The sequence below is a fragment of the Mucilaginibacter sp. 3215 genome (assembly GCF_050433785.1).
Lineage (GTDB): Bacteria > Bacteroidota > Bacteroidia > Sphingobacteriales > Sphingobacteriaceae > Mucilaginibacter.
Genome location: NZ_JBNPWO010000004.1, coordinates 346027 through 403697, shown reverse-complemented (window position 1 = coordinate 403697; position 57671 = coordinate 346027). Strand labels below are relative to the sequence as shown.

42 protein-coding genes (2 of these 42 only partly in view) are annotated in these 57671 nt (G+C 43.0%); 11 read left to right on the top strand and 31 right to left on the bottom strand.

Translation table 11 applies throughout. From position 1 onward, the window contains the following. The 3 genes from ABIC84_RS10360 to ABIC84_RS10350 form a co-directional block, all read left to right on the top strand. A protein-coding gene (locus tag ABIC84_RS10360; RefSeq protein ID WP_429263528.1) for a phosphocholine-specific phospholipase C crosses the window boundary here: on the top strand, positions 1-931 show its 3' end. It extends 1658 nt beyond the left edge of the window; 931 of the gene's 2589 nt are visible here — the last part of the coding sequence; its start codon lies off the left edge, out of view; the stop codon is at positions 929-931. 162 nt (positions 932-1093) lie between these two features. Further along, positions 1094-2047, top strand: a complete 954-nt coding sequence (locus tag ABIC84_RS10355) for a bifunctional helix-turn-helix transcriptional regulator/GNAT family N-acetyltransferase (protein WP_429263527.1) — start codon at positions 1094-1096, stop codon at positions 2045-2047. Positions 2048-2227: 180 nt separating this feature from the next. Beyond that, positions 2228-3235 carry a hypothetical protein gene (locus ABIC84_RS10350; protein WP_143020723.1) on the top strand — a complete coding sequence of 336 codons (1008 nt, stop codon included), beginning with the start codon at positions 2228-2230 and terminating at the stop codon, positions 3233-3235. A gap of 171 nt (positions 3236-3406) precedes the next feature. On the opposite strand, the gene msrA is transcribed toward ABIC84_RS10350, so the two are convergent. Both msrA and msrB read right to left on the bottom strand, forming a co-directional pair. Continuing rightward, positions 3407-4075: a peptide-methionine (S)-S-oxide reductase MsrA gene (gene msrA / locus ABIC84_RS10345; protein ID WP_373612592.1), complete on the bottom strand. Its 669-nt coding sequence runs from the start codon at positions 4073-4075 to the stop codon at positions 3407-3409. 25 nt (positions 4076-4100) lie between these two features. Continuing rightward, a complete protein-coding gene (gene msrB / locus ABIC84_RS10340; RefSeq protein ID WP_373612591.1) occupies positions 4101-4595 on the bottom strand; it encodes a peptide-methionine (R)-S-oxide reductase MsrB in 495 nt (164 codons plus the stop codon). A 361-nt stretch (positions 4596-4956) separates the two neighbouring features. On the opposite strand from msrB, the gene ABIC84_RS10335 reads away from it, so the two are divergent. From ABIC84_RS10335 to ABIC84_RS10315, 5 genes are all read left to right on the top strand, one after another. Continuing rightward, a complete protein-coding gene (locus tag ABIC84_RS10335; RefSeq protein ID WP_429263526.1) occupies positions 4957-5295 on the top strand; it encodes a sigma factor in 339 nt (112 codons plus the stop codon). A gap of 268 nt (positions 5296-5563) precedes the next feature. Beyond that, entirely contained in the window at positions 5564-5836 is a 273-nt protein-coding gene (locus ABIC84_RS10330) for a hypothetical protein (RefSeq protein ID WP_426584737.1), read from the top strand. A gap of 240 nt (positions 5837-6076) precedes the next feature. Next, on the top strand, positions 6077-6790 hold the full coding sequence (locus tag ABIC84_RS10325; protein ID WP_426584735.1) for a DUF4397 domain-containing protein: 714 nt from the start codon (positions 6077-6079) through the stop codon (positions 6788-6790). 142 nt (positions 6791-6932) lie between these two features. Beyond that, positions 6933-7751 (top strand): cytidylyltransferase domain-containing protein, encoded by an 819-nt coding sequence (locus ABIC84_RS10320; RefSeq protein WP_426584733.1) that lies wholly within the window; start codon positions 6933-6935, stop codon positions 7749-7751. A gap of 345 nt (positions 7752-8096) precedes the next feature. Beyond that, entirely contained in the window at positions 8097-9179 is a 1083-nt protein-coding gene (locus ABIC84_RS10315) for an Ldh family oxidoreductase (RefSeq protein ID WP_429263525.1), read from the top strand. A gap of 182 nt (positions 9180-9361) precedes the next feature. Here ABIC84_RS10315 and lepB (ABIC84_RS10310) read toward each other — a convergent pair whose 3' ends face one another. The 7 genes from lepB (ABIC84_RS10310) to ABIC84_RS10280 form a co-directional block, all read right to left on the bottom strand. Next, positions 9362-10840: a signal peptidase I gene (lepB, locus tag ABIC84_RS10310; RefSeq protein ID WP_429263524.1), complete on the bottom strand. Its 1479-nt coding sequence runs from the start codon at positions 10838-10840 to the stop codon at positions 9362-9364. Between the two features lie 22 nt (positions 10841-10862). Further along, positions 10863-12002: a signal peptidase I gene (gene lepB, locus ABIC84_RS10305; protein ID WP_429263523.1), complete on the bottom strand. Its 1140-nt coding sequence runs from the start codon at positions 12000-12002 to the stop codon at positions 10863-10865. Between the two features lie 227 nt (positions 12003-12229). After that, a complete protein-coding gene (gene lepB, locus ABIC84_RS10300; protein WP_429263522.1) occupies positions 12230-13684 on the bottom strand; it encodes a signal peptidase I in 1455 nt (484 codons plus the stop codon). Positions 13685-13700: 16 nt separating this feature from the next. Next, entirely contained in the window at positions 13701-14450 is a 750-nt protein-coding gene (gene dapB, locus ABIC84_RS10295; RefSeq protein ID WP_091165245.1) for a 4-hydroxy-tetrahydrodipicolinate reductase, read from the bottom strand. Positions 14451-14473: 23 nt separating this feature from the next. Continuing rightward, the gene (locus ABIC84_RS10290; protein WP_176627890.1) at positions 14474-15151 is read right to left on the bottom strand and encodes a DUF5683 domain-containing protein; all 678 of its coding nucleotides are present in this window, start codon (positions 15149-15151) and stop codon (positions 14474-14476) included. A gap of 15 nt (positions 15152-15166) precedes the next feature. Further along, positions 15167-16078 (bottom strand): ParB/RepB/Spo0J family partition protein, encoded by a 912-nt coding sequence (locus ABIC84_RS10285; RefSeq protein WP_429263521.1) that lies wholly within the window; start codon positions 16076-16078, stop codon positions 15167-15169. A 3-nt stretch (positions 16079-16081) separates the two neighbouring features. Then, a complete protein-coding gene (locus ABIC84_RS10280; protein ID WP_090529444.1) occupies positions 16082-16885 on the bottom strand; it encodes a ParA family protein in 804 nt (267 codons plus the stop codon). A 298-nt stretch (positions 16886-17183) separates the two neighbouring features. On the opposite strand from ABIC84_RS10280, the gene ABIC84_RS10275 reads away from it, so the two are divergent. Then, the gene (locus ABIC84_RS10275; protein ID WP_090529446.1) at positions 17184-17705 is read left to right on the top strand and encodes an NADPH-dependent FMN reductase; all 522 of its coding nucleotides are present in this window, start codon (positions 17184-17186) and stop codon (positions 17703-17705) included. Between the two features lie 98 nt (positions 17706-17803). On the opposite strand, the gene ABIC84_RS10270 is transcribed toward ABIC84_RS10275, so the two are convergent. From ABIC84_RS10270 to ABIC84_RS10225, 10 genes are all read right to left on the bottom strand, one after another. Next, the gene (locus ABIC84_RS10270; protein ID WP_429263520.1) at positions 17804-19702 is read right to left on the bottom strand and encodes a gliding motility-associated C-terminal domain-containing protein; all 1899 of its coding nucleotides are present in this window, start codon (positions 19700-19702) and stop codon (positions 17804-17806) included. A 380-nt stretch (positions 19703-20082) separates the two neighbouring features. After that, positions 20083-21009, bottom strand: a complete 927-nt coding sequence (locus ABIC84_RS10265; protein ID WP_429263519.1) for a hypothetical protein — start codon at positions 21007-21009, stop codon at positions 20083-20085. A 109-nt stretch (positions 21010-21118) separates the two neighbouring features. Continuing rightward, positions 21119-22309, bottom strand: a complete 1191-nt coding sequence (locus ABIC84_RS10260) for a M20 metallopeptidase family protein (protein ID WP_429263518.1) — start codon at positions 22307-22309, stop codon at positions 21119-21121. Then, positions 22302-22766 (bottom strand): SPOR domain-containing protein, encoded by a 465-nt coding sequence (locus tag ABIC84_RS10255; RefSeq protein ID WP_429263517.1) that lies wholly within the window; start codon positions 22764-22766, stop codon positions 22302-22304. Before ABIC84_RS10255 ends, ABIC84_RS10260 begins: the two co-directional genes overlap by 8 nt. A gap of 128 nt (positions 22767-22894) precedes the next feature. Beyond that, positions 22895-26206: a preprotein translocase subunit SecA gene (gene secA / locus ABIC84_RS10250; RefSeq protein WP_429263516.1), complete on the bottom strand. Its 3312-nt coding sequence runs from the start codon at positions 26204-26206 to the stop codon at positions 22895-22897. Positions 26207-26609: 403 nt separating this feature from the next. After that, positions 26610-29003, bottom strand: a complete 2394-nt coding sequence (locus ABIC84_RS10245; protein WP_429263515.1) for an ABC transporter permease — start codon at positions 29001-29003, stop codon at positions 26610-26612. A 90-nt stretch (positions 29004-29093) separates the two neighbouring features. Beyond that, on the bottom strand, positions 29094-31454 hold the full coding sequence (locus tag ABIC84_RS10240) for an ABC transporter permease (RefSeq protein ID WP_429263514.1): 2361 nt from the start codon (positions 31452-31454) through the stop codon (positions 29094-29096). Between the two features lie 75 nt (positions 31455-31529). Beyond that, positions 31530-33917, bottom strand: a complete 2388-nt coding sequence (locus ABIC84_RS10235) for an ABC transporter permease (RefSeq protein ID WP_429263513.1) — start codon at positions 33915-33917, stop codon at positions 31530-31532. Positions 33918-34031: 114 nt separating this feature from the next. Then, complete coding sequence (locus ABIC84_RS10230; RefSeq protein WP_429263512.1) at positions 34032-36461, bottom strand: FtsX-like permease family protein; 2430 nt, start codon at positions 36459-36461, stop codon at positions 34032-34034. Between the two features lie 418 nt (positions 36462-36879). Then, positions 36880-39660 (bottom strand): ABC transporter permease, encoded by a 2781-nt coding sequence (locus ABIC84_RS10225; RefSeq protein ID WP_429263511.1) that lies wholly within the window; start codon positions 39658-39660, stop codon positions 36880-36882. Positions 39661-40245: 585 nt separating this feature from the next. On the opposite strand from ABIC84_RS10225, the gene ABIC84_RS10220 reads away from it, so the two are divergent. Beyond that, the gene (locus tag ABIC84_RS10220) at positions 40246-42714 is read left to right on the top strand and encodes a M1 family aminopeptidase (protein WP_429263510.1); all 2469 of its coding nucleotides are present in this window, start codon (positions 40246-40248) and stop codon (positions 42712-42714) included. A gap of 229 nt (positions 42715-42943) precedes the next feature. Here the strand turns inward: ABIC84_RS10220 and pyrH are convergent, their stop codons facing one another. From pyrH to ABIC84_RS10175, 9 genes are all read right to left on the bottom strand, one after another. Next, on the bottom strand, positions 42944-43648 hold the full coding sequence (gene pyrH, locus ABIC84_RS10215) for a UMP kinase (RefSeq protein WP_429263509.1): 705 nt from the start codon (positions 43646-43648) through the stop codon (positions 42944-42946). A gap of 125 nt (positions 43649-43773) precedes the next feature. Beyond that, on the bottom strand, positions 43774-44898 hold the full coding sequence (nagA, locus tag ABIC84_RS10210; protein ID WP_429263508.1) for an N-acetylglucosamine-6-phosphate deacetylase: 1125 nt from the start codon (positions 44896-44898) through the stop codon (positions 43774-43776). 183 nt (positions 44899-45081) lie between these two features. Further along, entirely contained in the window at positions 45082-45933 is an 852-nt protein-coding gene (gene tsf / locus ABIC84_RS10205; RefSeq protein WP_429263507.1) for a translation elongation factor Ts, read from the bottom strand. Between the two features lie 166 nt (positions 45934-46099). Beyond that, positions 46100-46942: a 30S ribosomal protein S2 gene (rpsB, locus tag ABIC84_RS10200; RefSeq protein ID WP_090529482.1), complete on the bottom strand. Its 843-nt coding sequence runs from the start codon at positions 46940-46942 to the stop codon at positions 46100-46102. Between the two features lie 18 nt (positions 46943-46960). Next, the gene (rpsI, locus tag ABIC84_RS10195; protein ID WP_110587286.1) at positions 46961-47347 is read right to left on the bottom strand and encodes a 30S ribosomal protein S9; all 387 of its coding nucleotides are present in this window, start codon (positions 47345-47347) and stop codon (positions 46961-46963) included. A 25-nt stretch (positions 47348-47372) separates the two neighbouring features. Then, a complete protein-coding gene (rplM, locus tag ABIC84_RS10190; protein WP_090529488.1) occupies positions 47373-47810 on the bottom strand; it encodes a 50S ribosomal protein L13 in 438 nt (145 codons plus the stop codon). A 189-nt stretch (positions 47811-47999) separates the two neighbouring features. Further along, positions 48000-48458 carry a hypothetical protein gene (locus ABIC84_RS10185; RefSeq protein ID WP_429263506.1) on the bottom strand — a complete coding sequence of 153 codons (459 nt, stop codon included), beginning with the start codon at positions 48456-48458 and terminating at the stop codon, positions 48000-48002. A gap of 275 nt (positions 48459-48733) precedes the next feature. Continuing rightward, positions 48734-49261: an adenine phosphoribosyltransferase gene (locus ABIC84_RS10180; RefSeq protein ID WP_188834381.1), complete on the bottom strand. Its 528-nt coding sequence runs from the start codon at positions 49259-49261 to the stop codon at positions 48734-48736. Beyond that, positions 49258-50127: a helix-hairpin-helix domain-containing protein gene (locus ABIC84_RS10175; protein WP_429263505.1), complete on the bottom strand. Its 870-nt coding sequence runs from the start codon at positions 50125-50127 to the stop codon at positions 49258-49260. Before ABIC84_RS10175 ends, ABIC84_RS10180 begins: the two co-directional genes overlap by 4 nt. A 77-nt stretch (positions 50128-50204) precedes the next feature. Between ABIC84_RS10175 and ABIC84_RS10170 the strand changes: the two genes are divergently transcribed. Continuing rightward, positions 50205-51959, top strand: coding sequence for a lysophospholipid acyltransferase family protein (locus ABIC84_RS10170; protein ID WP_090529750.1), 1755 nt, complete (start codon positions 50205-50207; stop codon positions 51957-51959). Between the two features lie 89 nt (positions 51960-52048). Here the strand turns inward: ABIC84_RS10170 and ABIC84_RS10165 are convergent, their stop codons facing one another. The 3 genes from ABIC84_RS10165 to ABIC84_RS10155 all read right to left on the bottom strand — a co-directional run. Beyond that, entirely contained in the window at positions 52049-53629 is a 1581-nt protein-coding gene (locus ABIC84_RS10165; protein WP_426584686.1) for a hypothetical protein, read from the bottom strand. 253 nt (positions 53630-53882) lie between these two features. Beyond that, positions 53883-57194, bottom strand: coding sequence for a carboxypeptidase regulatory-like domain-containing protein (locus tag ABIC84_RS10160; protein ID WP_429263504.1), 3312 nt, complete (start codon positions 57192-57194; stop codon positions 53883-53885). A gap of 310 nt (positions 57195-57504) precedes the next feature. Further along, positions 57505-57671: the 3' end of a DUF962 domain-containing protein gene (locus tag ABIC84_RS10155; RefSeq protein ID WP_426584682.1), read on the bottom strand. The gene runs 379 nt beyond the window's last position; the window shows 167 of its 546 coding nt (coding positions 380-546); its start codon lies beyond the right edge, outside the window; its stop codon occupies positions 57505-57507.

Sequence of the window (57671 nt, the reverse complement as noted above, 5' to 3'; positions counted from 1 at the left end):
CTTTTTAAGCCATAAAACCGGCAAAAAAGTAACCGAGCCAAATATCAGCGAATGGCGTCGTACCGTTTGTGGTGACCTTTCAAGCGTTTTCCGCCCGTACAATGGCGAAAAGATTGAAAACCCTGAGTTTGTTGCAAGGGAAGCATTTTTGGAAAGCATTCATAAAGCCCAGTTCAAAAAACTGCCATCAGATTATAAGCTGCTTACCGCCGATGAAATTGCGCAGATCAATAAAGATCCGCATTCATCCCCATATATGCCCCAACAGGAAAAAGGTATTAAACCTTCATCGGCACTGCCCTACCAGCTTTATGCCGATGGTAAATTAAGCGCTGATAAAAAATCGTTTGAGATCAAATTTACTGCGAGTAACAAAGCCTTTGGTGCAAAAGCGTTGGGCTCACCATTTAACGTATATGCTCCCGGCAAATATGCTACGATGAATGATCCGCAGAAAATGGAAGACCTGCGTACCTGGGCCTATACCGTTAAAACCGGTGATACCCTGGCAGATGTATGGCCGTTGCATGAATTTGAAAACGGCGAATATCATTTACGCACCTATGGCCCTAACGGCTTTTTCCGCGAGTACCGGGGTAATACTGCCGATCCGCTGGTTGATGTTGTTTGCGAATACGAACAGGTTGCCGGTAAGTTAACGGGTAACATCTCCCTGAAAATAACAAATCATACAAGTAAGGCCCAAACTATTACGGTAACAGATCATGGCTACAAAACTCCCGATCATAAAGTTGCTGTAAAGGCAGGCTCAGGCGCAACCATTGCATTAACCTTAAGCAAAAGCCATAACTGGTATGATTTCAGTACAAAAGTTGACGGCTTTGAGAAATTCGCGAAACGTTTTGCCGGCAGAGTTGAAACAGGAAGGTCAAGCTTCAGCGATCCATTAATGGGTAAAGAATTAGTATAATATTTAAAACTTTTATCATTCAAAGCCGGGCTTCTGAGTCCGGCTTTTGCTTTTTATAGGTTTTATGAATTGCAGATGACACTAATCAGCAGTTAGTTATTGGGATTTTTAAAATATGATTATATATTTGCGTAATCAGTTACATAATTAGTTACTAATTATATGGAGTTTTTTAATAAAGTAGGTAAGATGGCCATAGGCAGCAGGTTAAGGATGCTTACCGAAACCATGGTTGAAGATGCTGCGCGGATCTACAAATTATATGATATCGATTTTCAGCCTAAATGGTTCCCGGTTTTTTATGTATTGCAGGATGGCGGCGAATTTACAATTACCTCAATAGCCAGGGAGATTGGTCACTCCCACCCTTCTGTAAGTAAGATTATTGCCGAAATGGTGAAGAACGGTTTTGTTATTGAGAAAAAGGATAAGGCTGATGGCAGGCGCAACATGGTAAGCCTGTCGGCTAAAGGGATTGAGGTTGGAAAAAAAATCCAGGACCAGTATGCAGATGTGACTAATGCCGTTGAAGAGCTTTTGTCCCAGGCAAATCACGATTTGTGGAAAGCCATTGAAGAATGGGAATATCTCCTGGAGCAAAAAACCCTGCTACGCAGGGTACAGGAACATCAAAAAGCCAGAGAAAGTAACAAAGTGCATATAGTGCCGTATGAACCGCGCTATGCCTCGGCTTTTAAAGCGCTTAATGAAGAATGGATCTCCCAATATTTCAAAATGGAAGAAGCCGATTACAAGGCCCTTGATAACGCCGACGGTTATATCATCAACAACGGAGGCCATATATTGGTGGCCCTTTATAATGATGAACCCGTTGGTGTATGTGCCCTTTTAAAAATGGATGATCCTGATTATGACTATGAGCTTGCTAAAATGGCGGTTTCTCCAAAAGCAAGGGGTAAAAACATAGGCTTTTTACTTGGGCAGGCCATTGTTGAAAAGGCAAAATCACTTGGGGCCCATAAACTATACCTGGAGAGCAATACCATTTTAAAACCGGCCATCAGCCTGTATCATAAATTGGGCTTTGTTAAGGTAGCAGGCAGGGCTTCACCATACGAACGTGCTAATATCCAAATGGAGCTTGAGTTGAAATAAATAGCCAGTTAACGGGTTTATTGCTTCCATCAATAGATATATTAACTATTGCATAACAATTGTGAATAAATTCAACAAACAGTTTATAGTATTTTTTGTTTCTTGCAATTGAAACTTAAACACTATATCTATATGAAACATAAAAAACTCCTGCTCCCTACACTAATATACCTATTATCTTTGAAAAACTTCAAAAAACATCTTATCATTTGTCTGGGTATCTGCCTATTTTGCAGCACTGCTGTACAAGCCCAGTTTGGCGGTTTTGGGAAAGCCATATTGGATAAAGGAGCCGATATGGTATCGGGCGGCAGCCTTAATAAATTGCTGAAACAACCGCAGGCCATTACCACCAGTTTTAATGACGTTAACAAGGCAGGCTCCAAACCACCATCGTTTATGGAAGGGCAGGTAGCCGAGCCTTTATACCTTTTGCCAAAAGCACCCGGGGGCGGCTTTAAGCTTTGCGCCGGTTTTTATGAAATGACCAGCAAAAGCTATTGCCTGCATGCTGGTACCCGTGGCCCCAGTACAGGCGATGGGTATATGCTTGCCCCGGTGCTTGGGCCAAAGCGCGATGTGGTGATACTGATATTAAAACATGCTGAAACTCATCCCGAGGTTGACCAGCATAGCATCCAGATATTATTATGGTCGATTATTGCACGCACCAGGTTTGTTGATATGGGGTCCGATATTAAGCTTACCGCGACCAGGCTGCTATCAGCTAATGAACTGTTAATGTTGGAAGGCGGTGCGCTGGGTGTATTGCCCGCCAGTGTAATGGATAAAGCCAAAAGCCAATTGCCGCCTGCGGTTCAAAGTGTTTTTGAGGCTGAAAACAATATCCGCCGATTAGCTGCCTCTGGTAATTCATCTTACGAAGAGATGGAAAAGTATGCCATGTTAGCCGGTTTGGCTCCGGCGCCTGATCCGGCGGTACCGTCAGGCATATGGTCGTTACACCCTGATGGATATTACATCCGGTTTTATCCGCATAGCTATTCAAAAACCACTGTACAGATCTACGTGCCGAAAGAACTCCTCAGCACAAAACCCGGTTTGGTTTACGACGGGCCTAATGGCATTGCCTGTCCGGCCAATGTAGGTTCGCAGCGCCTGGCTCAAACCAATGAACCGCTAAATCCTGATTATAATCAAAAATTAAAAACGATCTGTAATCAATAGATAGCGGAAAGGTTAAAGGGAAAAGGCGAAAGGTTTTGTTACTTTTCGCCTTTTTTTGCTGGAGACCAATGCTTTATTCTTAAACAACCGGCGGATGAAAAGACTTCCCTAATGATTACTCGCAATAACGTGGTGTAGAGACAACAGAACAGTCAAATACAACATTTACACTTAATTCAGATCTTTATGCTGAAACTCGGGTTTCAACAAGCTATTCATGGCCTTACGCAGCTTTATTACTTTAGGTACTGAAACATGGCTGATATATGGGCTATTCATATGCTGCCTGTAATACCCCTGGTGATAATTTTCGGCCGGATATAATACTTTAAACGGAACAACCTGTGTAACAATAGGGCTGCTGTAATGATGTGTAGCGTTAACTTTAGCTATTACGCTTTCCAAAGTTTTCTTTTCTTCAGGTGTCCGGTAAAATGCTACCGAGCGGTAATCGTCGCCTACATCAGGACCCTGCCTGTCTACAGTGGTTGGGTCGTGTGCATAAAAGAAAGCTTCGGCTAAAGCAGCGTAACTTATTTCGGCCGGGTTATAGTAAACCTGTACAGATTCGGCATGACCGGTATTTTTACCGCAAACATCCTCGTACGATGGATTTTTAGTTGTGCCGCCGGCATACCCGGCTACTACTTTATTAACACCCTTCAATTCATACAAACCTTCCGAAAGACTCCAGAAACAACCACCGGCAAAAGTGGCAACCTTTTCGCCCGCCTTTGGGGCAGGCAGGCTTGCAAAACCGTTTCCGCCGGTCTGCGCATCGGCACAGCCAAACAATATCAGCAGGCCAAGCAGGCATATATTTAACTTTTTTGTTAACATGATATTTTTAATTTAAATAGTTTAATTATTTAGCCGGAATAAACTTAAAAGCATATGAGTCCATGCAATAGCGCTTGCCCGTAGGTGCAGGCCCATCATCAAAAACATGGCCGAGGTGCAAACCGGTGCTGGCTTCAACTACCTCTTCGCGCACCATCCCATATGATGTATCCTTTACAATTTTGATCGCTTTTGGATCAATTGGTTTAAAAAAACTGGGCCAGCCTGTACCAGATTCAAACTTGGCATCCGAACTAAATAATGGTTTCCCGGTAGCAGCGCTTACGTATATCCCTTTTTCATGGTTATTCCAGTAAGGATTGTGGTAAGGCTGCTCCGTTCCTTTATTCACCAATATTTCATAGGCTTCCGGCGTTAATACCTGTTTCCAGTAACTGGCGGGTTTGGCCTGGGGATAGGTTTTGGTGTCAACAGTTCTATCGCCATGCGGAGTGCTTTGACTGCACGCGTTAAGGGCCAATAATATCAATGGTATAATAAACAAATTTATCTTTTTCATACCCTCTTTGTCGTAGATATACGAAGAACCTTACAGGCAGGTGAAAGTTATTCAGTCATTTAATTGTCTGAATTTATTATAGATAGCGCTGCCCTAAACTGCGTATTAAATACCCTACGTAAAAACACGTCATATAACTCTTTTTATTGTAGATCGGCTATCCTTATTTGCAACCCGGGAGAACGCGCATAGTCCATTGTTACCTTTCAACAATAACTCCAATAGCCGCCAAATTTTCGGTCCGGAAAAAATAAAAAACCTCGTAAGGATTCCCTCCCCTACCCGACTAATGCACAAATCAAAACATCAATTTAACATGGGCTATAAACTTTTACACAAACCATTACCACCAAATTGAGTTATGCAAACCCAAAACAGCACCAATCTTAACCATGATAACAGCACCGCCCCCCGTGTTTGGGTAGCACGACATGCCGACTATCTTTACAGCTATGCCCTTGCCCGCGTTAACGACGGCGAGTTAGCCCGCAATCTTGTACAGGAAATCTTTTTAGCTGCGCTCGAACGTTTAAAAAAATTTGAGGGTAAAAGCACCGAACGCACATGGCTTGCTGCCATACTGAAAAACAAGATTGTTGATATTTACCGCAAAAAAGCATCCGCTTTTATTAAAGAACCTGCGGTAACATTCGCCGAATATGAAACAGACGACTTTTTTGAACCTGATGCCCATAACTGAAAACCGGATCACCGCCCCGCAGAATTTGGTATTGAGCAAACCAACCACCTTGAAAGCAAAGAATTTGAGCTGATACTGCAACGATGTTTAAAAAAAATGCCATCGCTCTGGCTCTCGGTTTTTACGATGAAACACCTCGATGATGAGCCCGCCGATACCATCTGCAACCACCTTAGAATATCACCTTCCCACTTTTGGGTAATTATTCACCGCGCCAAATTAAGCCTGAGAGAGTGCCTTCAAAAAAATTGGATTTAAACTATAGAATATGGACGAATTAACCAAAATAGCCTACAATTGCAAAAAGGCTACTTACCTGATCGAGAAGCAGCATATAGGAGAGATCACCCTGCGCGAAAAACTGGAATTAAAGATCCACCTGGCAGGGTGCCGCGTTTGCAGGATATTTCAGCAACAAAGTACCGCCATTAATCGCATGATCAAAAACATGTTCCATCAACCTGTTGCCGAAAACATCAAGCTTGATGACAAATTCAAGGATGAACTACAGCACCTGATTGATAAACAACTGGAAAAGTAAGCGCTATAGATAAAATTATACTTAATAATCCACTTTATAACAAATATTCAGTAGTTACATAATTATTGATACGCTTTAAGCCTTATGCATTGTGCTTTTAGCTTTTATGTAAAACATTATACTAAAACACAAACGTATTTATGCTAATCACACCGGGGTTAAAATTTTTAATCCAAAGTAGCGTAATGCCTGCTGGTTACGTAAAGTTAAAATATCAGTTTACTACCAATATTTTATTTTATGAAAACAGTTCAGCAAAAATTAACAAGGCGGGCAGGCATTATCGGGATGGTGTGTTTGCTGGCAACACTCAGCTCGTGTTTAAAAGATCACAACAACTACGTTCAGCCGCCGGTGGCACTTGTTTCGGTCATCAATGCCTCGCCCGATTCTGATCCCGTTGATTTTTATCTTGAGCCCAACAGGGCGAACAATTTTCCAATTCGTTACGGTCATGGTATAGATTATATTAATGCCTACCCAGGTAAAAGAACAGCAACCTTTTATGTTTCGGGCACAAAGCAAAAAGTTGCAGACGATACCATCACCCTCGTAGCTAAAAAACTTTACTCGGTATACCTTGCCAACGCAGCAGGTAAACGCGATGTAATTTTTGTTGCCGATTCTATCGTTCAGCCGGCCGCCGGGATGGCCAGTATCCGTTTGGCAAACCTCAGCGCCGATGCCGGTACGGTTGACCTGGTTACTTCAAAGGATTCGGTTCTGGCATCAAACAAAGCTTACAAACAAGTATCTGATTTTGCGACTATTAAAGGAAATGTTACCTACACGCTTAACATTCGCCAAAAAGGCACCACTACGGTATTAGCCAGCCTTACTAATGTTAATCTTCGGGCTGGTTCTGTATATACCGTGTGGCTGCAAGGTATTAAAGCAGCAACCGACGATAAAAAACTAAGTGCAGACATTCAAACCAACGTTTACTATTATTAAATAACCTATACCTGTGTTGTAAGGCCCGGCCATTGTGCCGGGTTTTATTTTTTGCCGATCAACCTACAGGTTAACAATTTCATAATATAAACTTCGCCATATTTAAACCTTGTCATTATACATTTAACCTGTTAATGTTTTTTTGATAAACCTCAAATTTCCGGAAAAGATGGATGAGCGTGTAGTGATCATTGTGCCGGCCCGCATGGCATCAAGTCGTTTATATGGCAAAGTAATGCTGCCTATATTGGGTAAAAGTTTGTTAGCGCGCATGGTTGAACGGTTGGATATGATCCAGCACCAGGCCAGCATTGTCATTGCCACCTCGGAAGGTATTGAAGACGATGTTATAGCAAGAGAGGCCGAAAACCTTAACGTTCCCTGCTATCGCGGCAGCCTTGGCAATTTGTTAGACAGGCACTACCAGGCGGCCAAATTTTTCAATGCCGATGTAGTGGTAAAAATCCCTTCCGACTGCCCGCTGATCGATCCGCGGATCATTGATAACGTGCTTGAATATTTTTTCAGCAACAGGCAAAAGTTTGATTATGTAAGCAACCTGTACCCGGCCACCTATCCCGATGGCAACGATGTAGAGGTAATGACCATGGCCTGCCTCAAACAAGCCTGGGAAAATGCCGGCCGCCCTCATGATCTGGAGCATACCTCGCCCTACATCTATGAAAATCCGCTTATTTTTAACATCGGCAACGTAACCTGGGAAACCGGCCTGGATTATTCCATGTCGCACCGTTTTGCACTCGACCACCCCGAAGATTTTTATTTTATCGAGCGCGTATTTAAAGAGCTGTACCCGGTTTGCAACCGTTTTTCATGCCAGGATATCCTTAACCTGCTGAAACTAAAACCCGAAATCTACGAAATAAACGCCCGCTATAACAGTACCAACTGGTACAACAAACACCTGAGCGAAGTAAAGCCCGAGTTTGCGATGGCTTGAGGGTAGAGATTAGAGGTTGGTGATTGGAGATTAGCAGAAGTCCGTCTTATCTCTCTCTTTTGGCGCAAGTGTTGTGTGGCTGCCTGTGGGATATGGCTCACTTGTGCCTAACTCAAAAGGTTTTTTTACTAATTTATGGCATTACCTTCGGCCCGGGCTATCCGCTCATACTACACAGGGCCTTAACCACTTGGCCGGTATCCGCTTCTATCCCTAACGCAAATTTAACATCAGATATTACCATTAGGAAACCGATATCAGGCAAACCTCAAATCAAGTATATCAAGGTACCTTATCAGCGAAATCAACGTAATCATTTTAAAAATCAACGGTTATCTTTGCCGTATGCTGATATCGCCATCCACTCTACGCGCATTTACCGAAAATATATTCAAAGCTATTGGCTGCAGCCATGAACATGCGGTTTTAGCAGCCGACGTGTTGCTTAAATCAGATCTCCGTGGTATCGACTCGCATGGCGTAGCCCGCCTGAGCGGTTATGTACGCCTGTGGGAGAAGAAACGCATTAATCCTACGCCCAACATCCGGATAGTGCATGAAACGCCAACAACAGCCACGGTAGATGGCGATGCAGGCCTTGGTTTAGTAGTAGCTCCGTTTGCCATGGAGGTAGCCATTAAAAAAGCTGAGCTATACGGATCGGGTTGGGTATCGGTACGTAACTCCAACCATTTTGGTATTGCTGGTTATCATGCGTTAATGGCTGTGGAGAAAAATATGATCGGCTTTGCCATGACCAATGCCAGTCCACTGGTTGCTCCTACCTTTTCTAATGAACGGCTTTTAGGTACCAACCCAATGTGTTATGCTTTTCCGGCAGGAAAATATCCCCCGGTAATTGTTGATATGGCAACTTCAGCAGCAGCCAATGGAAAACTGGAAATAGCTCAGCGCTTAGGCAAGCAGGTTCCCGAAGGCTGGATCCAGGATAAAGAAGGCAACTATACTACCGATCCGCATGCGCTAAAGACCGGCGGTTCCCTCCTGCCTCTCGGCAGCGACCGGGACCATGGCAGTCATAAAGGTTTCGGGCTGAGCGCTACGGTTGATATATTATGCGCGGTACTATCAGGTGCCAATTACGGTCCTTGGGTACCGCCGTTCGTGGCCTTTCTTGATCCGCCGAATGATCCCGTTGGCGCGGGTATAGGGCATTTTTTAGGTGCTATGCGCGTGGATGGCTTCCGTCCTGTTGATGAGTTTAAAGATCATTTAGATAACTGGGTGGAGCGGTTTAAATCTTCAAGCACAGTTGATCCATCACAAAAGGTCATTATCCCTGGTGAGCCGGAACTTGAAGCAGAAGCGCGCAGGATGGCAAACGGCATTCCTTTGGTTGATGCGGTTGTAGAAGATTTGAATAAACTGGCGGAGAGGTTCAATATTAGCCCGCTGCCGCGGGTTTAGCGCAGCGTAACCCGTGGTCAGCATAATGTAAGCTTCCAGCTTACGGAAATTCAGCTGAAAACTGAAACTATGGTAAACCACAAGTTGAAAGCCCGCGGCAGTGATTTTATTAAAGTGAAAAGCCTGTTTTGCTCCTCAAAACAGGCTTTTCACTTTAATTCCCCCTTCAGGGGGTTAGGGGGCTAATGGATCAGATTAAACAGCCTGCTCCAGCGGATCTTGTGGATGAACGATGCATTGTCGTCAACACTCATCCAAATGAACAGTGCTTTACCCACAATATGATCTTCAGGAACAAAGCCCCAGAAACGTGAATCTTCTGAGTTATGACGGTTATCGCCCATCATAAAATAGTAGTTGAGTTTAAAGGTATAGCTATTAGCTTTTTTGCCATTGATCAGGATGTCTTTACCGCTCACTTCAACCTTGTTGCCTTCATATACGGCTATCGCACGACCGTAGATTGGGAAGGTTAAACTATCCAGCTTTACTGTCCAGCCCTTTTTAGGTACAATGACAGGCCCGAAGTTGTCTACATTCCATTTATAGTCGGGAGTGTTAGCTCCTATTTTGTAGTTGGAGAAAATGGCAGGATAAACCGGGTTCATCGGATCGGACGCCCCCGGCGGAGTTAACCGCGGAGTAACTGACCTGATGTTTGAATATCCCCTCAGTGCCTTTGCCGATTCCTCGGTAGTATTGGTAATAAACTCAGTGTTATTTACCGATGAAATATCCGACAAATGCAAATCTGTTGCTATCTGCGGGTTAAGCTCATTCCCATCTGTTTTAACATCATAAGTAATCTCGCCTTTTGGTGGGGTAACAGCAGCTTTCCCATTTATAAATACCTGGGCCTTAACTACGCTCAGCGTATCGCCCGGGGTACCCTGACAGCGTTTGATATAGTTTTCGCGTTTATCAACCGGTCTGAAATAAGGCGAGTCGGCATCCATAGGATAATTGAACACTACCACATCACCTTTTTTAATATCACTTAAACCCGGCAGGCGGTAGTATGGTAATTCCAAACCGTCCCAATAGGCTTTGGTATTGATAAGCGGCATGGTATGGTGTGCGAAAGGAAATGCAACTGGCGTCATGGGTAAACGTGCTCCATAGTTCACTTTGCTTACAAACAGGTAATCGCCAATAAGCAACGAGCTTTCCATGGAAGCACTGGGGATCACATAAGCCTCGATAAATAGCGTACGGATGAGTGTAGCAGCAATTACCGCAAAAATGATGGCATCAGCCCACTCACGTGCCTGGGTTTTCTTTAGGGCAATCTTATACTTAGTCCTGAACTCGGGGCTGGCCGATTGGCCCAAATATTTGGTATCCTTATCACCGCCCCATTTAGGGAAATATATAAACGGAAGGATCACACCCTGCACATGTTCAACAAAAGTGAACTTTCCGTACGATTTTAAAAAATCAACAATCAAGCCCAGCGCTATCAAAAAGTTTAAGCCTGGTATTAGCAGCATAATAAACCACCACGCCGGCCTACCGGTTAACTTAATCATGATGAAAAAGTTGTAGAGTGGCACAATGCCTTCCCAGCCTGGCCGCCCTGCCTTTTCAAACAGTTTCCATAAACCTGCAAATGGCAGTACTATAAAAAGAACAAATACTATTATTAATCCTATTCCGTCCACTTTGGTGTTTTTATATTTTCAATTAATGTATGCCTCTGAACAACCGGTTCCACCTTATTTTATCAAAGAAGCTGGCTGTACTGTCAATACTCATCCAGGTAAATAAAGCTTTGCCTACTACGTGATCTTCCGGAACAAAACCCCAAAAGCGCGAGTCTTCCGAATTATGACGATTATCCCCCATCATAAAATAGTAGTTAAGCTTAAAGGTATAAGTATCGGCTTTTTTTCCGTTAATCATGATATCCTTACCCACAACATTTACTTTATTATTTTCATAAATCTCAATAGCACGGCCGTAAACCGGGAAAGTCAGGCTATCCAGTTTAACTGTCCACCCTTTTTTTGGGATAATGATTGGGCCATAATTATCTACATTCCATTTAAAGTCAGGAAAATTAGGTGTGATCTTATAACGCGGGTACTTGGCAGGGTAAACCGGATTCAGCGGGTCACTGGTACCCTTAAGCGTTACCGCAGGCACAATTGATTTTACATTTGAATAAGTTTTCAAAGTAGCTGCCGATTCTTTCCCCATCATCATTTCATAACGGTTGCCGGTATTGCCCCTGATATCTATCTTAAGTTCGTTCAAAATAGCCGGGTTAAATTCCTGCCCATTGGTTTCAACAAAATAACCTTCCTTTCCTCTTTCGGGGTTTGGCGCTGCCTTACCATTAATATACACCTGTGCATTAACAACACTTAAGGTGTCTCCGGGGGTACCCTGGCAGCGTTTGATAATGTTTTCGCGTTTATCCACCGGCCTGAAATAAGGGGAATCGGCCTCTATCGGCGCGTTAAAAACCACGATGTCCTGCTTTTTTATATCACTTAAACCCGGCAAGCGATAATAAGGCAATTTTACCCCTCCCCAATAGGCCTGAGTCCCCCAGGGAGTAGTATGGTGCATAAACGGAAACGAAACAGGCGTTATAGGCATCCTTGCGCCATAGTTAACCTTGCTTACAAACAGGTAGTCGCCAATTAAAAGTGAGTTTTCCATCGAGCCGCTGGGGATAACGTAGGCCTCGATAAACAGCGTACGGATGAGGGTAGCTGCTATTACTGCAAATATGATAGCATCGCCCCATTCACGAAGCGCGCTTTTTTTCTTTTTTACTTTAGTTGAGTCTTTCTTCTTCCAGAATTTCCAGTTCATATGGTGTATCGAATGTGCAAATTACAGATGTGCAAATGTGCAGATTTTTAATGTTTATATTTATGTATAAGATATATGTTACACGTTATATGTTACGCTCTCTCATATTAATTATAGATTCCTATTATTAGGGCACAAATTGATAATTATTTAATCTCTGCACATCCGGCATCTGCATATCTTCCAATTCATCTGCACATCTAAAATCTGCACATCTGCATATCTCTCTAATTAATCCTCCTAAATACCCTGTCCCATCTTATTTTACAAAATGAAGGCGAATTGGCATCCCAGCTCATCCATACCAATACGGCTTTACCTACAATATGGTCTTCGGGCACAAAGCCCCAAAAACGCGAATCTTCGGAGTTGTGGCGGTTATCGCCCATCATCCAATAATAATCCATTTTAAAGGTATAACTATCGGCCTTGATGCCATTTATCGATATCTCATTGCCTTTAACCTGCACCCTGTTATTTTCATACACCTCAATGGCCCGGCGATAAAAAGGCATGGTCATGCTATCCAGCTTTACCGTCCAGCCTCTTCGCGGAATAATAATTGGCCCCAGGTTATCCTCGTTCCACCTAAAGCGCGGATCATGCGGAAAAACCTCATGATCATACACCCCTCTTAACTTAACATCAGGCTTCACCGCCTCGATATAGGGATATGTTTTTAGCTTCTCGGCTGATTCTGCAGTCATATTCGCTGTAAAATCAACCGAGGTAAACTGTTGAATATCCGACAGATGAAGGTTGTATCGCGTATGCGGGCCAAACCCGCCTCCCGAGCCATTTGTACGTACCCGGTATTCCATTTCTCCGTTGAGTGGGGTGGCTATCAAACGGTTATTTACGTATACCTGACCGTACTCCAGCTTTATGGTATCGCCGGGCGCACCCTGGCACCGTTTGATATAATTTTCCTGCTTATCAACAGGGCGGTAAAACGGTGAATCGGCATCCATTGGATAGTTAAACACTACTGCATCACCCTTTTTCACTTCGCTGAAACCCGGCAGCCGATAGTAGGGCAGCTTAATACCATCCCAATAGGCTTTAGTACCGGAGAGCGGCATAGTATGATGTGCAAAGGGAAATGCTATGGGGGTCATGGGCAGGCGGGCACCATAATTGATCTTGCTCACAAATAAAAAATCGCCTACCATTAGTGAGCTCTCCATAGATGACGAAGGGATGGTAAAAGCCTCGAGGAAAAGCCCGCGAATAACTGTTGCCGCTATTATAGCGAAAAGGATGGCTTCCGTCCATTCCCTTAGGGGGGATTTATCAAGGTCACGGTATTTTTCCCTGAAATCGTCACTTGCCGACGGGCCAACATACCGGGTGTTTTTATCAAAACCCCATTTGGGGATAAAAATAAATGGCAACAGCACCGACATGGTGATTTGCCCTATGCCCACCTTTCCAAACGATTTAATAAAATCAACGAGGATGCCGATGCTTATAATAAAGTTTACGCCCGGTATTAAAAGCAACAAAAGGAGCCACAACGGCCGTTGGCTCAACTTAAGCATAATGTAAAGATGGTAAACCGGGATCAGTGCTTCCCACCCCCGGCGACCGGCTTTTTCAAAAAGTTTCCAGTATCCGGCCAGTATTAAAATCAATAGCGGGCCTGTAATGATATAAAACCCTATATAGCCCGCTATTGCCATTTATATTAAAAAGCTATTAGCTGTTAAAATCAAACATGGCTTCAACAGAGTAAAAACCCTTTTTATCGTGCAGCCACTCGGCAGCCAGTACAGCTCCCAAAGCAAACCCATTGCGGTTATGGGCGGTATGCTTAAATTCGATGCTATCCACTTCCGAATCATAAATAACAGTGTGTGTGCCCGGTACACTGTCAATCCTTAATGATTCTATAAGCAATTGGTTAGGAGCAACATTCGCATCGTCATCGCTGTCGTCGGTAGTTAACACATTAATCCACTCATTTTTGGTATCGGTGTTGTTAATGATGCCTTCGGCGATGGTTATTGCCGTACCGCTTGGCGAATCCATTTTTTGGGTATGGTGGATCTCTTCAACCTGTACTTCGTAATAAGGGTACTTGTTCATGACTTTAGCCAACAGCTTATTCACGTAAAAAAACACGTTAACGCCAACGCTAAAGTTTGAAGCCCACAATAATGATTTATTCCCCTCAATACATTGCTGTTTTACTTCCGGTAATTTCTCGTACCAGCCTGTAGTACCAATAACAACAGGCACATTGGCATTAAAGCAATGCTCGATATTTGATAATACGGATGCCGGGGTAGTAAATTCAATTACCACATCTGCTTTTTGCAGGTTTTCGGTTGTAAGGTCATGAAGGGTTTCATGATCAATGGTAAGTACAATTTCATGCTTGCGGCTAAGGGCTATCTTTTCGATGATTTTGCCCATTTTTCCGTAGCCAAGTAACGCTATCTTCATTTCAGGTATAGTGGTTTTCCTTATTAAAACGTAAAGGTAACTTTTATACCCGGAATATAAGCATTATTAGCGCCCTGCGCATAAACCGGCTGATTAATTATACCCGGAGCTACTTTGAACGACAAATTATTATCCACCGTGTATGAGTGGATGAACTTGGCATCGATATAAGCATCAATAGCCTGGATACCCCATACAGCTAAAAAGCCCAGTATGCTCAAATCACGGTTACGCCTTGAATTTTCACGGGCATCGCTCAGGTTGGCATCGGGCACATCTTTATAAAGGTTATATTCTGTATAATAAGGGTCGCCGGGATTAGGAGGAGTACCCTGGCGGTATCTTGATAATGTTAAATATTCCTTGTAATAATGCTGGTTATATATAATGGCCGAGGTTAGCAAACCTAAACCTCCGTAAATTAACGGCACTTTCCACCATCTGTGGTTGTACACCTGTCCCCAGCCCGGTATCATCAAAGAATGTATTACCGCTTTATGCGGAATATGGGTACTATCGGGATGATAGATCTTTTCTTTGGCGGGATCAATTTTTGGGGCAAATGAGCCCGACGGGGTTTTAACAGGATGCTTTACTTTCAGCGTATCACTTTTTTTACTCCCCGTACTATCAACTACCTGAGCCTGTGCAGCAGAAATAAAAAAAGCGGATACAACTAAAAAAAACAGGAATTTATACATTTTTTAAATTAACAATTACCAATCAAGCATTTCAAGGATGCGGCCAAGGTCATCTTCCGAAAGGAAAGGGATCTCGATAACACCGCTTCCGCGGCTGCCAACTTTTAGCTTTACCCTTGTACTAAATTTTGAAGCCAGGTCATCCTGGATCTTTTGCAACTGATATGATACCGGCTCGGGCTGTTTGCCTTCCTTTTTTACCGGCGACTTTTGCATCTCTCTTACCAGTTCTTCAACCTTACGAACGGATAAACCTTCCTTTATAATATGCTGATGTATAAATAATTGTTTGGCAGGATCGGTTAGCGTTAAAATAGCTTTGGCATGCCCCATTGAAAGCTCGCCATCACGAATAGAAGCCTGGATAACCGGCGGCAACCTTAACAGGCGAAGGTAGTTGGTTACTGTTGAGCGGTTTTTGCTCACCCTGTCGCCCAGTTCTTCCTGCTTCAGGTTACATTCCTCAATCATGCGCTGAAAACTCAGGGCAACCTCAATAGCATTCAGGTTTTCGCGCTGAATGTTTTCAATAAGTGCCATTTCCAGCATTTGCTGATCATTGGCGGTGCGTACATAAGCCGGGATCTGGGTTAGGCCGGCCAGCTTTGACGCCCGAAAACGACGCTCGCCTGATATCAGCTGATATTTATGTGCCCCAATTTTCCTAAGCGTTATCGGCTGAATTAAACCCTGCAGTTTGATCGACTCTGAAAGCTCGGCCAGTGCCTGCTCATCAAAATCGGCACGTGGCTGAAACGGGTTAACCTCAATTTCGGCCAGTTTTATTTCATTAACCGAGCCAAGGTCATTTACCTCGGCCGGGCTTGCTGTTTCCCTGTTTCTGTTTTGGTATGGTTGTACGTTAGGCGTGTCGTTTAATAGCGCACTCAGTCCCTTGCCCAGGGCATTTCTCTTTTCACCACTCATTTACTATACTGTTGCTGTAGCTGTTGCCTGTTCACCCTTAACCAACCCGTTTTTTTCCAGAATTTCGCGGGCAAGGTTTAAATAATTTATTGCACCCTTACAGGTAGCATCATGCATAATTACCGATACGCCAAAGCTCGGGGCCTCGCTTAAACGGGTATTACGCTGTATAATGGTATCAAAAACCATATCTTCAAAATGGGTCCTAACTTCGTCAACCACCTGGTTGCTCAGGCGTAAACGCACATCGTACATGGTTAACAGGATCCCTTCAATCTCCAGTTGCGGGTTAAGGCGCGATTGAACTATTTTAATGGTATTTAACAATTTGCCCAAACCTTCCAATGCGAAATACTCGCACTGTACCGGTACAATTACCGAATCGGCAGCGGTTAAAGCGTTAATGGTGATCAAACCTAATGACGGCGAACAATCGATAATAATAAAATCATATTCATCCCTCACTTTTTCAAATACCTGTTTCATTTTAAACTCGCGGCCGGTTAAATTGATCATTTCAATTTCAGCACCTACCAGGTCAATATGTGCGGGTAATAAATCAAGATTAGGAGTTTCAGTTTTCTGAATGGCCTCATGAGGATCAACCTCATTGATGATACATTCATAGATACTGTTTTTTATATTGCGAGGATCGAAACCAATACCCGAAGTTGAATTAGCCTGCGGGTCGGCGTCAACCAACAAGGTTTTATAATCTAATACAGCTAAACTTGCAGCCAGATTTATAGATGATGTAGTTTTCCCTACGCCGCCTTTCTGGTTGGCTAAAGCAATAATTTTACTCATTCTATAGTTTAAAAAAATTTATAGTTCTGTGATTTATAACAACGTTAAATAGAAACAGAAATTTCTACTTTCGTAAAGTTTTTATCCGGTGATAAAGATACGGAATTAAATAATGTAGAATTCCACAGCTTTTGCCTATTTACAAACAATATTGATCAATTAGTTAACTATCAATGCGGCAACTAATAAATATTATTACTTAATCATATTTATTACTAAAGTATTCATTAACAAAATATTACAAATTATTCAACAACGATATTACTAATTTGATCAGTCAGAAATTTACTAATAATAAATGATAACCATAATATCGTCAACCAACAGGCCAGGAAGCTCAACGCTCAAACTTGCTAACGTTTACCAGCAAAAACTGCAGGAAAAGGGTGTTGAAGCAGGCATCTTATCACTTGCTCAACTGCCTCCAAATGTTATTGAAACCGACCTCTACAACAAACGCAGCGCCGCATTTGAGCCTATCCAGCAAATAGTTACCAATACGGATAAATTCATATTCCTTATCCCCGAATATAACGGCAGCTTCCCGGGTGTACTTAAAGTTTTCATTGATGCCTGTAGTTTCCCCGAAAGCTTTTATGATAAAAAAGCGGCGTTGGTAGGCCTGTCATCGGGCAAGTACGGCAATATCCGCGGTGTTGATCATTTTACCGGCGTTTGTCACTACCTGCACCTGAACATTATGGCGCTTAAACTGCACATAGCCGCCATTCACAAAGAATTTGATGAAGAAGGGCACCTGTTTAAGCCCGATACCATAAAGTTTGTAAACGAGCAGATAGAAAAGATCATTAAGTTTTGATTTTGGTTTTGGTTTGAGGTTACCCGTTGGATTGATTTCAGGCACAAATCAATTTATTTGCTTTAGGCTTTGCGCACTCTGCTTTTAGCTTTATATAATCAGCGCACTATAAGCACCCAGCCCGATAATAGCGGCGCCCCACTTTTAAGATCAATCACATAGTAGTAAGTCCCGGGTGGTAAAGCATATCCTTTATAAGCGCCGCTCCACGGTTTATTATAACCTGTAGAGGCATATACTTTTTGCCCGTTTCGGTTAAAAACATTCAGTGAACATTGCGGATAGGTTGATAAAGCCTCAATATCCCAGTTATCATTTAAACCATCTCCATTGGGCGAAAACGTTGATGGAATAACGATCTTTTTATAAACCCGCACAAAAACTGAGGCATTAACATATCCGCAACCAATACCTGATGAGGCTTTCAGGGTATAAGTAACATCATCGGTAGGGCTGGCAACAGGATTCAGTTTGGTAGGATCGTCGAGTCCATCCGCGGGGCTCCATAAGTACATATCTGCATATTTTGCCCCGGCATCCAGTACTACCGATTGCCCTTCAAAAATCTTTTTCTGCGGACTTATACTTGCTTCGGGAGTGGGCATAACTGTTACAGTTACTGTTTGGGTTGCAGTACAATCCCCATTGCTTGTTACTGTTACTGTATAAGTGGTTGTTTCGGTTGGCATGGCAGTAGGGTTTGCCGCAGTTGGATCAGACAATCCTGTAACCGGCGACCAGCTATAGCTTTTGGCATTGGGCGTAGTTTCATTGAGAATGATTAGGTCGCCCTTACAAATTGGAGCTGGGGTGAGAACAGGTATAACGGGTTTTAAGTTAACAATTACTGTAACTTTATCTGATAAAGTAGGACAATCACCAGCCGAGAACACAGTAACCTGATAATCGCCATTAGCAGCAACAGTGGCATTGTCAATTACCAGAGGATTTTGAGCTTTATTATTATCGGTAACGCCTGGCCCGGTCCATTCATACCTGATTGCCCCCGGCGTTGCCGTAAGCATAAGCGCATCCCCCTCGCACACCGGCGCAGCGGTTATAACAGGTTTGTCCAGGTAATCGTTAACCGTTACAGTCCGCACATCCGAATAAACACGGCAAGTTGACGAATTAATATTATCCCCCTCGGCAGCAGCCATCCTATACTGATAAATGCCCACCGGTTTATCTGAACCAAATTGAAATGAATAGCTGAGATTGGTCGCTCCGGGTATATTTGTCCACGTAACACCGCCGTCTGTGCTGTTTTGCCATTGAACCTTAGGATTGCTATACCCGTTATCCAGATCGGCGATAAGGTTATAATTTTGAACCTGGCCTTTACAGGTATTTTTTGGCTGGGTGTCGTCAACCGTTGTAAATCCTATCTTAATGGTGGGCCCGCAAGCCCTAAATTCAATATCATCAAGCAATAAGTCATTTCCATAGCCCCCCGGACCATTATTTCTAATTTCCAATACAATTTTTGTAACACCTGCACCTGTTGAAAATGGCACACTATATTTAACCCATTCCGGATTTGCGGTAGGTTGTATGGTGTTTGTATCATACTCCGCTAAAACTGTTCCGTCGGTTTTTTTTATGGTAAACAATAAATCGGGCTGCACGGTATTTGCATTACTTGATGAAAGCTTGAACAAATTAAGTACATATGCCGAGAATTCATAGGTTGTATTTTCGCAAAGGTTAAGATCTTTTGTTTCGGTAAAGAAAATGCTTGGCGCGTATGACGCGTTTACGAGCATCATGTATCCGCCGGCGTTGCCTGTATGGTCATGATTTACCGTATGCCAGGTATCATGACAGCCGGTTTGGCTGCTTACAATGGAATATTGACCGTCGTTGGCGCAGTCTGGAACGTAGGTCATGCTCGTAATGTCCGACGATAAAGGGCCTCCAATAGTATTAACTCCCGATCCGAAATCAAGTTTTACTACCGGGTCGCCATAACTGCCATTACAAACAGCCGTTTTCACTTTAACTTTTGGAAAAGTAAAAGCAAACAAGATCAACAGAAATAATTTAATGAAATTAAAAGGCATTAACCGGTTGAAGAATATAAACATCGAACCATCAAAAATATATTTTTTTGGTTACCCCAGCGTATAAAAGCAATTAAACCACCAATATATTACTCACTGCAAAACAACCACTTATCGTGAACAGTCGTTATCTCCCAAAAGTTAACTATTAGTATACAAAAGCCTGCTAATATGAAAAACAAGCTATCATATTTCTTTGTGTTGCAGGTGTCATGTTTATGGCTGCAAGCACAAAAAAGCCTGCTACACCTGGCTCCAGTTGCGCGCTGGTTAAGGACTGTTTTTTTATTCTCCCTTCAGGTGGTTAAGAGTCTCTATTCTTTCTTATAATCCTTATGTACAATCAAGAAACTCGCACGCTCTTCCTTATGAAAAGGAATATTCCAATTACCCTGGTAGGTAATTTTTGTAGGTAGCGGCTCGCCCTGGAAATTATTAAGCTCGATGTTCATCTGCACATTAAAATCAAAGAACATGTTGCTGAATTTCATATCGATATAGCGGCCAAGGATCTGAAAGGTACGCTCATCAAAAATGGTGGTCATTTCCTTGATCATGGTATCGCTGTCGGATGTGCTCGGCTTGCACCTCACCTTAAAGCGGTAAACAGGAATGGTGTCGAGGTATTTACCACGCGCAAATTCATAATAGTAATACTGGCGCATATCATCACTAAAAATTTCCGTTTTGCTGCTGATGAAAGGGATCCCACTTACTTTGCGGCCCGGCGTAAAGATCAGCGTTTTGAGTTTGCTTTTGTATGATTCATTTTTACCTCCCGATCCCGGCAGGGCATCTCCCTTGGTAAAATCGGAATTATACGCGTTCATGAAAATAAAATCGAACATCTCAACCGTGTACAGTTGGTACTTGCCATTTTTTTTGTAAACGTCACCGCTGTCCTTTTTAGCAACGTATTCTATTTTATGTTTACCGGCTGCGTTGCTGTGGAGTATTTTACGATAGATCCGCCCGTTTACCCGGTTCTTGCTGTCGTAAGTAAAAATTCGGTTTTCGGCAGTAAAGCCAAAGCTTTTCATATTCCGGAAGGCCTTATAAAAGCCTGTATCGGCCAATACCGCATCAATAAAATCCTGCGCATTAAGTTTATGTGAGCGGATATCAACCAACGAATCGATAACAATAGTACGGATAGTATCCGGATTAAAGCGATTGATTTGCTGAGCTTTTGTTAGCAGGCTGGCAGTAGTAAGGATAAGGATCAGGAGTAATTTTTTCATTGATTGCTTTTTACAGCATGTCATTGCGAGCGTAGCGCGGCAATCGCATGCAATACAGAGCGGATCTGCAGAGTTCGCGATTGCTTCGTACCTCGCAATGACATGGTTTTTAGTTGCCGAGTTGTTTCACCGCCAAATAAGCCATCAAACCGGTACTTATTTTAAATGCATCTTCTTCCACATCAAAAGTAGGTGTGTGCACAGATGAAGTTATTCCCCGGGCTTCGTTACGGGTACCAAGGCGATAGAAACAGCTGCTGGCAGCCTGCGAGTAATAAGCAAAATCTTCGGCAGCCATCCAGATATCCAGGTCGAGCACGTTTTCTTTCCCTAGGTAAGCTTCGGCATGGCTACGGGTGGCATGGGTTAATTTTTCTTCGTTAATTAGGAATGGATAACCACGCATGATATTAAAATCGCAGCTTCCTCCCATGCTTTCGGCAATGCCTTCGGCCATTTTTTTCATGCGTTTGTGAGCTTCCTCGCGCCATTTCTCATCCATGGTGCGAAAAGTACCTTCCAGGTAAACCTCGTTAGGGATCACGTTGGTAGCCCCATTGGCTATAACCTTACCAAATGATAATACCGACGGACTTTTAGGATCGGCAAAACGGCTCACCACCTGTTGTAGCGCAGTTAATATATGTGCAGTGATGATAACCGGATCGATATTTTGCTGCGGCTGAGCACCGTGACCGCCTTTACCTTTAACAGTAACATAAAGTTCATCAGTTGAGGCCATATATTTACCTGCACGGAAACCAACTTTACCGGCATCAATCAAAGGCATTACATGCTGGCCCAATACGGCAGCCGGTTTGGGGTTTTCCAAAACGCCTTCTTTAATCATGAGGCTTGCACCGCCGGGAAGTTTTTCTTCGGCCGGCTGAAAGATCAGTTTAACGGTGCCCGCAAACTGACTTTTCAATTCGGTTAATATTTTAGCTGTACCTAATAATGATGAGGTATGCGCATCATGGCCGCAGGCATGCATCACGCCCGGGTTTTGCGATTTATACGGAACATCATTGGCTTCCAATATCGGAAGCGCATCCATATCGGCACGCAATGCAACCACATTGCCGGCGTCAGACGGTTTTTCGCCTTTAATAAGGGCTACCAAACCTGTATCAGCCATTTTATGGTATTCCAGGCCAAGCTCTTCAAGCTTGTTGGCTACAAACACCGAGGTTTGCAGTTCATGAAACGAAAGCTCGGGGTTGGCATGCAGGTGGCGGCGGTTAGCCACAACCTCATTGAATATTTTTGCGGATAATTCCTGTATTTGCTCTTTAATCATTATTAGGATCCGTTTTAGGGAGATTTATTTTTTCGGAAATGATGAATATGCTCGAAAACAACGAGCGCAGCTCTTGTACCAGTTTTTCTGCTTCGAGCCGGGTACGGAAATCGCCTGCTTTCACTTTAAAGTTGGGCTCGCGATAGCTGATGTAAGTACGCAGTTCGGGATATTGCTGCTGCAACCGGTTTTGCGCATTGTAGGCATCCTTGCGGTTTGAGCCGCTGAAGAATTGTACGCGGTAGCCGTAGGATGAATAACCGGCAGCATCGGTACCTGCTGTACTGTTCAGCGTAAATCTTTTAGCTATCAGGCTGTCAACCAGCGGGTCTTTGATCACTTCAACCTTGCCGCGTGTTTGTGCAAAGCTTTGGGTTGATGCAAGTAGTAATAAAACAAAAAAGCAGTATCTGATAACGGCTGATTTAGCTTGATGATCAAATACTGCTTTTTTCATTCTTTTTATTTTTTAATAAATGTTGTCATGCCGAACTTGTTTCGGCACCCCACGAGCATGGTTGGCATCATGCTGGCAACTTATCCTATGGGATCTCGAAACAAGTTCGGGATGACATTTTCAAAGGCTTAATTCTGCCCTACGCCGTGGCAGTTTTTGTATTTTTTACCGCTACCGCAAGGGCAAGGGTCATTACGGCCAATTTTGTTTTCAACCCTTACCGGGGTGATCTTTTGCGGCTCCTGCGGAAAATCATCCATAGGCACACCGTTACTTTCGCTCACTACTTCGGCCTTGGTGGTTTTCATTTTGCGCAAGTCAAGCTTTGGCTCGGGCCTTGCTTCCCTTACCTCTTCGGCCTGTTGCTGAACCGGGATGCCACCGCGGAACAGGAAGCTTACAATTTCCTTATTCACATTGGCCAGCATCCCCCTGAATAGTTCAAACGCCTCAAACTTGTAAACCAACAGCGGGTCCTTTTGTTCGTAAACCGCGTTTTGTACTGATTGTTTTAACTCGTCCATTTCGCGCAGGTGCTCTTTCCATGCATCGTCGATCAGGTACAGGGTAACGTTTTTCTCGAAAGATTTAAATACCTCGTGACCGTGATTTTCAACCGCCTTTTTAAGCGGAACGGCTACCTGGATACCGTGGATCCCGTCGCTGAACGGAACAACAATGTTTTCAACATACTGGCCGCGGGTTTCATAAACGTCTTTAATAACCGGGTAAGCCTGTTGTGCAACTGCTTCCTGTTTACGTTTATAAAAGTCCATTACCGTTTGGAAGGTCAGATCAGTTAATGCCGGAATTGTTGTTGATGCAAATTGATCAGCGCTAAGCTCAATATCAACTGAGAACAAGCGGATCACTTCTAAGGTAAAGCCTTCGTAGTTGGCACTTTCTTTATATTCGGTAACAATGTCCTCAACCACATCAAAAATGGTGTTGCTCAGGTCAACATCCAAACGCTCGCCAAACAATGCATTTTTACGTTTAGTGTAGATTACTGTACGCTGTGAGTTCATCACGTCGTCATATTCCAGTAAGCGCTTACGGATACCGAAGTTGTTTTCTTCCACTTTTTTCTGTGCACGCTCAATTGATTTGGAGATCATGGAGTGCTGGATCACTTCGCCTTCTTCAATACCCATACGTACCATCAGGCTTGAGATCCGCTCTGATCCGAATAAACGCATCAGGTTATCCTCTAACGATACAAAGAATTGTGAAGAACCCGGGTCACCCTGGCGACCAGAACGACCGCGCAACTGCCTGTCAACACGGCGCGATTCGTGACGCTCGGTACCCACAATGGCTAAACCACCGGCTTCTTTAACGCCAGGGCCTAATTTAATATCCGTACCACGACCAGCCATGTTGGTAGCAATAGTAACAGTGCCGGCTTTACCAGCTTCGGCCACAATATCGGCTTCTTTCTGGTGCATTTTAGCGTTGAGTACGTTATGTTTGATACCGCGCAGCTTAAGCATCCGGCTTAATAATTCAGAAATTTCAACCGATGTTGTACCAACCAGTACCGGGCGGCCAGCCTGTGTCAGCTTAACAATCTCTTCGGCAACAGCATTGTATTTTTCACGTACTGTACGGTAAACCAAATCCTGTCTGTCTTCGCGTGTGATGGCGGAGTTAGTTGGAATTTCAACCACATCCAGTTTATAGATCTCCCAAAACTCGCCTGCTTCGGTAACAGCAGTACCGGTCATGCCGCAAAGCTTATGGTACATCCTGAAGTAGTTTTGCAGGGTGATAGTAGCAAAAGTTTGGGTAGCATCCTCAACCTTAACATTCTCTTTAGCCTCGATAGCCTGGTGTAAACCATCAGAGTAACGGCGGCCATCCAATACACGACCAGTTTGCTCGTCAACTATCTTTACCTTGCCTTCGTCAAGAATGTATTCAGTATCTTTTTCAAACAGGGTATAAGCTTTCAGTAACTGGTTAACCGAATGGATCCGTTCAGATTTGATCGAAAAATCGCGCATCAACTCATCCTTACGGGCAATCTTTTCTTCGGCGCTTAAGGCTGATTTTTCAATTTCAGCAATTTCGGTACCTACGTCAGGCATCACAAAAAAGTGAGGGTCTTCGCCGGATGCAGTGATCAGCTCGATGCCTTTTTCAGAAAGTTCAACCTGGTTGTTCTTTTCATCAATAACGAAGAATAATTCAGAGTCAACCTTTGGCATTTCTTTTCCCTGATCCTGCATGTAGTGATTTTCTACTTTTTGCAGGATGGTACGGTTACCACCTTCGCTCAAAAATTTGATTAATGCTTTGCTTTTTGGCAAACCACGGAAAGCACGTAACAAAGCTAAGCCACCACCATCAACATCGGTATTACCGTCGTTAATAGCTTTCTTAGCTTCGTTCAATACGCCGTTAACGTAGTTTTTTTGCGCATTAACCAAACGCTCGATGCGTGGTTTCAACTCGTAAAACTCATGCTCATCGCCACGTGGTATAGGGCCTGATATAATTAAAGGTGTACGGGCATCATCAATTAAAACGGAGTCAACCTCATCCACCATGGCATAATGCAGTTTGCGTTGTACCAGTTCTTCAGGGCTGCGTGTCATATTGTCACGCAGGTAATCAAAACCAAATTCGTTATTGGTACCAAAAGTAATATCAGCCAAATAAGCAGCACGGCGCTGCTCAGAGTTTGGTTCATGCTTATCAATACAATCAACAGATAACCCATGGAACTCATATAATGGGCCCATCCACTCACTATCTCGTCGGGCCAGGTAATCGTTCACCGTTACGATGTGAACACCTTGTCCGGCCAAAGCGTTAAGATATGCAGGCAGCGTGGCTACCAGCGTTTTACCTTCACCTGTGGCCATTTCCGATATTTTACCCTGGTGCAGTACGGTACCGCCAATCAGCTGTACATCATAATGAACCATGTTCCAGGTAACCTCATTGCCGGCTGCTATCCAGGTGCTGCTATGAAAAGCTTTATCGCCTTTAATAGTTACATTTGGTTTGCGGGCAGCAAGCTGGCGGTCAAACTCGGTAGCGGTAACTTCTAATGAACTATTGGCAGCCAGGCGGCTTGCTGTTTCTTTAACTACAGCAAATGCCTCGGGCAATATATTCATCAATATATCTTCAAGCTCTTTATTACGATCTTTTTCAAGCTTATCAAGTTGAGTATAAAGCTCAACTTTTTCGGCTACATCCATATCAAGCTCGTTTTCTGTACGATCTTTGATGGCTTGTATCTCACTGTCGATACCAGAAAGGCCTTCGGCAATGGTTTCTTTAAAATATATGGTCTTAGCCCTAAGCTCATCATTACTCAGGGAGCCAAGCTTAGCATATTCAGCCTTAATTTTCTCAACTATAGGCTGTATACTTTTTACATCCCGTTCTGATTTGCTTCCGAAAAGCTTACTGATAAAATTTAACATATTATTTTATTATGATACAACCCGGTTCAACAATTGCGCCATAGCAGCCGTTAGAGCCAAATTGACAGGCAAATGTAAGATTTTGTGCCGAATGCCGAAAGGATAATGCTTTAAACCGTTATGCGTGGATGTAAGATTGACATTACGGTGTTTGTATTTGTTATTGCCTGACTCAGAATTTGCAGAATTAGAGGATTTACAGAATGATACCTGAACCTGAATTTATAGATTTATATAAAAAGCTAAAAGCGGAATGCATAAAGCTTAAGACTTTAATAGAATACTTAGCAAATCCGATAAACCCCTTAATCCATTTAATTCAGGTTCAGAAGCTCCCACCCCGTTGTCGTGAGGGCACGACAACGGGGTAAAACTGATCTTTAATTTTTAATCACTAACTACTCTATTCCGTTTTCAAACTTTTTACCGGGTTCATTGAAGCTGCTTTTATACTTTGATAACTTACGGTGAGCAGCGTTATGGCGATAGCTCCTATTGCGGTGAGGCCAAATATCCACCATGATAAATCGGCCCGGTATTTATAATCCTGCAGCCAGCCCTGCATAAAGTAATAAGCTGTTGGTATGGCTATCAATAATGATACCGATACCAGAAGCACAAATTCCTTCGACATTAATTGCCATAGGCTAAATATTGAAGCACCCAGCACTTTGCGTACACCAATCTCCTTAGTGCGTTGTTCGGCCATGAATGATGCCATACCAAACAAGCCCATGCAGCTGATAAAAATGGCAAGCAGCGTAAAGAAGCCGGCGAGTTTGCCTATGCGCTCTTCGTTGGTGAATTTACGGGCATACTCTTCGTCGGTAAACTTATATTCGAACGGGCTGCCGGGCGCATATTGTTTAAAAACTGACTCAATTTTGGCAATAGCGTCGTGGGCGCTCATTTTGGGGTTTAAACGGATATCCACAAGCCCGCCCGGATCATTATCCAGCACAAATATCGATGACTTAACCGGCTCATATGGCGACGACATCACCATATCCTTTACCACGCCTATGATCTTGAATTTTTTGCCCCAGTCGATTGTTTCACCTACAGCGTGCTTAAAATTCATGAAACGGGCGGCAGTTTCGTTTACAATCATGCTTGACGAATCGCCTGCATTGTTGCGTTCAAAATCGCGGCCTTCAATTAACTTCCACTGGGCAACCTTGCCAAACTCCGGACTAAGGGTTATCGTGGCGAAGTCATCCTGTAAACCGGCAGGTTTTCCCCGCCAGTTTAAGCCGCTGTTATTGGAGTACACAGCAGTAAGCGGGCTACCAGACTCGGCAATTTCAATAATAGCCCCCGATTTAAGCAGATCGTTCCTTACGGCTTCAAAATGTTTATGAATTTCATCGGTACGCATATCTATCTGTACCAACCCCGTACGTTCATAACCGATAGGCCTGTTTTTGGTGAACTGCACCTGCCTGAACACGATGATGGTGCCGATGATTAGCGTAACCGACACAGCAAACTGCAGTACCACCAGTATTTTACGCGGCACTGCTGCATAGCGTCCGGCCTTGAATGTACCCTTCAAAACCTTAACCGGTTGAAAGGACGACAGATAAAATGCCGGGTAACTACCGGCAATTAGCCCTGTGATAATGCTGAAACTTAAACCCAGCAGCCAGAAAACCGCGTTGCCCCAAAGGATGTCCATGGTTTTATCGGCCACGCCATTGAACCACGATAGCGTGAGCTGCGCCAGTAAAACCGAAATTAAAAATGCGAACAACGCTAATATTACCGACTCGATAAAGAACTGGCTGATCAGCTGGCTCCTTAACGAGCCCACCGTTTTACGAATCCCCACTTCCTTGGCACGTTTCTCACTACGGGCGGTACTCAGGTTCATGAAATTGATACAGGCCAGCATCAGCACAAACACGCCGATAATACCAAACATCCACACAAATTTGATATCGCCGCCAACATTAAAGCCATCTTTAAAGCTCGAGTAAAGGTGCCATTTACTCATTGGATGCAGAAATACTACCGGTTTAAAGCTGGCGCCAACGTCGTCTCCTTGCGCTTTAATCGCATGCAGCTTAAGATCTTTGATCTCGGCCGATACTTTTTTGGCGTCGATACCGGGCTTCAGCTGAGCAAAAATTTGCCAGGAGTTATTGCCCCAACGTGTTTCGGCCCGTTTTAACCAGGCGGCGGTAGTCATATATAAATCCCATGGCGCTATGAAACCCAGCTCGCGAAACTCGGAATTATGCGGCATGTCTTCATAAACGCCGGTCACTTTAACATTCCATACATTATCTATTTTGATGGTTTTAAGCATCGGATCGGTATCACCAAACAAGGCCTTGGCCAATGTTGCCGAAAGTAAAACAGATGATGGATCTTTCAAACCATCACGTGTGCCCTTCAGCATTTTTAAAGTAAGCAGATCAGGCGCTTCGGCCTGCATGTAGCTTCCCTCCTTAGTCAGCTTTTTTTCTCCATAGGCCATGATGTGCCCATAGTTCCAGGAGGAGAGCACCACGTATTTAAAATCGTGCTTATAGTCGTTCCGCAACTTATAACCCAGAGGTATAGGCATAGCAGTTTGCGAACCGGTTACTCCATTGAATGTTTGATTTTGCCATACCTGCACAATCCGGTCATAATTATCGAAGTTTTTATTGTACGATAACTCGTCCCAGATCCAAAGGCCAATAAGCATAGCTACCGCCATACCTACCGACAGGCCTATGATATTGATAAGCGTATGCGCCTTGTTCTTAACAAGGTTTCGCCACGCAACGGTTAAATAGTTTTTAAACATCTACCCCTCCTAACCTCCCCAAAGGGGAGGGATTTTTAATTTAATTAATAATTTATGAGCCCTCTCCTTTGGAGAGGGTTGGGTGAGGTTTTACTCACTCCTCAAATTCTTCACCGGGTTGGCCAGAGCCGCTTTTATGGCATGATAGCTTACAGTTAGCAAAGTGATTACCACAGCGCCAACTCCTGATGCCGCAAAGATCCACCAGGCTATGGTCGACCGGTATTCGTACCTGTGCAGCCAGTTGTTCATGTAATAATACGCTGTTGGTATGGCGATAAACAGCGATATAGTAACCAGCACTACAAACTCTGTAGAAAGCAACCGCCAAAGGTTGGCTACCGATGCGCCGAGCACCTTGCGTACGCCAATTTCTTTGATACGTTGTTCGGCTACAAATGAAGCCAGACCAAATAAGCCAAGGCATGATATAAATATAGCCAATACAGCAAAGATGGTAGCGAGGTTGCCGATCCGCTGTTCGTCCGAAAACTTGTTCGCGTACTCATCATCATTAAATTTAAAATCAAACGGACCGCCAGGGTTATATTTTTTAAACACCGGTTCTATCTTTTTTAAAGCTTCCTGCATGGGCATGGTTGGTTTAACCCTCAGCGTTATGAAATTAACCCAGCCGGGCAACATCATAAATACAGTAGCTATAGGTTTTTTGTAAGGCGATTCCATCACCATATCCTTCACCACGCCCGTAACAACATGATCCTGTTTGTTCCACCTGATCACTTTACCTACCGGATTTTTAATACCGCTCATTTTCACTGCCGACTCGTTCAGGATAAAGGCACCAGTATCTGTTGGGAAGTTTCTTGAAAAATCGCGGCCCTGGATAATTTTCCAGCCTACGGTATGCCCAAAATCATAAGTTGTAGCAACGGTACCAAAAGTTGGATCGAAGCCTGCAGGCTTGCCCTCCCAATCGAAACCTCCATTATTTGCCCAAATCTCTGTAGTAGTACTGTTTGATTCGGCCATATCCTCAACCGCACCGGTTTGGATCAGGTCGTTACGCATAGTTTCATAATGTCCGTAAATTTCAGGGGTCTTCATTTCGATAGAAAGCAAGCCCGCACGTGAATAACCGACCGGCCTGTCTTTAGCATACTGAATTTGCCTGAACACAACTATAGTGCCGATTATCAGCGCGATGGATACCGTAAACTGCACAACAACCAAAACCTTACGCGGCAGAGATGCAAAACGGCCAACCTTGAAAGTCCCCTTTAAAACCTTTACCGGCTCAAATGATGAGAGGTAAAATGCCGGATAACTGCCGGCTATGACGCCTGTAAATAAGGTAAAACCCAAAGCCAGGAGCCAAAACCAAACATTGCCAAATGGCATACCTATTTGTTTATCGGCAATATGATTAAATGATGGCAGCGCTATCAAAACTATACCCAGTGTAACTACCAGCGCCAAACAGGCAAATACCACCGATTCGCTTAAAAACTGGTTGATGAGTTGTGAGCGCATGGAGCCTATCGATTTTCTGATCCCCACTTCCTTAGCACGTTTCTCACTTCGGGCGGTACTCAGGTTCATAAAATTGATACAAGCCAGTAACAATACAAATACGCCGATGATACCAAACAGCCAAACCATTTCAATAAGCCCACCTACAGGTTTGCTGTTTTTAAAATCGCTGTACAGGTGCCATTTGCTCATGGGGTGCACCTGTATACTTTCATCATTCATCTTAAAGTGCGGCTTGGTAATGTTCCTGATCTTGGCCGATACTTTATCAAAGTCCACATTATCGGCCAGCTGAACATACAATGAGCAGCCATGATTGTCCCATGCTCCTGTTTGCGTGCCCCACCAATTGTTTTTATTAAAAAAAGGCATCAGGAACTTCGTTTCATAAAATGAAGTATTGCGTGGCAGGTCTTCATATACGCCGATAACTTTTAAGTTTGTTTTATTATCAGCTTTGATGGTTTTATTGACCGGATCGGCATTACCAAATAGTGCTTTGGCAATTGATTGAGATATAACTATGGATGAAGGATCCCTGAATTCGGTATAGCTACCTTTTACCATTTTCAATGCAAGCATAGCCGGCAAATCACCTTCGGCCCAGGCACCAATTTGTGATATCTTTTTATCACCTACCGAAAGAATATGCGCCCCTCCCCAAAAAAGCGAAGTATGTTTAAAATCGCTGGCATACTTAGTGCGCAATTCGGCACTCAGCGGCACAACGGTCGATCGAAAAGTAGGCGTTTCTCCATTTGCCGTTTGTGTAACCATAATCTGACCCATGCGATTATAGGTGCTATGGTACTTATCAAACGATAACTCGTCCCAGATCCAAAGACCGATAAGCATGGCCACCGCCATCCCTACCGATAAACCCGCAATGTTAATAAAGGCATGCACCTTATTTTTAACAATGTTGCGGAACGCGATTTTGATATAATTCTTTAACATAACATTTCATTAAGTCATTGTTTCATTTTGCCGGGTAAATACCCTGATGACGCGAAGCAAATGAAATAGCGACAATTATTCATTTCTTAAACTTTTTACCGGATTAGCCATTGCTGCTCTTAGCGTATGCAGGCTCACGGTTACTAATGTTATTACAAAAGCACCGACAGCAGGCAGCACGAATATCCACCAGCTTATTTGTGCGCGATATTCATACTGTTGCAGCCAATGGTGCGTGAAATAATATGCTACGGGTATTGCTACGAACAAACTGACCAATACCAGTAATACAAATTCGGCCGAAAGCATACGCCATAATTCGGTAACTGATGCGCCGAGCACTTTGCGGATCCCGATCTCGCCGGTGCGTTGCTCCGCAATAAATGACGCCATCCCAAACAAGCCAAGGCAGCTTATAAAAATCGCCAGCGTTGCGAATGAACTTGCCAATTGGCCGGCACGTTTTTCACTGCCGAATTTTTGCGCGTAGTCTTCATCAACAAATTGAAAATTAGCAGGCTGAGAAGGCGCATATTTTTTCATAACCGCGCTGATTTTTTCCAATGCCTGGCCGGTACCAATGGCCGGATTTATTTTCATGGTTACTATTCTGCCTCCGTCATTGTTTAAATAAAAAAAGCTCGGTTCCACCTGCTGGTACGGCGAACCCATGATCATATCTTTCACTACGCCTATCACGTGAAAAAGCTGGCCGTTCCAGCTTATGGTTTCGCCAACAGGGTTCTTTAAACCCATGTACCTAACCGCTGCTTCATTAATTACAAAACCTGCCGAATCAGTAGCAAAAGCTTTTGAAAAATCACGACCAGATTTAAACTGCCACCCGATGGTTTTACCATAATCATAAGAGATATCTATGTTAGGAAAAACTACAGCCTGGCCCGGGTCTTTTCCCTTCCAGTCGAGCCCGCCACTAAAACTACCTATGGATGTAGTCGGACTGCCCGATTCGGCTATTTGGGTTATTGCACCTGCTTTCAGCAACTCATCTTTGATCACTGCAAAGTTTTTATGAACATCAGGCGTAAATGTTGACAGGCTTAGCAGATTATTTTTATCATAACCTATAGGCCGGCTTTCAGCAAATTTGATTTGCCGGAAAACAACGATAGTGCAAATGATTAAAAAAACAGAAACGGTAAATTGTACTACTATTAATGCGCGGCGCGGGTTAGAAGCATACTTACCTGTTTTAAATGTACCCTTTAACACTTTAACCGCTTTAAACGATGACAGGTAGAACGCCGGGTAACTTCCTGCCAATAAGCCTGTAATAAACGTAAAGCCAAGGCCTAAAAGCCAAAATCCTTTATCACTCCACAAAATCTGGATGCGCTTGCCTGCAACCTGGTTAAAATAAGGAAGGCAAAATTGCACCACGCAAATGCTGATCAAAAATGAAACCGCAGCGATCAATACCGATTCCGTTAAAAACTGTACAATCAGTTGCCCCCTCAACGAACCTACGGCTTTGCGCACGCCTACTTCCTTAGCCCGCTTTTCGCTCCGGGCAGTGCTTAGGTTCATAAAATTAATGCAGGCCAGTAGCAGTATAAAAATACCGATGATCCCAAACAGCCATACATACTGGATACTACCACCTACATTCACTCCATTTTTAAAATCGGTATACAAATGCCATTTGCTCATCGGATGCAGAAAAAGTTCGGGCTTATGCGTTGCCTCATCCGCATTACATTTATCAAGTTTCGCCTTTTTTATCTTTGCCGAAGCTTTAGCCATATCAACATTATCAGCTATCTGCACGTAAGTCAAAAAAGAACTCCTGCCCCACTCGTTCATAAAACGGTCCATCCACGGGTTCTCATTCACAAACAACTGCCATGGCACAAAGAAAGAAGCATCTGCAAAGGTTGTATTATATGGCTGATCCTCATAAACGCCGGTAACTTTAACCACCGATTTATCACCAAGCTTCATCACTTTGTCCAAAGGGTCTTCATCGCCAAAATAGGCTTTAGCCAATGATGCTGAAAGTACAATAGAATTGGGATCTTTAAATGCGATAGCCCTGCTTCCCCGAAGCATTTTTATGCTGAACATATCAAGCGCCTGCGGCTCAAAATATACACCGCTCGGACTGAGTGATTTTTCGCCCGCCGCCAGAGTGTGTATACCGGCACCTGTTGCCATGGTTATATATTTAAAATCGCTGCCATAACTTTTGCGCAATTCCGGACCCAGCGGTAGAGGTTCGTTAGGCCTGGTTTGCACTTCGCCATTATTGCTCTGGTTTTGCATTACCTGTGCTATACGATCATAGTTTTCATAATATTTATTAAAACTAAGCTCATCATGTAGCCACAAACCAATCAGTATGGCCACAGCCATACCAACCGACAAGCCAGCAATATTGATGAAGGTATGTCCCCTATGCCTTGTTAAGTTACGAATAGCGATTTTTAAATAGTTTTTTATCATGGTGTAGGTTTATATATTATTTCATTAGGTGATTCTATTCTGTCATTGGTTCATTAAGTCATTTTTGGGTCGAAAATTTTTTAACGCACTGCGAAAATGACTTAATGACCAAAATCACTCCGCCTTCAAGCTCTTCACCGGGTTCATCCGTGCAGCTTTTATGGCTTGTGTGCTTACCGTTAGCAGCGCTATTATTAAGGCAAGCATGCCGGCAAGGGCAAACATCCACCAGCTTATGGTTACCCGGTATTCAAAGGCCTCCAGCCATTTGCTCATGCCCCACCATGCTATTGGCGTGGCTATTACAAGGGCTATCAGCACCAGTTGCACAAAATCTTTCGACAGTAACTGCACAATACCTGTTACGCTGGCCCCAAGCACTTTGCGTACGCCAATCTCCTTACTACGCTGTTCGGCACTGAAAGCTGCCAGGCCAAACAGGCCAAGGCAGGAGATCACTATCGCCATCAGCGTAAAGGCATTTATAATTTGCGACAGGGTAACTTCAGTTTCATACTGCTTTTGCACCTCGGTATCTAAGAAAGAATATTCAAATGGTGCGTCGGCTATGTCTTTACGCCACAGCGCTTCCATTTTGCCCAGCAGCGATTTATAGTTTTTGCTATCTGTTGATACCACCATTACATTAAACTGCCGCGGATCATTACGGTAAACCAGCATAAACGGCTTTACTTCCATATGCAGGGAGTTGTAATTAAAGTCCTTCATTACCCCGGCAACTTCCACAAAGGTTACCGGGTCCGGATCATATTGGGTATACAATCGTGTACCCGGAGCAGTCTGCGGGTTTAGTCCCAGTCGCTTACATAAGGTTTCATTAATGAGTACCCGGGTAGTATCCCCTATCCGGAAGTCCCGGCCGGCAATTATTTTAATACCATTGGCTCTGGCAAAAAACTCATCAGTATTAATATTTTGTGCATCAGTTGCAGTGGTCATATTGCCTCCTGCAGTGTAAACTCCGTGATCATGCGGTACAAACTGGCTCAGGTAATTATCAGCATTGCTAACGGTCTTAACTTCTGCCAGTTGCCTTAAATCATTTGCAAAATTTTTCATTTTGCCCTGCGTGGTATTGGTATAAAAATTAAAGATGAGCTTTTGATTTTGGTCGAAGCCAAGATCTTTATTCTTTACGAAATTGAGCTGACTGTAGATCACAATAATGCCTGTTATAAGCACAATCGACAGCACAAACTGAAACACTACCAATGATTTACGGATCCCTGCTGCCGAAATATGACTGGTAAAATTCCCTTTGATCACCTTGATAGCCTTAAACGCCGACAGGTAAAATGCAGGATAGCTTCCGGCCACAAAACCGGTGACCACAACTATGCCCATCAGCATTAGCCAAAGCCTGTAATTGCTAAAAAACGATAAATGAATATCGGTATGGGTTACCTGATTTAAATATGGTAGCAGCAATACGAGTAATGGTAACGCTATGGCTACGCCCATGAGGGTCAGCATAAACGATTCGCCTAAAAACTGCTTCATCAAATCGCCCTGGCCCGCTCCTATTACCTTGCGTACGCCAACCTCTTTAGCCCGTTTGGATGCGCGCGCGGTAGAAAGGTTCATGAAGTTGATACAGGCCACTACCTGGATCAGTACAGCCACCAGGATCATGATGTAAAGGAATACAGGATCAAGGGTTTTGGTTAGCTCATGCTCATGGCCCGGCGTTGTATGAATGGTAGTTACAGGCTGTAAATGCAGCACCTTTTTCATGCCGATGGCTTTTAACTGATCGGCGCCGTATTTATTTAAAAAGTCCGGAAGCTTTTTTTCGAGCGCGGCCGCGCTGGCATTCGGGCGCAGCTTTACATAAGCATATAAAAAGTTGTTCCCGGCCCAGGCGGTATTTTGCCGCACATACTGGCCCAAGCCGCCACTGTTCATGGCCATAAACATGCTCACTTTGATATGCGATTGACCAGCGCTTTCATCAACCACTCCGGTAACCTTAAAATCGTGCTTACCGAATGAATTATCGATAGAGATCATTTTCCCTATGGGATCCTCGCTGCCGAAAAGCTTATCAGCAACCGGCTTCATCAATACAAGGCTGTAAGGTTCGGCAAGCACTTTATTAACGTTACCACTAACAAAATGAAAGTTGAACACATCAAAAAAAGTAGAATCAACATAAGCTGCATTTTGCTGATAAAATGATTTTTCCTTGTAGCGCAACAAGTGTTGCTTGGCACCAAAGCCTTCGGTGGTTACCAGCCGGGTAAACTGCAAAACCTCGCCAAAATCATTTTTCATAGCCGGTGTAATGGGTGGCGAGCTGGTGGCGCTGTTATGTTTATCGCCGGTTAGCTCAAGCGATGTAGTAATGCGATAAATGTCTTTAACATCTTTGTGCTGTTTATCGTAACTGTACTGATCCTGCACATACAGCAAAATATAAAGGCAGCACAGTGTACCGGTAGCTAAACCCACAATATTAATTAAACTAAAGGTTTTGTTTTTCAACAAAAACCGCCATGCTGTTTTTAAATAGCTTTTAATCATCTTATTGGTTCAATGGTTTGTTAGTTCATTGGTTACTTATTCATTGGCATTTTTCCATTATGTCATTGCGAGCGAAGCGTGGCAATCGCACAGAAGCAGGGCCGCTCTGTATAGCATGCGATTGCTTCGTCGTTCCTCCTCGCAATGACATAAAATGTTATTTTGTAATTCCGAAATCGAACATCCGAAATCCAAAATTAATATTGGCGTTACCTTCGGCCCGGGCTTTACGCTCATACTGCACAGGCGTTAATCACGGGCCGGTATCCGCTTCAATCCCTAACGCTGCCTGTCCGAACCTGGATTTGAAGGATTTTATTGATTTCGGGATTTCTCAGTCTGACTAATAAATCCTAAAATCCGGCAAATCCCGGTTCAGACAATTCCAAAATCGAACATCCGAAACCCGAAATCAAAACTACTCCGCCTTTAAACTCTTTACCGGGTTCATCAGCGCGGCTTTAATACTTTGATAGCTTACCGTGATCAGTGCTATCATAATCGCGGCCACACCTGCAAGGGCAAACATCCACCAGCTAAGCTGCACACGATAGGTAAAATCCTGCAGCCATTTGGTCATTGCATAATAGGCTACAGGTGTTGCTATCACAATGGCAATCAATACCAGCTTTACAAAATTCACGGATAACATTGTAGTAATATTGCCAATGGTAGCACCCAATACTTTACGGATGCCGATCTCCTTGCTGCGCTGCTCGGCCATAAAGGCGGCTAAAGCAAACAGACCAAGACAGGCTATAATAATGGCCAATACCGCGAAACTGGTAAAGATGCGGCCCATACGCTGCACATCGGCATACATACTGGCAAAGCGCTCATCCATAAAAGTGTACCTGATGGGCTGATTAGGCGCAAATTGTTTCCAGGTCGCAGTGATCTGGTCGAGCGCTTTTTTTACATCGCCGGCTTTTATTTTTACTGATACTATGGATTCGCTTGGGCTTAAGTGCATCACCAATGGTTCGATACCATCGCGCATGGAATTAAAATTAAAATCCCGTACCACGCCGATAATGGTTTTAGCCGGACCATAGTTGACTATCTTTTTCCCTATCGGATTTTTAAGTCCGAGTTTGTTAGCCATCATTTGGTTAATGATTACCGCCTGCGAATCGGTTTTCATATCTGGGATAAAATCGCGGCCGGCTACCAGTTTAATTCCCAGTGTTTTAAGATAATCGTGGTCAACATCCCAAAACTGGCCACCTACCGTTGGATCGACCTTCTCCCTGCCTTCGATATAAAATTGGTTACCATTACGCTTGGTGCCCGATACCGGGAGAAAATCGCTGATTGAAGCGCTTTTTACGGTAGATAGCTTCAGTAATTCGTTTTTAAATGGTTTCACCTGGTTATCGAGCGTGTTTGTACCTTGTATCATCACCACCTGGTCTTTTTCAAAACCTACTTTTTTGTTAAGCAGGTATTGCATCTGGTTATAAAAAACCACCGTACTGATGATGAGGATAATAGATGTAGCAAACTGGAAAACTACCAGCACATTCCGCAATACCGAACTTTTGCTCCCATTGCTTAAATTGCCTTTGAGTACTTCGGCAGGTTTAAAGCCCGATAGGTAAAACGCGGGGTAAATACCTGCTACGATGCCAATTAAAAATGCCGATGTCAATACAACCGGCACCAGCCACCAGGCCGCCCATGGCATAACAAGCGATTTGGATGCCAGTGTATTAAAATAGGGCAGCAAGGCCCAGGCCAGGATCAATCCTAATACGAACGAGAAAAAGCTATACACTAATGATTCGGCCAAAAACTGCCGGATCAATCCGCTTCGCTGCGAGCCAACAACCTTGCGTAAACCTACCTCCTTTGCTCTGTTAGCCGATTTGGCCGTAGACAGATTAAGAAAATTGATGCAGGCAATAACCAGTATAAAACCTGCCACAGCGCCAAATAACCACACAAAACGGATATCCCCATGCGACATGCCATCATGAACATCATACGAACGCAGATTGATATCCTGTACGTTCTGTACCATCAAATTAAACATACTCATTACCCTGCTGGCCCGTTTATCGCCGTTACGTGTCATATTAGGGATGTAGTAATTTTTCAGGATGCCATCGTTAATCTTTTTACTAAACTGTGCTATATTGGTGCCGGGTTTCAGCGCCATGTATATATGATAGTTATTGGCATCCCAGGTAGCCTGCTCCCCATTCCAGAATTCAACACCGGCAAGGGTGATAAAGAACTTAAAATCGTGCAAATGCGAATTATTGGGGATATCCTGCATTACCGCGGCTATTTTATAAGGTTTGGTTTTGTTATTGTTTAGGTACATTACCTTACCTACCGGGTTTTGACCGGGGAAGTATTTATCTGCCTTGCTTTTTGAAATCACCATACTCAATGGCTCGCTTAAGGCATGTTTTGAATCGCCGTAAACCATGGGCAGGTTCAAAATATCTATCAGGCCCTGATCTGCATAGGCAAAACCTTCTTCGTGAGTATTATCAGCCTGGTCTGCACGCTTTAACTCATTGGCACCGGCACCCCAAAACAACGAGTTCGGCATTAAACGCCCTGATTTTTCAACCTCTGGATAGTCTTGTGTAATTGCCTTAGCCATCACCGAAGGCCAATCAACACCTTTTTCATCTACCGAGCCATCGTGGTAATGCCCAAGCAAACGGTAAACATTAGCGGCATTAGGGTAGCTTTTATCAAAGCTTAACTCATCGCGAATGTACAGGGCAATTAGCAGGCATGCCGCAATACTAAACGCAAAGCCGCCGATTTTAATAGCAGCATACATTTTTTGCTTACGCAACTGCCTTAAGGCTACCTTCAGATAATTTTTGATCATTACTATGCTGTTTAAAAACGGTTGATGTTGTTTTAATTTTTCCCTTTGACAATTGATTGGCCGGGTGTTTACATGTTTGCTTACAGATTGTTCTCCACCTATAATCTCCGCTTGAGCTGCGCCCTCAATATCTTTAATTTTCGCCTGGATCTTACTGAACAACGCCAAACTGTTACCTGCAGGCCCTTCTTCTCTACCCTCCCACCATTTCGACATTAGCTTTAGTTGACTATGCAATTCAGGGTTTTCGGCCAGCAAAGCGTTTAGCTCATCCAGCTCCCTTTCTGAAGCTTCGTTAGCTAATTTTTTTGAAGCCAGGTTCCAAATGTGGTCATCTAAGCTCATATCTCACAGGTTGTCAGTTTATTGATAGGCAGTACACTACTATTTTGGTAGATAAAAGCCATGCCATTTACACAAACAACTAATAATCAATTGCTTATATAAAATCCTCTACCACAACTGTACGAAAGCGTACATCTGGTGTCCGGTTTTAAGCAGCGTCATTAGCCCCATCGGGTATGATAACATCCACCACAAACTGACCATCTTGAACAAATTTTTAGTGCAACCCCATTCTATTTCCAAACAACTAATTATCAACAACTTATACTTAAAAATTTAAATTTATGTTAACCCTGTCAACCCCCTGTGCTTCCGGTTTAAAGCAACTGTAGACGCATCTGTCCGCCCCAGCTGGCGCAAGTATTGTGCGGCGGCCGGCCGGGCTTACTTGTGCCTTCCGTCCTTACAGTCTCTCAAAAATCAGTCGCTCCCGTAACATAATCCCGTCCCATGCGTCATAGGTGATTTACGCATAAAACATTTTGGCTGGCAGGGTGTATATTTGAAAATTAACTATCCTTAACAGCTTGCAAAAAGCAAACTTTTGTACTACATATGACTGATCGCAAATTAATTACAAAACTCATGCTATCGTGTGTGCTTACCACAGCTATGGCAACTGCTTACGGGCAGCAAACCCCTCCACCCGAAAACCCGGCCCTGAAAATATACCGGGCTGTACCAACCAAAGTTAACGACCTTATCCACACCAAACTGGATGTTCGTTTTGATTACAAAAAACGTTACCTGTATGGCAAAGAATGGGTTACTTTAAAGCCTCATTTTTACCCAACCGATAGCTTAAGGCTTGATGCCAAAGGCATGGACCTTAAAAACATCTCGGTAGTAAAAAATGGGAAAAACGTTCCGTTGAAATTTACATACCAGGACAGCCTTTCGGTAGCCATTAAACTGGACAAGGTTTACCGCAATAACGAAAGTTATACCATTTACATTGATTATACCGCCAAGCCCAATGAGCTGAAAGCTAAAGGCAGTGCAGCTATCAATGACGCAAAAGGGTTATATTTCATCAACCCCGACGGTACCGAAAAAGATAAACCAACCCAAATCTGGACACAGGGTGAAACCGAAAGCTCATCGGCCTGGTTTCCTACCATTGATAAGCCAAGCCAAAAAACTACCGAAGAGATCACGATGACCGTACCGGCAAAGTACGTAACGTTGTCAAACGGTAAACTAACGGCTCAAAAAACAAACGCCGACGGCACCCGTACCGATACCTGGAAACAGGAGCTTCCGCACTCGCCATATTTATTTATGATGGCCGTTGGCGATTTCAAGATCTATAAAGACAAATGGAAAGATAAAGAGGTAAGCTATTACCTGGAGCCTAAATACGCCCCTTACGCCAAAGAGATCTTCGGCTTTACCCCGGAAGCTATCGACTTTTATTCAAAAACCCTGGGTGTTGATTTTCCATGGGTTAAATACTCCCAAATCGTAGTTCGTGATTACGTGAGCGGCGCCATGGAAAATACTTCGGCTACCCTTCACGGCGAATATGTACAGGCTACCCCCCGTGAGCTGGTAGACGCTAACTACAATAACGGCCGCAGTACTATTGTGCACGAATTGTTTCACCAATGGTTTGGCGATTATGTTACCGCCGAAAGCTGGAGCAACCTTACCGTAAACGAATCGTTTGCCAACTTCAGCGAAACCATTTGGGCCGAGCACAAATACGGCAAGGATGAAGCCGATGCCCATAACTATGCAGATATGCAAAGCTATCTCCGTTCGCAGGGGGCCAGCACCAAAAACCTGGTGCGTTTTTACTATGCTGATAAAGAGGACGTTTTTGATGCAGTAACCTACCAAAAAGGCGGTCGCATCCTGAACATGCTCCGCAATTATTTGGGCGATGCCGCATTTTATAAAGGCCTTAATATCTACCTTAAAACTAACGCCTTCAAAAACGGCGAAGCACAACAGTTACGTTTAGCATTTGAAGAGGCCAGCGGCCAGGATCTTAACTGGTATTTTAACCAATGGTATTATGGTGCCGGTCACCCGATATTGAATATCAGCTATAAATGGGATGAGGCAACCAAAACCGAAACTGTTTACCTGAAACAAACCCAGGATGGCCAAACCTTTAAACTGCCAATGGCTATTGATATTTACCAGGGCGGCAAAAAAGTGCGCCATAAAGAATGGATGAATGACAAGGTAGATTCTATCAGCTATCAGTTAGCCGGCAAACCAGATTTGGTGAACGTTGATGCTGATAAGATCCTGTTAACCAAGAAGACCGACAATAAAACTATCGATGAGTTTTCATTCCAGTATTTTAACGCGCCTAATTATCTCGACCGCTTTGAGGCAATAGATGCTGCGGCGGCCGACCAAACCCGTCCGCAAGCACAAAAGATCCTTATTGCTGCTTTAAAAGATAAATATTACGGCTTGCGTGTAAAAACCATCAGGGCGTTAAATCTTACTAAAGATGATGTGCGCAATGCTGCCCAGCCGATATTGATCTCGTTAGCGCAAACCGATAATAATACCCTTGTAAAGGCAGCTGCAATTACTGCTTTGGGTAAATTAAAGGCAAGCGGTAATATGACCTTATTTACCCAATCCATGTCAAGCGAATCATATGCTGTGCAGGGTGCTGCTTTAAACGCCATAGCACAACTTGACCCGGCCAAAGCATTAAGCTTAGCCAAAGGCCTTGAAAAAGATAACAAAGGCGCGCTGACTGCCGCAATAATGACTTTATACACCACTAACGGTAATGATGCCGAATGGCCATTTGTTTACCATGCCTTTGTTGAGTCAGGCATCCAGGAAAAATTTAACGCTCTGAAAAATTTTGCTGATATGACCGCTAAAGTTAACAAGCCCGAATATGCACAGCAAGGAATTGAAGAGCTTAAAAATGCAGGCATTAAATTTAAGGTTTACGGGGCTGCACCTTTTGTAATTACACAGTTGGAAGGGATCAAAGCTTCACGTACCGGTATGAAGGATGACGCCTCGGCAAAAGCAGCTGATGATGCTATCAAAGCTATAAATGACGCTAAATAAACAAGAGTTTAAATAACTTATAAAATCGTCATTGCGAGGCACGAAGCAATCCCAAACTGTACAGGGCGGATCTGCTAATTGGGGATTGCTTCGTGCCTCGCAATGACGACGTCCATGTTTTTTGTTTTTAACAACTCCCTTAAACACGAAGAGACCGCCTTTTATGGGCGGTCTCTTCATTTTCTGGCAGCTTTAAGCTTTGAGCATTCGGCTTTTAGCTTCTTAGAGCTTACTTTACCAGCGTACCTATAGCCTCGCCGTTGGCAATTTTCATGAAGTTGCCTTCCTTGTTCATATCAAATACAATAATAGGCAGCTTATTTTCCTGGCAAAGGGTTATGGCGGTCATATCCATTACATTCAGGCCTTTGTCATACACTTCCTGGAAGGTGATCTCGTCGTAACGGGTTGCACTTGGGTCTTTTTCCGGGTCGGCAGTATATATCCCGTCAACGCGGGTACCTTTCAATACCACATCAGCTTTAATTTCAATGGCGCGCAATGAAGCGGCAGTATCAGTAGTAAAGTAAGGGTTACCTGTACCTGCGCCGAAGATCACAATCTTGCCCATCTCCAGGTGGTGCATCGCACGGCGGCGGATGTAAGGCTCACAGATCTGTTCCATTTTAATGGCCGACTGCAGGCGGGTTTCCACACCAATGCTTTCTAAAGCATTTTGCAGCGCCATACAGTTAATCACCGTTGCAAGCATACCCATATAATCGGCCTGCGCACGTTCCATACCCGATTTTTCAGCACTTAATCCCCTGAAAATATTACCGCCTCCAACAACTACCGCAATCTCGATACCGGCATCATAAACGTTTTTAATGTCATGAGCGTACTGCAAAACCTGGTTGTTATCAATACCATATTGCCTTGTGCCCATCAGTGATTCGCCCGAAAGTTTCAGTAATATTCTTTTGTATTTCATTTGGTGTGATTTGCTAATAATAGAAATAGATGAAACCTGCTTTTGTTTATATCAAGAATTGATAAAGCTCTGTTCATACGGGAGTAGTTCGCCAAAAATAGCGAATAAATTTCAGTGTTAAAATTTTATGTTGTCTTTGTTAAAAAATCACCCTTTAGTATAGTCCCAAGCACTTCAAAATCAGCATTAAAAATAACGAGATCAGCATCAAAGCCCTTCTCTATTTTACCCTTTTTTGTTTGCGATGCCAGCTCGGCGGGATATAATGATGCCATATTCACAACCTCGGCCAGGTCGATACCAACCATTTTAACACAGTTTTCTACCGCTTTAAGCATGGTGAGGCATGAGCCTGATAAAGTGCCATCTGGCATGGTATACCTGTCGCCCCTGAGCTCGTGCTGATAAGCACCCTCTTTAGTTGAGGTAACTGCATCGGTGATCAGGAAAAGCTTGTCGCCCAATTCGCGTTTAGCCAGGCGGATCATAGCAAAATCAACGTGAATGCCGTCTGCTACAATACTGGTATATGGCCTCTCCTCAAAAATTGCAGGGATATAGCCGGGCTCGCGGTGGTGCATAGATGGCATGGCATTAAACAAATGCGTAACTGCCTGTACGGGTTTCTTTAAAAATGATTTGCCTTCGGCATAGGTAGCGTTGCTATGGCCTGATGATATGATGACACCCTGCTCATATAAATAATCAATCACCTCCTGATCCTGCAGTTCGGGGGCAATGGTGATCATTTTGATAACGCCGTCAGCCTTTTCAAGCCAGCCTTTAACTTCAGCCAACGTAGCCTTTTTAATAAATTTTTCGGGGTGTGCGCCTTTTTTGGCAGGATTTAAATACGGCCCTTCCAGGTGCAATCCCCAGAAAGCACCCCTGCTTTTTTGGCGATAGATCTCAGCAGCTTCAATGCCCGTTTCCACAATATCATTGGTATTGGTGCCGATGGTGGCAAACACGCCGATGGTTCCCTGATTCAGCAGGTCATTCTCTAACTGTTCCAATGCTTCAACAGTGGGTGTACCGGCAAAAAGCTTGCCGCCGCTGCCGTAGATCTGTAAGTCGATAAACCCAGGGGCAAGATAAGCCCCGTTGAGGTCTTTCTTTTCAGCATCCGTTGGGATAGCGCTTTCGTCAATAATATCGGTGATAGTACCGCTTGAAATTAAAACGGCTTTGCCTTCGGCGATAGTACCGGCGGAGATGAGTTTGAGGTTGTGCAGGGCGAGGACAGGCATGATTTAATAATTACGTATTCAACCATTATGTCATTGCGAGCGTAGCGTGGCAATCGCGAACTGTGCATGACCACCCTGTATAGTGTGCGATTGCTTCGTCGTCCCTCCTCGCAATGACATGATTTTGAGGGCGAATCAACAGGGCAAAAAAAATCCCCCGATTTTTATCGGGGGATAATATGATTAAGCTCCTAAAGCTACCCGCTTAAATGCGGTTACTGTAAGGCCTTTTTCAACCGAGTCAAGGAATTGTGAAATGCTCTTAGATGAATCTTTCACAAACTCCTGGTTTAACAGGGTTGAGTCTTTGTAGAATTTATTCAGTTTACCGGCAGCAATTTTTTCAACCATTGCTTCTGGTTTACCTTCTGCACGGATCTGCTCTTTAGCAATTTCAAGCTCACGCTCAATTACTGAAGCATCAACGCCATCTTTATCCAAAGCGATTGGGTTCATAGCTGCGATTTGCATAGCTACGTCTTTACCAGCCTCTTCGGCGCCTGCGCCATTAGCACTTAATGCTACCAATACACCTAAACGGAAGTTACCGTGTATGTAAGCAACAACCTTTTCGCCACTAATAACTTCATATTTAGATACACCGATTTTTTCGCCGATTTTGCCGGTTTTTTCGATGATAGCATCACCAATTTTAACGCGAACAGTTTCAACGTCAATTTCAAGTGCGTAAAGCTCTTCAATTGAAGCTGGTTTAGCCTCAACAGCTTTGTTAGCAATTTCATTTGCAAAAGCGATGAACTCAGCATTCTTAGCTACGAAGTCAGTTTCGCAATTAAGCTCGATGATAACACCGGTTTTAAAATCTTCAGAAGTACGTGCAATAACAACACCTTCGTTTGATTCCCTGTCCTGACGGCTTGCTGCAACTTTAGCACCTTTTTTCCTTAAAAAATCGATAGCTGCTTCAAAATCACCGTTAGTTTCGGTTAATGCTTTTTTGCAATCCATCATACCGGCACCGGTTTGCTGGCGCAGTTTGTTTACGTCGGCTGCAGAAATTTGTACTGTAGACATGTTTTTTTGAGTTTTAAGATTTTTTATATCGGGTTACAAGTTACCGCTATGGTATTATGCTACTGTAACCTGCAACTATTTTTAATATTAAAAATCTCCCACCCCTTGCTGAGGTGAGAGAATTAATATATTTTTTGTTGTTCCCTTAAAGGGTTAACAAGGAAGATTATTCTTCTGTTTCAGCAGCCGGAGCTTCAGCTTCGCCTTCAGCAGCTACTTCAGCAACTTTACGGGTTCTTTTACCGCCTTCGTTAACTTCAGGAGCATCAGCTTTAGCTTTTGCAGCTACTGCTTCTTTTTCAGCTTCGTCTTCTTTCTCGCGTTTGCGCTCATCTAAACCTTCTTCGATAGCTTTGATGATGATGCTGGTGATCAAAGAGATTGATTTGGTAGCGTCGTCATTCGCAGGGATCGGGAAGTCGATGTTTGAAGGATCAGAGTTGGTATCAACCATAGCAAATGTAGGGATGTTCAACTTTAATGCTTCTGAAACCGCGATGTGCTCTTTCTTAACGTCGATCAGGAATAAAGCAGCCGGTAAACGGTTCAAGTCAGAGATACCACCTAAAAGGGTTTCTAATTTGATACGCTCACGCTGAATCATCAGACGCTCTTTTTTAGAAAGGTTGCTGTAAGTACCGTCTTTAGTCAATTTATCGATGTTTGACATCTTTTTGATCGACTTACGTACGGTTGCAAAGTTAGTTAACATACCACCTAACCAACGTTCGGTGATGTATGGCATGTTTACGCTTTTTGCATAATCAGCAACGATATCTTTCGCTTGTTTCTTTGTAGCTACGAATAATACCTTACGGCCTGATTTTACAATTTGTTTTATAGCTGCAGCAGCTTCTTCAACCTTAGTTAAGGTTTTATTTAAATCGATAATGTGGATACCGTTACGCTCCATGAAAATGTACTGTGACATTTTCGGATCCCATTTGCGGGTAAGGTGACCAAAGTGTACACCAGCGTCCAGTAAATCCTGATAAGTTGTTCTTGCCATTTTGTTGTCCTCCTGTGATTAACGTTTACTGAATTGGAATCTCTTACGTGCTTTCCTGCGACCTGGTTTTTTACGCTCAACCATACGGTCATCGCGGGTCATTAAGCCTTTAGCACGTAATGCCGGTTTCTTTTCAGCATCAAGTTCAACAATAGCTTTAGCGATAGCTAAACGAACAGCTTCTGCCTGTCCCTTTACACCACCACCTGCAACATTAGCTTTAACATCAAATTTTCCGGTGCTACCAGAAACCTCAGTGCTCTGAGTAACGATGTATTGCAATGGCAAAGTAGGGAAATACTCTTTGTAATCTTTACCGTTAACGATGATCGCACCATTTCCTTCTGTAAGGTAGATGCGGGCAACGGCTGTTTTTCTTCTGCCTGAAGTGTTAGTTGTTGGCATTTTTTTTCTCCTTAAAAATTAAAAATTAAATGGCTGTTGGGTTTTGCGCTGCATGAGGATGCTCAGCACCTGCATATACATGCAAATTGCCGAATAATGCTTTACCCAAACGATTTTTAGGTAACATACCACGTACCGCTTTTTCAATGATGCGGGTTGGATGTTTCGCCAATAACTCCTTAGGAGAAATAAAACGCTGACCACCTGGATATCCAGTGTAACGAACATAAACTTTGTCGCTTAGTTTGTTGCCGGTCAGTTTTACCTTGTCTGCGTTGATAACGATCACATTATCACCACAGTCTACGTTTGGGGTGAAATCAGGCTTGGTTTTACCACGGATGATCATTGCGATCTTCGTAGACAAGCGCCCCAAAATCTCGCCTTCGGCGTCAACAACAACCCATTGTTTGTTAACGGTTTTTTTGTTGGCTGAGACAGTTTTGTAACTTAACGTATTCACTTGCTTTAAATTAAATTGTTTAAACGTTTATTATACCCCGTATTTTCGGGACTGCAAAGATAGGGTTAATTATTTTATTAGCAAATAGTTTTTGAGGAAATTTTACTACACATCAAAAGCATTTGTTGTTTAGGCCTTTTTCGGATAGGCTTATGAATCAATAAGAAAAATAGAAGACGCTTTTACCCCTCAATCATCTGTAATCAACGTTACCTGAGCGTATTTATATGGATACTTTTTGAGCTTGCCTAATTGATTCTCGGGCACAGCTATCTTACATGCTTTCAATCTTTTCCCTTTCCGGAGTCCAGTCCAGTATATATAGGGCTCTCCTGAAATTCGCGTTCTTAACTGCGTATCAAGAATAATAACAGTATCACCTAAAACAGAGTCGCGTTTAAATGACTTGCAAACGTAAACATCCGCGTAGGACACCGTACCGCCCTTTATGCTCTGTAAAGTTTTATTTAAATAGATTGATAATACCGACGGCCCCATGAGAGAATCAACAATATTGTCATCCGCTTCGGTCATTTCCGAAGTATTTAACACTGCTTTTTGTGGCCAGGGAGCACAGGCGCTTAAAAACAATCCACCAGTTAAAATAGCTAATAGCGATGTCTTTGCAATCAAATTTAAACGCGTCATTATTCCTGCTTTTTATTTAATACCAGGCGCTGCGAAAAGTAACCTTAATATCACAAGAATATGGTGTTCCCGCCGCCTGGCGGGCCGGCCTATCCGTTACAAGTCCTCGCGTTCCCCATTGCAAAGTCCTTTGCACGCTGCTGGCTTTACACTTCCATCCCTAACGCAGCCCATGCACAGGCCCGCAATTACCAACCAAACTGTAAGCAGGACAATCGTTGTCCATGCCCTCCGACAAAAAAATCAACAAAATGGATACTCCATTTGTTATGGGCTTAATAATCCGCCAGCACTATCAGCTTATCACAAATAGGCGTAATTCTTTCTTTACCATTCAAAAAACCAAGCCCGACTACAAAGGAAAAACCGGCAACTATACCGCCCATTTCCCTGATAAGCTCGCTGGCCGCAGTTACTGTACCACCTGTAGCCAGCAAATCGTCATGAAGTAATATATGTTGACCGGGTTCAAAAGCATCGGTATGCAGCTCGATGGTGGCGGTGCCGTACTCCAGCTTATAAGCTTTTTGTTTTATAGTGAAAGGCAGCTTACCCGCTTTACGCACTGGTACAAACGGCACCCCTAATTTGGTTGCCAGTGTGAGCCCAAACAAGAAGCCCCTGCTTTCGATACCGGCTACCGCGTCAATACGGGTTCCCTGCAATTGTTCAACAAAAGCATCGATGATGCTTTCGCATAATCCGGGGTCTTTCAGTATGGGCGTGATATCTTTAAAAACAATTCCCGGTTTCGGAAAATCGGGAATATCCCTTATGGCTGCTTTAATTTGCTGGGCTATCATTTGAAAACTAAATAAGGTCCAATTTTACGCAAAATTCCGTCATTAAGTATTGCAATATTTTTCAGGTCGTTCAAGGCATTATAGTTACCATGCTCATCGCGGTAAGCTACAATGGCATCCATTTGTTTGTAGCTGAGATAGGGGAAGTGCTTAAGCTCATTAAAGGTAGCCGTGTTAATGTTCACCTTAATGATATGTTTGCCATCAACCGCAATACCGGTTTCAATCTGGTCGTACTTTTCCTTATCAATGCCATAAACCTCCTTCAACTGTTCTTTATTGTAAAACCCGCCTATCCGCTCCCGGTAATGGACAATACGCCGGGCAAATGCGGGGCCTATTCCCCTGATCATGGTAAGCCTCGCCGAATCAGCCGTGTTGATCTCTATCACTTCGCCTGGTTTGGCTTTATTTGTGTAATAAGCAGGGCCATCGGGCAAGTTAATATACAGCTCAAGGCGTTTGTACGCCGCCGGGCTGATGGTGTATATTTTTCTCACATCTCCTTTAGTTAAAAACCTCCCGCCCTTTTCTTCATAATGCTTAATTACCTGTGCCTGGTGCTCAGTAAGGCCAAGTTTTACCCAACCTGCAAGGGGTAAGTTATTGGGGTTAAATTGAAAGAGTGTAGCAGGACGGACATTGCGGTTACCCGCTGAAGCTTCATCCCTTGCGGGGAGATATTCCGTTTTATCGGAATCGGTTATCGCTTTATCAAAAGCCTTAAAATTTATTATATTATCTTTGTGGTTTGCCCGAAATATATAGGGAGCCAGCAAAACCATTGCAATGAAAATAATCAACACTACCATTCCGTTCCACTCTTTTTTAGTGACAGACAGGTAGTTTTTAATTTGCGGCCTCATTTATAATATGTTCCAGGGGTTAAATTAAATAAAAATTTAGGATATTTATTTGTTAAAACATACTGCTATTAAAAACAATGAAAGTTATAACCACCGAAGAGTTTGCCAAAGCCACCAAACTGGATAAGTTGAAAATGCCGGGCCTGGCCGCTTTATTGATGGAACTAATGAAAATAAACCAGGTTAACGACCTGTTTGCCCAGGCACAGCCCAAGCAAGGCCCCGACTTTGTTGATGCCATATTAGAAGGTTGTGGTATTGATGTTGAGTTTGATGAGCGTGAGCTCCGTAACATACCTAAAGACGGAGCCTTTATAGCTATTGCCAATCACCCTTACGGAGGTATTGAGGGTATGGTGTTATTAAAAGTTCTGTGCATGGCCCGCCCCGATTCAAAGCTGATGGCCAACTTCCTGCTTAAAAAAATCCCCAACCTTGCCGACTATTTTATAGCGGTAAACCCTTTTGAAAATGTTGAACATTCGTCAAGTATAAGCGGCCTAAAAAACACCCTTGAGCTGTTAAACCAGGGCACCCCGATAGGTATTTTCCCGGCCGGCGAGGTATCAACCTTTAAGGTAGAACAAAAACAGGTGACCGACCGTATGTGGCACCCGGTTGTAGGTAAGATCATTGCCAAAGCCAAAGTCCCGGTGGTGCCTATTTATTTCCACGGCAATAATGGCCTGTTATTTAACTTTCTCAGCTTGCTGCACCCTACCCTGCGTACGGCAAAATTACCGTCAGAGTTATTTAACAAACATGGGCATACTATTAAGCTGCGCATTGGGAAACCCATTAATGTGACCGATATCCCCGACTATACCAACAGTGCCAAACTGCTTAACTTTTTACGCGCCCGTACCTATGCTTTAGGCACAGGTTTGGAAGAGGAAAAAAAGATCTTCAACCCGCGAAACCTGTTTAAAATTAAACGCGAAGCCGAAGAGGTTTCTCCTGAAATAGATAGCGCCATTCTTGAGAAAGAAATTGAGCCGCTGCGCGAAACCTACAAAGTTTGGACTGAGAAAAACTACGAAGTGTTCATCGTTCCGACGTCAACCATCCCTAATGTGATACGGGAAATAGGCAGACTGCGCGAGATCACTTTCCGCGAGGTTGGCGAAGGCACCAACAAAGCAATCGACCTTGATGAATATGATATTTATTATCATCACCTGTTCATCTGGGATTTTGAAGCCAAACGGATTGTAGGCGCTTACCGCATTGGTTTGGGCGACGAGATATTTTACAGCGTAGGCAAAAAGGGCTTTTACGTAAATGAACTGTTTAAACTTAAAACCCAGTTTATACCTGTGTTACGCCGCAGCCTCGAACTGGGCCGCTCATGGATTCGCAAAGAATATCAAACTAAACCTTTACCGCTATTCCTGTTATGGAAAGGCATTCTTAAATTCCTGATAGATAACCCCAGGTACCGCTACCTGATAGGCCCGGTAAGTATTAGTAACTCCTTTTCTAAATTTTCTAAATCACTTATTGTTGATTATATCAACCGCAACCATTTCGATCATGAAATGGCGCAGTATGTTAAACCACGCAAAAAATTCAAGGTTGATTTTGCCAAAATTGATACCGACCTGCTTATGGCCGGTGAAGACAGTTTTAAAGGTCTCGACAACCTGATATCGGAAGTAGAAACCCGCAATATGAAAGTACCTGTACTGCTCCGTCAATACATTGCCCTTAACGCTAAGATCATCAGCTTCAACATCGACCCTAAATTTGCCGACTGCCTTGACGGTTTCCTGGTACTCGATCTTGAAAAAGTACCGCAGGATATACTGGATAAGCTGGGGAAAAATTTATAATATTCAAAAAACACTGAAAAAGGAAACGCCCTGTCGGCTATCGACAGGGCGTTTCCTTTTCAAAATCAAATAGTTTAATTAGCTTTACATTATTGATATACCGTTCCTGTCATTATGATATTAAACGATTTGACAACTTTAATTTTAGGGGCTCCGTTATTAGGAACGACGTCAAATGAAATGCGGAGTACATGATTAGGCATTTTCTGCCCAACAATAAAATTATCATAAGGTAATAAATCAGCACCGTAGTCACATCCCGGGCAAGTATCTTGTGAACGTATAGCAAAAGCATATCCGTTTTGTGAAGTTGGGTAACCCAAATTCAAATAAGGATTAATTCCGTCATACTCGGTCTTTCCTAGAGGCCAGGGTTCATTGTAAGTTGTAGTGTTGTTAGTATCATAAATATTTTCGTAACTAAGGATTTCCTGTTTAATATTAGCAATCGAAGCACCGGTTGAAGTGCCATTGATAATAGTGGGATTCCAAACTATACTATAAGAATTGATATCAAATTTTGCTCCTGCGATAACGGTTCCCCAATCATAGTCAGATTCTATCAATTTTGCTGTCGGTGCTGCCGACAAAGTCATCAAACCCAAAGGACTTTGATATAATGGAACATAACCGGTTGCCGTAGTCTGATTTTGGCTACCAGGTATAACTAAACTGATGTTGGCCAATTGATAGATATCCGTTGATGTTCCTGTAAATGTATAAGACGTATTGGTGGTTAAGTGAACATATTGTCTTGTGCTATCTGCCGTGGTAGCTCCTCCAAATATACCGTTCGAAACATTCTTTACCGATCCGGATAACCCAGATTTAAGCGCATCGGTTAAAGCCGTTTTAAGTACAGACGCTCCAGCGCTAACCGGGCCCAGTTCAACTAAGCTGCCGAGTTGGAATGCGCCATTAATAACTTTATTAAACATATTGGGCGATGGCGGGGCAGGTTGAGCTATTGTGCCTGTTATACTTCCCTGCGAAGTGCCATTAAGCGTAAGGTTACTCACGTTAATCGAGTTAACCTCCCAACTCATCAAATTTGTATTGGCTGGTTTTGTGCCTACCGCAGGATCATAAGCCATCTCAAATTCAGCCGCATACCAGGTACCCGTAGCTGTGGTTTTAAAGGGCTGGGCTAAGGATGTTGTATTGCTAACAACACTTAAATCAGCAGCGTTTAAAGCAGAATAACTAATTAAATGAGCGACAGCACCTGTTGTTCTTTGCACTAAAGTGTGAGTAACGTTGCTGCTTGGAATTGGAGTTGTAGGGCTTAAATAAAAATAAGCCCTTAAAACGCCACGATACCTATTATATAAAACAAAATACAAAGGTGGATTAAGTTGAGTTGTATTAAAGGTGTTATAAACTAATTGCCAGCCATCTGCAGCTTTAATATCAGTGGCGTAAAGCAATGGAAAAGACTGATTTGAACCACTTGCCCAAGGTTTCAAAATTGAAGTTCCGCTTGGTGTTGGCATGTAATCACCTGTCTCCCAGTTAAAACTATAAGGAGTGATAGCACTCACACCTAAAGCTTTATTTGAAGAATTATTATTTGGATTCTTCAAATCTTCCATCATGTTCTTTTTACAACTATTTAATAAGACAATGGCTGTTAAAATCAAAAAATAAATTGGGTTTAATTGTTTTTTCATACAGATTTGTGAATTTTTGGTTTATTATATAATATAAAAATAAGCACCAAATCATAAACCTATATAAGGAATAGATTATACTATTGTTAATTATTTCTCTAAAGACAAATGAAATCAAAAAACGCATCTTATATCCTACCTAAGCAGCCAAAACAAAACTTATTAAATACTAACTCGCCTCAAAATAAAAACGCCCCCGATAATATCGGAGGCGTTTCAAGTTTAATCTTAACTATTATATGTTGTTTTACGATTACCAGCTGTAACGTACTCCAAATTGCATTTGCCAGCGTGAAGCGAACAAATCAACTGAGTATGGTACTCCTGGATCCTTAAATACATATTTAGGATAAGTTGTAGGAGCATTTTCAAATGAAGGAGTTCCACCTTTTGCAGGTGTTAAACCAACACTTGACGTTGAATTATATGTATTGGCTGAGAAATAATATTGTCCCCATTTCTTATTTAACAGGTTGGTCAAATTGATTACGTCATAAGTAAACGTGATCATTTGTTTGTGTTTGCCACCAAATTTAAAGTCTTGAGTAAAGCGGAAATCCAATTGGTTATTCCAAGGTGTAAACGCGGCATTACGCTCGGTAAAGTTACCGCGGCGAGATGACAAATAAGAGTTTTTGTCAATAAATGCATCAAATGCTGCTGCTTGTTGTGCTGCTGTTTGACCACCTACTATATCAGAGAAGAAATTCACTGTTTCGCCATGCTTAGGGATATAAGCTAAGCTAACTTGCTGGCCAGTTCCATCGATAGCACTTGGATAGAAACCATAAGTATATGGATTACCAGATTGTGCGCTAAAGAAAAACGTAAAATTTGCTGTATATTTTTGAGCCGCATCCCAATCATGTTTGAAATTCAAGTTTGATACGATACGGTGGCGGATATCAAAGTTTGAATTGGCTATACCCGGGTTGTTTGGATTTAAAGCCTGGTTTAATTGCCAGTTTGATTCCATTGAGTTACGGATACCATTGGTAACATCTTTTGAGTGGCCAAAAGTATAAGCAACAGACACGTTCAAAGCACTGGTTGGGCTAAATTGCGTGTTTTTAGCTATCTGTGCGGTTAAGCTGTAACGGTAGCCTTCGCTTGTATTTGATAATAGGTAAGCATTGGTATATGCCGTATTGATCTTACCTTTATTAAGGGCGGTGGCTGTATTATTAAATATGGGCTGTTGTTTTTGTGTATCGTATACGTAATAAGTTACCTGATCAAGCGTGTTTACCTGTTGAAATTTCAAATCATGAATAACTTTAGTATAAATACCTTCGCCCGTAAATTTCCACTGATCATCAGTAGTATAATCAACAGCCAAACTGCTTCTCCAAACTTGTGGCATTTTAAAGTTATTGTCGATCATATCAACTTGCGTTGCACCTGAAGCGGAGGTATTTACAGCAGGTACTTGCTTGTTAACATAATTCAGTTCGCCATTAGCAGCAGTTTGTACTGGGTTGGTACCTGGTGTTTGGCCTGAAATACCAGAACTTGGAGCTTTTACGTCATAAGCTCCATACGTTCTGCCGTTGTTATAAAATGCGTAACCAAACCATGCAAATGGAACACGACCAGTGAAGAAACCACTACCACCACGTAAAACAACGCTTTGATCGCCGTTTAGGTCATAGTTAAATGATACACGTGGGTTCCACTCTATATTACCCAGATAATTCTGTTTAATATCTTTTGGTTTGGTATAAGTATAAGTGTTACCGTAGTTAGGATCAACCGGTGCGTTGGTTGTTTTATCGCTTAACGGTTGTTTGTTAGGCACACCTGCATAGTCGGCTCGTAAAGCTACCGTTAACTTGAAGTTATCTGTTAACTGAATTTCATCCTGTCCATACAAACTCATTAGGTTAACTTTGAATTGAGCAGAAGGATTAGCCAGGATATAATCGCGGGTATTATTGGTGTAATTAAAGTTGGTACGTACTCGGCTGGGGTTATTGGCGATAAAATCTTCAATACTGCTATAAGCTACCCTACCGTTCCATGAGTTTACGAAATTATAGGTGATATTATAAAACTCGTTGTGTGTACCAAAAGTAAAAGTGTGTTTGCCTTTTGTCCAGGTTAGGTTATCAGTGAACTCAGCTGTTTTCTGGTGCATGTCAAAAATAGCGGCCTCACGGTCAGTACCCATGAAAATAGTTGTACCAGGAGTACGGCCTGTGATTTCGATCTGTGGTAAAGACGGATCTGAATTAGGATCGCGGTAGTCATGTACATTTGAATAACCTAATACCAGGCTATTGCTTAGGCTACTGTTGAACCTTGATTTTAACTCAGCAACAGTTGAAGTTGAGTTATTGTGTGAAGTGTAATCGATACCGCTGAAACGGAAGTTTTGTTGATCGCGCTCTAAGTTAGTAGCTTTTGAGCTGATGGTATTGTTACGGATAGTTAACTGGTTGTGGTCATCGATATTCCAATCCAAACGGTTAAAGAATTTGTTTGAGTTAGAGAAAATCGTGGTATTGTTATATGTACCCGGATCCAAACCGCCTGTAAATGATTTAAAAGCGGTAACCAATTTATCACCATCAGCCTGACTTAGTATATTAGACGCCCCGTTGTGGTCAAGGCCTCTGATAACAGGGTCCTGCCGGCGGGCGATTTCCTCATTGGTAAAGAAGAATAATTTATTTTTAATGATAGGGAAACCTAAACGGATACCGGCCTGGTAATCATGAAAATCATTAAGCTTTGAACCATCACCGCCAGAAGCAGCTGCTGCGTTGTTTGGCCCCACCATGAACGAGCCACGGCCATAACCGTAAACCGCTCCGCTGAAGTTATTGGTACCACTACGGGTTACAGCATTGATACTACCCCCTAATACGTTACCGATTTTAATATCATAAGGGGCAACATACACCTGGATGTCCTGGATAGCATCAAGAGAAATAGGACTTGTACGGGTACTGCTGCCTACCTGGCCTGACGCATTGTTCTGACCACCTAATGATGGGCTGAAACCGATCGCGTCGTTATTGATAGCACCGTCAAGTGTTACGTTGTTATAACGGTAGTTGGTACCCTGGAATGAGTTATTGTTACTTTGAGGGGTATTCCTGGTTAAATCCTGCAAGCTGCGGTTAATTGAGGGAGCAGTACGGATCTGGTTTTGACCAATGCGGGTACTTGCACCTGTTTTAGCCGGACCAGCAGATGCTTTTACTTTAACTTCCTGCAGGGTTGTAGTTGCATCCTGCAATACAAAGTTTAAGGTAGCATTACCTAACTGAAGGGTAAGGTCGCTTTTTTCGTCTTTTTTATAACCGATAAAAGTAGCGGTTACCGTGTAAGGGCCACCCGGGTTAATGTTATTAACCGAGAAACGGCCCTCGCCGTTGGTTTGTGCGCCATACCTGGTACCTGTGCTGGTATTAAGTACAGTAATGGTTACACCCGGAAGAGTGGTACCTTTTTGATCTGTAACTTTACCGGTAAGTACCGAGGTGGTGATCTGAGCGTTTGCAACGCCCCCAACCCCAATAATTATTAGTGTTAAAATAATAAAGTAGAGCTTTTTCATTTGTGAATTTTTATTGCACAAAATTGCCCTACCAATGTTAATTCTACATTAACATCAGATTATTATATTAACAACTACTTAATGATTTCTTCTTTACCTGACACAGACGCCCGAAATCCAATAGAAAAATACTGATTATCAATAAAATACCAAATCTAATGCGCCGAAATATTAAGTTTTTATTTATCTACTATCGGAAATAAATTACACAATTATGTTCGTCACAGCTAAAAAATGCCTCTATTATATAGTATTTAAAGGGCAACGGTAATGAGCATTTTAACAAATACTTAATACGTAAATACTAAAATCAACTTTTGATTCTCAATTTATTAAGCAATTGTTTCAGTAAGTAAGCAGGCGCTATAACTAATGATTTGACATCCATATAAGTCTTAGGATTTTTCCCTTCCCTTCGTTCCCCAATCCTCAAAACAGCGATCGACAGAACAAAAATTATCACACAAATGAGATACA

Bases quoted from the DNA above. Each gene is read 5' to 3' on its own strand.
- ABIC84_RS10280 (WP_090529444.1), bottom strand. From the start codon at position 16,885: ATGAGTAAAATTATTGCTTTAGCCAACCAGAAAGGCGGCGTAGGGAAA.
- ABIC84_RS10220 (WP_429263510.1), top strand. From the start codon at position 40,246: ATGCTATCGTGTGTGCTTACCACAGCTATGGCAACTGCTTACGGGCAG.
- lepB (WP_429263522.1), bottom strand. From the start codon at position 13,684: ATGGCAATAGCGGGCTATATAGGGTTTTATATCATTACAGGCCCGCTA.
- ABIC84_RS10325 (WP_426584735.1), top strand. From the start codon at position 6,077: ATGAAAACAGTTCAGCAAAAATTAACAAGGCGGGCAGGCATTATCGGG.
- ABIC84_RS10335 (WP_429263526.1), top strand. From the start codon at position 4,957: ATGCAAACCCAAAACAGCACCAATCTTAACCATGATAACAGCACCGCC.
- ABIC84_RS10170 (WP_090529750.1), top strand. From the start codon at position 50,205: ATGAAAGTTATAACCACCGAAGAGTTTGCCAAAGCCACCAAACTGGAT.
- ABIC84_RS10225 (WP_429263511.1), bottom strand. From the start codon at position 39,660: ATGAGCTTAGATGACCACATTTGGAACCTGGCTTCAAAAAAATTAGCT.
- ABIC84_RS10255 (WP_429263517.1), bottom strand. From the start codon at position 22,766: ATGAAAAAAGCAGTATTTGATCATCAAGCTAAATCAGCCGTTATCAGA.
- nagA (WP_429263508.1), bottom strand. From the start codon at position 44,898: ATGCCTGTCCTCGCCCTGCACAACCTCAAACTCATCTCCGCCGGTACT.
- ABIC84_RS10315 (WP_429263525.1), top strand. From the start codon at position 8,097: ATGCTGATATCGCCATCCACTCTACGCGCATTTACCGAAAATATATTC.
- secA (WP_429263516.1), bottom strand. From the start codon at position 26,206: ATGTTAAATTTTATCAGTAAGCTTTTCGGAAGCAAATCAGAACGGGAT.
- ABIC84_RS10180 (WP_188834381.1), bottom strand. From the start codon at position 49,261: ATGATAGCCCAGCAAATTAAAGCAGCCATAAGGGATATTCCCGATTTT.
- pyrH (WP_429263509.1), bottom strand. From the start codon at position 43,648: ATGAAATACAAAAGAATATTACTGAAACTTTCGGGCGAATCACTGATG.
- rpsI (WP_110587286.1), bottom strand. From the start codon at position 47,347: ATGCCAACAACTAACACTTCAGGCAGAAGAAAAACAGCCGTTGCCCGC.
- ABIC84_RS10355 (WP_429263527.1), top strand. From the start codon at position 1,094: ATGGAGTTTTTTAATAAAGTAGGTAAGATGGCCATAGGCAGCAGGTTA.
- ABIC84_RS10160 (WP_429263504.1), bottom strand. From the start codon at position 57,194: ATGAAAAAGCTCTACTTTATTATTTTAACACTAATAATTATTGGGGTT.
- ABIC84_RS10240 (WP_429263514.1), bottom strand. From the start codon at position 31,454: ATGTTAAAGAATTATATCAAAATCGCGTTCCGCAACATTGTTAAAAAT.
- ABIC84_RS10265 (WP_429263519.1), bottom strand. From the start codon at position 21,009: ATGAAAAAATTACTCCTGATCCTTATCCTTACTACTGCCAGCCTGCTA.
- ABIC84_RS10275 (WP_090529446.1), top strand. From the start codon at position 17,184: ATGATAACCATAATATCGTCAACCAACAGGCCAGGAAGCTCAACGCTC.
- ABIC84_RS10175 (WP_429263505.1), bottom strand. From the start codon at position 50,127: ATGAGGCCGCAAATTAAAAACTACCTGTCTGTCACTAAAAAAGAGTGG.
- dapB (WP_091165245.1), bottom strand. From the start codon at position 14,450: ATGAAGATAGCGTTACTTGGCTACGGAAAAATGGGCAAAATCATCGAA.
- ABIC84_RS10290 (WP_176627890.1), bottom strand. From the start codon at position 15,151: ATGTATAAATTCCTGTTTTTTTTAGTTGTATCCGCTTTTTTTATTTCT.
- ABIC84_RS10230 (WP_429263512.1), bottom strand. From the start codon at position 36,461: ATGATTAAAAGCTATTTAAAAACAGCATGGCGGTTTTTGTTGAAAAAC.
- tsf (WP_429263507.1), bottom strand. From the start codon at position 45,933: ATGTCTACAGTACAAATTTCTGCAGCCGACGTAAACAAACTGCGCCAG.
- ABIC84_RS10235 (WP_429263513.1), bottom strand. From the start codon at position 33,917: ATGATAAAAAACTATTTAAAAATCGCTATTCGTAACTTAACAAGGCAT.
- ABIC84_RS10260 (WP_429263518.1), bottom strand. From the start codon at position 22,309: ATGATTAAAGAGCAAATACAGGAATTATCCGCAAAAATATTCAATGAG.
- rpsB (WP_090529482.1), bottom strand. From the start codon at position 46,942: ATGGCAAGAACAACTTATCAGGATTTACTGGACGCTGGTGTACACTTT.
- ABIC84_RS10165 (WP_426584686.1), bottom strand. From the start codon at position 53,629: ATGAAAAAACAATTAAACCCAATTTATTTTTTGATTTTAACAGCCATT.
- ABIC84_RS10185 (WP_429263506.1), bottom strand. From the start codon at position 48,458: ATGACGCGTTTAAATTTGATTGCAAAGACATCGCTATTAGCTATTTTA.
- msrA (WP_373612592.1), bottom strand. From the start codon at position 4,075: ATGTTAACAAAAAAGTTAAATATATGCCTGCTTGGCCTGCTGATATTG.
- ABIC84_RS10245 (WP_429263515.1), bottom strand. From the start codon at position 29,003: ATGTTTAAAAACTATTTAACCGTTGCGTGGCGAAACCTTGTTAAGAAC.
- ABIC84_RS10285 (WP_429263521.1), bottom strand. From the start codon at position 16,078: ATGAGTGGTGAAAAGAGAAATGCCCTGGGCAAGGGACTGAGTGCGCTA.
- lepB (WP_429263523.1), bottom strand. From the start codon at position 12,002: ATGAACTGGAAATTCTGGAAGAAGAAAGACTCAACTAAAGTAAAAAAG.
- ABIC84_RS10330 (WP_426584737.1), top strand. From the start codon at position 5,564: ATGGACGAATTAACCAAAATAGCCTACAATTGCAAAAAGGCTACTTAC.
- msrB (WP_373612591.1), bottom strand. From the start codon at position 4,595: ATGAAAAAGATAAATTTGTTTATTATACCATTGATATTATTGGCCCTT.